Here is a 57,671-nt window from a genome sequence, read left to right on the forward strand (position 1 = left end):
CTTCAGAAGTCCCAACCGCGCCTCAGCGCCGCCGGTGAAGGGGGTTCTAAGGGGAGTGATGCATGGGCGCAAGCGGAAAACGCAAAGAAAATCCGATTTTTTGATTTTTTCTGCGACGCGCTAATTTGAGAGGCATAAATTAGTTCTTAAACTGTGGATAAAGCCCTAGTTATCCACAGAACCGATTAGAAAGGCCCTGAAATGCGTCTCATTTCGATTCTATTTATTACCATTGGTGGCTCTGCATGGGCGGAATCAGAGCCCCTCGCCCCTTTGGGTTCGGCAAGTCTGGGTGTTCTGGGATTTCAGGCCTATGACACTATTTTATATACCCCGTCCGGGCAGGCCTTTGATTGGACCGCGCCGATGGCCTTGGAAATCAATTATGAACGTGACTTTTCAGCGGAGATTTTGACCCAAACAACCCGCGAAGAAATCGCACGGATCGAAGGCAACCCGGGTGATCTGGATCGCGTCATCAACACATTGGCGGATTGTATGCGCGATGTATCAGACGGCGATCAGTTTGTTGCGAACGCCCCTACCCCCGATCAGATTGAGTTCAGCCTTAATGGCACGACCACCTGTAACGTGACCTATCCGAACCTGCGCAAACGGTTTCTATCGATCTGGTTATCGGACGATAGCAGGTTCCCGCGTTTATCTAGACAGTTGCGCGGTGGGTGATCGGGCGGTATCCCGCGTCTATATCAGATTAAGGGGATAAACATGCGCATCCTTGTGATCCATACCGGCGGCACCATCGGAATGGCCCAAACCGACCAAGGGTTCGCCCCCAAAGACGGCGTTATAGAAGAAGCGCTGGATCAAATCCGGTCGAACCACACGGATTTAGGAACAATCAGACTAATGCCCCTAACCCCTGCGATTGACAGCGGCGAAGCGACAACTGCGGAATGGAACCGCATTGCGATGGCCGTCTTCACAGAGCTGGGCAACTATGATGCCTTTGTTATAACGCACGGCACCGACAGCCTATCCTATTCGGCGGCGGCAATGGTGATGGCACTGCGCGGGATTGACGTCCCCGTGATCCTAACCGGATCAATGATCCCATTAACGGTCGAAAATTCGGATGGAATGCGGAACCTGACTGACGCATTGATCGCCTGCCGTTCCGCGCAACCCGGCGTTTGGGTTCAGTTCGCAGGCCGTCTGCTACACGGGTCGCGCGTGTACAAAGCGCATTCATCGGACCTAGACGCATTTACCGATAGCCCATCCGAAATGCCGCCGTTGTTTGCGAGCCCTTTCCCGACAATTGCGCAAACGTCACCGCACAAAGTGCTGACCTTCACCATCGCGCCAGGTGCTATGTTCGGATTGCTAAAAACTGCGGTTCAGCAAGGCGAGGCCCTGGTTCTACGTTGCTACGGTTCCGGGACAGCGCCGAACGATCCAGAGCTGCGCGATGCACTGTCACTGGCAGCCAAACGCAACGTACCCGTTGTAGCTGTATCGCAATGCCCAGCGGGCGGCATGAACATCGGCACCTATCAGGCGGGGCAAATCCTGCGGGATGGCGGCGTTATTGATGGCCGCGGGATGACTGCGGAAATGGCACATGTGAAACTGCACTATGCGCTGGAAACCGATGACCCGCACGCATTTATGGCCACCGAATTCTGCGGCGAGATGTAGAATAGAAAAAGGGGGGCGCTAGCCCCCCCAGTGTCACGGATCGGGTGGATTATGTTACCGCCCGTTAGCTTTTTGCCTGTATCCCGATCCGCGTCAGGGGCCAGCGCACCAGCCCCGGAAACTTTAGCTGCAGCCCGATGTGGCGCCGCACGTATTACATTTCATACAGGTGCCGTTCCGCACCAAAGTGTAGTTGCCACAATCACCGCATGGGTCGCCCTCGTAGCCTTGCATTTTCGCTTTGTCACGTGCCGACATCGACAAAACAGCGGTGGTGGCGGTTTCTTGCGTAGTGGGTACCGTAGCCGTTTGAATAGCCGCCGCATCCGATACCGAAGTAGGCCCGCTAAACATCGCCAAATCCGAAGGAACCCGTTTGCGCAGGTAACCGGTAGAGGAGATTTGCTTCAACACTTCCAACGACTTAGAGGTCGCAGTTTCACTAGGTTCCTGCACGTTACTGGTGTCGTCCTGTTTGTGCAGATCATCAAACGACGCACCCGAAGGTTTAACGTGCGCCAGATCCGTGCGATCTAGATAGGACACCGCCAATTCGCGGAAAATGTAATCCAAGATCGAAGTCGCCGATTTAATGGAATCGTTGCCCTGCACCATCCCCGCCGGTTCGAATTTGGTGAACGTAAACGCGTCCACGAATTCCTCTAGCGGGACGCCGTATTGCAGGCCAACCGATACCGCGATGGCAAAGTTGTTCATCATCGCGCGGAACCCTGCGCCCTCTTTATGCATATCGATAAAGATTTCGCCCAGCTGACCATCGGCATATTCGCCCGTACGCAGGTAAACCTTGTGCCCGCCAACGACCGCCTTTTGGGTGTAACCCTTGCGGCGCTCTGGCATCTTTTCGCGGTGACTGCGCACGAATTCTTTGACGATGACCTTTTCGATCACCTTTTCGGCCAACACCGCTGCCTTTTCCGTCGGGGTGCCTGTTTCCAGAATTTCGGCGGCGCCTTCGTCATCTTCGATCAGCGCAGCGGCCAAAGGTTGCGACAGCTTCGATCCGTCACGATACAGCGCGTTCGCCTTGACCCCCAGTGACCACGACAATTCATAGGCCTTTTGGCAATCTTCGATCGTGGCCGAGTTCGGCATGTTGATCGTTTTGGAAATCGCGCCCGAAATAAACGACTGCGCAGCGGCCATCATTTTGATGTGGCTATCGACCGACAGATACCGTTTGCCTTTCTTGCCGCATGGGTTCGCACAATCAAAGATGTGGTAGTGCTCTTCCAACAGATGCGGTGCGCCCTCTAGCGTCATCGTGCCGCAAACATGATCGTTTGCTGCGTCGATTTCCTGTTTGGAATATCCCAAATGGCGCAACAGATCGAACGATGGATCGTTCAATTTTGCCGCTGGAATGCCTAGCGTTTTCTGGCAGAACTCTTCGCCCAGCGTCCACTGGTTGAACACGAACCGCACGTCAAAGGCCGATTTTAGCGCGGCTTCGATTTTATCGATCTCGGTTTGGCCGAACCCATGACCGATCAGCGAGGTGTGGTTCAGCGCTGGCGCCTGCCCGATTGATCCGTGGCCGACAGCATAGGCAATGATTTCTTCGATCTGCGCGCTGGAATAGCCCAATGTCTCCAAAGCCGCTGGCACCGAACGGTTGATGATTTTGAAATATCCGCCGCCTGCCAGTTTTTTGAATTTCACCAGCGCAAAATCGGGTTCAATGCCGGTAGTGTCACAGTCCATCACCAGACCGATGGTGCCCGTTGGCGCGATCACCGAAACCTGCGCGTTGCGGTAGCCGTGTTTTTCGCCCAAGGCTAAAGCTTCGTCCCATACCTCGGTCGCTATGCTGATCAGGCGCGGATCAGGGCAGTTCGCATGATCCAAGGGCAGCGGTTTGACAGCCAGATTTTCATACCCGTCTTCCAACCCGTGTGCCGCTGTGCGGTGATTGCGGATAACGCGCAGCATGTGATCGCGGTTGCGTTCGTATCCCGAAAACGCACCCAGTTCGCCTGCCATTTCTGCCGAGGTCGCATAGGACACGCCCGTCATGATCGCGGTCAGCGCTGCACCCAACGCGCGGCCATTGTCGCTGTCGTATCCCAGCCCCATGTTCATCAGAAGACCGCCGATATTGGCGTATCCCAAACCCAAGGTCCGGAAATCATAGGACAGCTGCGCGATTTCCTTGGACGGGAATTGCGCCATCATGACGGAAATTTCCAGCGTCACAGTCCACAGACGAGTCGCGTGAATATAGGATTCCACGTCGAATTCGCCGTTCTTGTAAAACTGCAGCAGGTTCATCGACGCAAGGTTACAGGCCGTATCGTCCAAGAACATATATTCCGAACACGGGTTCGACCCGCGGATTTCGCCGTCTTCGGGGCAAGTGTGCCACGCGTTAACGGTGTCGTGGAATTGGATACCTGGGTCCGCGCAGGCCCATGCGGCATGGCCGACCTGATCCCATAGATCGCGCGCTTTGACGGTTTTGGAAACTGTGCCGTCTTTGCGGTTGATCAGATCCCAATCGGCGTCGTCTTTGACTGCCTGCAAAAACGCATCGGTCACGCGGATCGAGTTGTTAGAGTTTTGGCCAGAAACGGACGCGTAAGCTTCGGAATCCCAATCGGTATCGTAGGTCGGGAATTCGATGCTGGTGTGGCCCTGTTTCGCATAGTCCAAAACACGTTTGATGTATGTTTCTGGAATCGCGACCTTTTTGGCCTCTCGCACGGCTGATTTCAGGCTCGTGTTTTTTGCAGGATCATAGGCGTCCGCCTCGGCGCCGTCCCATGCGCCAATCGCTGCGAAAATGCCATTCAGCTTTTCTTCGTGCATTTTAGAGCCAGCCACGATGGACGCGACCTTCTGCTCCTCGATGACTTTCCAGTTGATAAAGTCTTCGATGTCGGGGTGATCGGCATCTACGATCACCATCTTCGCTGCTCGACGGGTTGTACCGCCTGATTTAATCGCGCCAGCGGCACGATCCCCTATTTTCAAGAATCCCATCAGGCCCGAGGATTGCCCCCCACCCGACAGTTTTTCGCCCACACCACGGAGCGAAGAGAAATTCGTGCCCGTGCCCGAGCCATATTTGAACAAACGTGCCTCGCGGACCCATAGATCCATAATGCCGCCGTCGTTCACCAGATCGTCCGAAACGGATTGGATGAAACAGGCGTGGGGCTGCGGATGTTCATAGGCGCTGTTGGATTTGACCAATTTGCCCGTTTTGTAATCTACATAATGGTGGCCCTGCGCGGGGCCATCGATGCCGTACGCCCAGTGCAGGCCTGTATTGAACCACTGCGGGCTGTTCGGCGCGGCCATCTGGCGGGCCAGCATGAAACGCATTTCGTCGAAATAAGCCTGCGCGTCCGCTTCGGTTGTGAAATAGCCGCCCTTCCAGCCCCAATAGGTCCAGGCGCCGGCCAAACGGTCAAACACCTGTTTTGCGCTAGATTCCCCGCCGAATTCCGCACCATCAGCAGGCACCGACCGCCACAGAAATTCTGGCACGTCTTTTTCACGAACTTTTTTGGTGGCCGATGGAATCCCCGCCTTGCGGAAATATTTTTGTGCGATGACGTCGCTGGCCACTTGGCTCCAGCTGGTCGGGACTTCGCATTCTTTTAATTGAAAAACCAACGTCCCATCAGGATTGCGAATTTCAGACGCTGTTTTGCGAAATTCAATATCCGCATAGGCATCCTGACCCGATTTCGTAAAACGACGTTCAATTTTCATCTTTAAAGTCCCTGCCATGACCCGAAAACGGCCATTCAATATCTCACCCTCAAAGCGCGGTGGCGCCCTACCCAACTTGGGACGATCTGAAAAAGACAATATTTCATCGGTCGGACCCAAAGGTCCGTTAAGTGCCCGCAAAAGCGAAATCGTCTGATTTTGTCCCTGAACGCGACCTACATATGGTGTGTGGGTCGTCGATGCACACAAACTGGCAAATCAACTACTAGGGGGTCAACGAATTTTTCACACTAAATAACGGAACATTACTATTGACGGTGAAAACACTATGAAATCCGTCGATTCCTCCACAGGTCGCCATATACGTGTGTGTATTTTTTGCGCAGCTTTAGAAGAGCTGCCAGATTCCGTTCGTATACACGCTGCCCGTTTAATGTTGGAACTAACCAGAATCGCGCTTGACCCAAAAACAAAAAACCGCCCCAAGGGGCGGCTATTTGTTTTCCAAATTTGGAAGTGGTCGGGACGGCAAGATTCGAACTTGCGACCTACGGTACCCAAAACCGTCGCGCTACCAGGCTGCGCTACGCCCCGACTGTGTGGCGGGTTTTAGTGTTAGTTTCCGGGAATGAAAAGAGCAAAAAGTAACAAATTTGAAAAAAAGTTATCCACATGAAAAAACAGCTAAATTTCCGATAATCGGGTGCTGAAACGCATCGCCTTCGGCAATCCCAAGCCGTGCAGCCAGTCCGCCATTAATCTCTAGAACGAATTTCACCTCGTCCCCGCCTGGGATTGGTGTTCGATCCATCGGAATCGCATTGTCATGAATGTGGGTAATTGTCCCCGTTTCGTCCGCAAACAGCATATCCAACGGAATCAGCGTGTTGTGCATCCAGAATGCGACAGGCTGTTCATTGTCATAGGCAAACAGCATCCCCTGCATGAGAGGCATGTCAGCCACATTCATCAGGCCTTGCGAACGTTCTTGGGGGGTGTCGGCGACTGAAACTTGGAACCGTGCCTGTCCAAAATCGCCTTTGACCGTCAATCGGTCATCTGTGCATTGCGCCGCCGCTGTCCCAGCAGCGGCACAAAATGCAATTGTCGTTATTAGTCGTTTGACGCGGTGATGCTTTCCCAAATCAGAACCTCAACAGCCAACTTGCCTCGTTTGCCATCGATGGTCCGCATTGCGATCGCTTCGCCAGGTTGTAGATCGGCCAAACCGGAACGACGCAGAACCTCGATGTGTACAAACACATCATCGGCCGAACCAAAGGCATTGGCAAATCCAAATCCTTTGACCTTGTCGAACCATTTAACCCGCGCCGGCTCTACAGGTGTAGAACGCAATACTTCAGGATCGATTTCAGCCAAATCTGCAAGAGTTGCGTCATTGTCGTTGGATGCAGGCGGTTCGATGGCAACAACTTCGATCGCTTGTAAGCCGCGATCTGTTCGTTGCGCCAGCAATTCGATGTTAGCCCCATCCGCTACAGAACTTTGTCCGAAGTTCCGTAGCACATTTGCGTGTAGCAAAATGTCAGGTCCACCATCATCTGCGATTACAAAGCCGAACCCTTTTCCAGGGTCGAACCATTTCACGCGTCCGCGAACGGCGCGTTCTTCCGTCACTTGTGTGTTCATCATTATTCTTAACTTCCGACCACGACCCCCATCCGATCGCAGCTTCATTACGCTACCAGACAGGTTTCATCGCCAAGAAACAAGACAAAACAAAGCCGTGTATTTCACGAAGCGTGAATTTTAGGGGTACAGACGCGACACATCCCATGTATCGGATATACCTTTGCGCGACCACATAAACCGATCGTGCAACCTAAACGCGCCATCAGCCCAGAATTCGATCTCGACCGGGCGAATCCTGATTCCACCCCAAAATTCTGGTCGTTGTGGGTTAACACCTTTCTTGGCGGTGACAACAGCAACTTCAGACATCAGTTTCGCGCGGCTATCCAGTGGCTTCGATTGATCCGATGCCCATGCCCCGAGCCGACTTTTGAGCGAACGAGAGTTATAATATTCGTCCGCCTTTTCGCCTTCTTCGCGTTCAGTGATACCGCGCACGCGAATTTGGCGGCGCAAGGATTTCCAGTGCATGACAAAGGCGGCTTTGCCAGTTGCCTCAATCTCGGACGCTTTGGCGCTGCCGTAGTTGGTGTAGAAAACAAAGGCGTCGTCTTCGACATCTTTCAACAAAACCATCCGCGCATTGGGTAGACCGTCGGCGTCCACCGTCGACAACGCAATCGCATTCGGATCGTTCAGCTCGGACTCTTCAGCCTCTGCCATCCAGCGGCGTGTAATTTCAAACGGATCGTTACCTTCGAAAATTCCGGTTCTATCGGTCATTGGGATTTGCCTTTGTTCAATACCGTTTGTCTTACGAGTGTTTATAAGTCACGGATCACTTTGTCATCTGCTTCACGGGTGCCTGCCTAGGGTTGATGCTGCAAGGCCAATCGCCTAAACCATGACAAAATTATTAGGCCAGTTAGGCAAAAGGAACAGACATGTCGACGCAACTCATGCAAGGCAAACGCGGGCTAATCATGGGCCTGGCCAATGATAAATCAATCGCTTGGGGCATCGCCAAAGCTTTGGCAGACGCAGGCGCAGAGCTTGCTTTTTCGTATCAAGGCGAGGCGCTGAAAAAACGTGTGGGTCCACTGGCTGAACAGTTGGGTTCGGACATCGTTCTGCCATGTGACGTTGCAGACATGGACAGCATCGATGCGTTGTTTGGTGAACTCGAATCCAAATGGGGCAAGCTGGACTTTATCGTTCACGCCATTGGTTTTTCGGACAAAAACGAACTGCGTGGCCGCTATGTGGACACCACCCGCGACAATTTCCTGACCACGATGGACATCTCGGTTTATTCGTTCACCGCTGTGACCCAGCGCGCTGCGAAGATGATGACCGACGGCGGTTCGTGCGTTACCCTGACCTACTATGGCGCAGAACGCGTGATGCCACACTATAACGTCATGGGCGTTGCAAAGGCAGCGCTAGAAGCATCGGTTCGTTATCTGGCCGAAGATCTGGGCAAAGATGGCATTCGCGTGAACGCGATTTCCGCAGGTCCGATCAAAACGCTGGCAGCATCGGGCATCGGCGATTTCCGCTACATTCTGAAATGGAACGAATACAATTCGCCACTACGCAAGAACGTCACCATCGACGAAGTCGGCGGTTCGGCCCTGTATTTGCTGTCTGACCTTTCCACTGGCGTGACGGGCGAAACCCACCACGTTGATGCGGGCTACCACGTTGTCGGTATGAAAGCCGTCGACGCGCCCGACATGAACAAAGAGTAACACAATGACTGCCGCCGCATTCCTAACGATCGTTTTGATCCACCTTGCGGCGGCGATCTCTCCTGGGCCTAGCTTTATTGTATCAGTCCGCGTCGCAGCATCCGAAGGGTTCAAAACCGCTGTGGCATTGGCATTCGGTTTTGGAATGGGTGCCCTACTATGGGCCACCGCCGCGATGGCGGGCCTTGCGATCCTGTTCGAAATCGTTCCTTCCCTGTTCATTGGCATGAAACTGATCGGCGCCGCGTTTCTGATGTGGATTGCTTATCAAATGTGGCGCCACGCGTCCGAACCGATGGATATGGACGCCGCATCCGATAAACCACGCAGCGCATGGGCCGCGTTCTGGTTCGGGTTTCTGACTTTCGCAACCAATCCCAAACCTGCAATTTTTTTCGGTGCGGTTTTTGTGGGGCTTGTGCCCACAGATACGCCCCTTCCGTGGCGTCTTGCTATACTTGGGGCGGTTTTCGCAAACGAAACGCTTTGGTATATCACCGTGGCACGTGTATTTTCACACGCACGCGCCCGCACCGCCTATATCCGATTGAAATCCAGCGTAGATCGCGTATTTGGCGGTTTTCTGGCCCTATTGGGTCTAAAGATCGCTTTGACATAAAGGACTGACCATGGCTCCGAATGATCGCCTGCCCTATGAAAAAGGTTTCCATGTATCGTGGGACCAGATCCACCGTGACAGCCGCGCGCTGGCTTGGCGTTTGGACGGACGCGGTCCGGGTGAAAATGGCGAATGGAAAGCTATCGTTGCGATCACACGCGGCGGCATGGCCCCTGCGATGATCGTGGCGCGTGAATTGGACATCCGCACCATCGACACCATCAGCGTTAAATCCTACAACCACCAATCCCAAACCGAAGCGCAGGTTCTAAAAGCCCCTAACGCCGACATGATGGGCGACGGCACTGGCATTCTGGTCATCGACGATCTGGTAGATTCGGGCAAAACGCTGGAACTGTGCCGCGAACTGTATCCGAACGCGCATTTCGCGACCGTCTACGCGAAACCCAAAGGCAACGCCCAAGTGGACACCTTTATCACCGAAGTATCGCAAGATACTTGGATTTTCTTCCCTTGGGATATGGCCCTGCAATACGTGCAACCTTTCCGCGGCGAAGACTAAGATCACAACAAATCGACGATTTTAGGCGCAAGGCGGACCGCTTTGCGCCTTTTTTCATGGGTTTGCGATGTGCATCCGCTTGCACCCCGCCAACCGTATGCCTATTGATTTGCAACACCGTCCAAAGGGCGACGATCAAAGACAGGGAGGCCATCGCATGGCACAGGAAAAAAAGACCAAACTGGGCGTTTGGGTAATCCTCGGGCTCATTTTTGTCAGCCTAATCGGCTTTGGCGGCACGTCTTTGACTTCGACCTCGAATACATTGGCGACTGTGGGTGAAAAAGAAATCACCGTGAACCAATACGCGCTGGAAATGCAGCGCGGTCTGGATGCTATTTCCCGCCAGTTGGGCACACCGATCAGCTTTGCCCAAGCGCAAGCCGCTGGTCTCGACCAAGAGATTTTGAGCGAACTGGTAAACAACCGCATTCTGCAAAACGAAGTCGCTAATTTGGGCATTTCGGCAGGCGATGAACGTTTGGCAACCATCATCCGCAATGATCCCAACTTTCAAGGTCTTAGCGGCCAATTCGAACGTGACACCTACGCGGAAATCCTGCGCCGTTGGGGCACCCGTGAAGCCGATTTTGAAAATGTCGTTCGCGATGAAATCGCCGCAACCGCGCTACAGGTTGGTTTGGTATCCGGATTTGACGCCCCTGCCGATTACGTTGATCTGCTGACCAACTATGTCGCTGAACGCCGTGATATTTCGTGGGTCCGTTTTGATGCAACTGCCGTCGAAGCCGCGTTAGCAGAACCTACCGACGCAGAGTTGGCGGAATATTTGGAACAAAACCCGGCTGAATTCACAACGCCAGAAACCAAAACCATCGTTTACGCGGCACTGACACCTGACATGCTGCTGCCGACGATTGATGTCGACGAAACAGCGCTGCGTGAGATGTATGACGCGCGATCGGCTGACTATAATCGTGAAGAACGTCGTTTGGTTGAACGTCTAGGTTTTAGCGACGAAGCCGCAGCCCAAGCTGCGCTGGATGCGATCAATGCCGGCGAAACCGATTTTGATGCGCTAGTTGCCGACCGTGGTTTGACGCTGGACGATGTCGATCTGGGCGATGTTGCACTGTCCGACCTAGAGGCCGCAGGCGATGCCGTTTTTGCCGCTCAAACCGGTGACGTTGTCGGCCCGCTGCCATCCCTGATCGGTCCTGCCCTGTTCCGCGTGAACGCCATTTTGGATGCCGAAGAAATCAGTTTTGAACAGGCGTCCGATGAACTGCGTTTGGAACTGGGTCGTGACCGCGCCCGCCGCGTTATTCAAGACACCGCCGAACAAATGGCAGACCTGATCGCGGGCGGCGCTCGCGTCGAAGATTTGGCCGCGAACACCAACATGGAACTGGGCTCCATCGACTGGACTGCGGATAGCACTGACGGCATGGCCGCCTACCCCGAATTCCGCAATGCGGCCGCCGCTGCAGAAATCGGTGCATATCCTGAACTGTTCGAAACATCGGACGGCGGTATGTTTGTTCTGCGCGTTGAACAGATCAATGAACCAGCTGTTCAAGCGCTAGAAGACGTGCGTGACGCTGTCGCCGCTGCATGGGCTGTCGATGCGCAACAACAGGCTGTCATTGCCTATGCCGAAGACCAAGCAGCAGCGCTGACTGGTGGCTCGAGCTTTGCTGATCTGGAAATCGAAGCAACGGTTGATGCGGACGTGACCCGCCAGACATTCCTGGATTTCACGCCTCAGGGTTTCATGGCTCAGGTCTTTGCGACCGACGAAGGCGCCGCTTTTGTCATGCCATATGACGACGGCGCCGTACTGGCACAGGTTACTGCGATCAAATCGCCAGCCGACGACGAAGACACCGCAGCGATCCGCGACCGCATCGCAGAACAGCTGTCGAACTCGATGGCTCAGGACGTTTTCGCCACCACCCTATCGCGCATCGCCGCTGATACAGAGATCAACGTTGTGCAAGCTGCGGTCACCGCAGTGAACGCACAGATGCAATAAGGACGAGGCAGATGGCCCTGAGCCCCGATTTCGAAACCTTTAAAGCTGCATTTGACGCAGGCAAAAACCAAGTCGTTTATACGCGACTGGCTGCCGATCTGGACACGCCTGTGTCCCTGATGCTGAAACTGGCAGGCGCTGGCAAAAATGCGTTTATGTTGGAATCCGTCACTGGCGGTGAACAGCGCGGTCGCTATTCGATCGTTGGCATGAACCCTGATTTGATCTGGGAATGCCGCGGGACAACCGCACGCCTAAACCGCTCTGCCCGTTTTGACGAACAAGCGTTTCAGGATCAGGACGCCGATCCGCTGACGTCCCTGCGTGCGCTGATCGACGAAAGCAAAATTGACCTGCCTGACGATCTGCCAGCCGCGGCTGCGGGTCTATTCGGTTATCTGGGTTATGACATGATCCGTTTGGTGGAACATCTGCCAAACGTGAATCCCGACCCAATCGGTGTGCCTGACGCGATGATGCTGCGACCGTCGGTCGTTGCTGTTTTGGACGGCGTCAAAGGCGACGTTATTCTGGTTGCGCCCGCATGGGCTAATTCGGGCCTGAATGCCAAGGCCGCCTATGCACAAGCCGCCGAACGCGTGATGGATGCTCAGCGCGCATTGGACCGCCCTGTGCCGACCGAACGCGAATACCAAACACCGCACGACGTCGCGCCAGCCACGTCGAACTTTACCCGTGACGGGTACAAAGCTGCCGTGGAAAAGGCCAAAGAATACATTCGCGCGGGCGATATTTTTCAGGTTGTTCCGGCCCAACGCTGGACGCAGGAATTTGTCGAACCACCGTTCGCATTGTACCGTTCGCTGCGCCGCACCAACCCGTCGCCCTACATGTTCTACTTTAACTTTGGCGGCTATCAGATCATCGGCGCATCGCCTGAAATTCTGGTTCAGGTGGCAGGCAAGCAGGTCACCATTCGCCCTATCGCTGGCACGCGCCCCCGCGGCGCAACTCCAGAAGAAGACAAAGCGAACGAAGCCGATCTGCTGGCCGACAAAAAAGAACTGGCAGAACATTTGATGCTGCTGGATCTGGGCCGCAACGATACCGGCAAAGTATCAAAAATCGGCACCGTTCGCCCGACCCAAGAATTCATCATCGAACGCTACAGCCACGTGATGCACATCGTGTCGAACGTCGTTGGCGAATTGGCCGAAGATCAGGACGCCGTTTCGGCCCTACTGGCTGGATTGCCTGCAGGCACTGTTTCTGGTGCGCCAAAGGTCCGCGCGATGGAAATCATTGACGAACTAGAGCCCGAAAAACGCGGCGTCTATGGCGGCGGCGTTGGGTATTTCAGCGCGGGCGGTGATATGGATATCTGTATCGCGCTACGCACCGCCGTTCTGAAGGATCAGAAACTGTATATTCAGGCAGGCGGCGGCGTTGTGTATGACAGCGACCCCGAGGCCGAATATATGGAGACCGTTCACAAATCGAATGCGATCCGCAAAGCCGCCGAAGACGCGGCGCGATTTGCAGGCGGCAACCAATAAGAAAAGGCCCCGAATATCGGGGCCTTTTTTCGTTCTTCTAATCAGATTTCAGAACAGCCGATACAGGGGCCAGCGCGACTTGGCTGGCTCTGTTTGCTGTCGACCATAACGTCAACGCGCTGACCGTATCTGCGCGCAATCGAGCCAACATCACGACGCCCGACTGCTGCCGCGCCTGAAATGCACCATTGTCAATAAAGCGGCGAATGACAGAAGACCCCTGCCCGTCGCCATCCAAATCACGCGATACCAATGTGGCTGGCACGTCCGCAGTTTCCGCTGCGCGCATTCCTGAATTCAAACCAGAATCCAGCGCGACATAGCCACGACCAGCGCGGGCCAATTCAGACATCACGACCTCGATCGCGTTTCGGTTCGATCCCAATCCAGCTTCGCCTAGATCAAGGATGCCGATAGCCTCGGGTAGAATAGAAAAACTGCCTTGAATCACTTGGGCCGCATCACTGGCTGTAGCGCCTTGGGGAATCGGGTTCATAATCAAAACTTCGAACCCTGCCGCACGATAGGCTGACATTTTGGCTTCGGCATCGGGGTCAGCGATAGATAGCGCAACGGTCACATCAAAAGGGATTGATGCCAAAACAGCTGGCCCGTTTGGCAACCCGCCTTCATCCATCACCACAAAGGACATCAACGGCAAATTGCCTGCATTGGAAAATGGCGCTGAATAATCTTCTAACGCGTTAATCGCCGCGGTTTCAGTTACGGCAGGTTCGCTATCGGTGCCCAAACGGCGGATTGTTACGGTGCTATCGCCGGTTGGCAACGCGGATGCAGATTGACCAGACAAACCGGGCGCAGGGCGAACCGAGGTATCAATCGGTGCAGCCTCAGGCTCTGCCATTGGTGCTGTGGTTTCAGGTTCATTCGCATCAGGTGCGGTGATCATGCCCATCTCTGGGGCTACGATCATCGGCATATCTGGTTGATCATTTTCAGGTTCGGGTTCTGGAATAATCTCAACCGTTACAGCGGCAGGATCAGTCGACACAATAACGTCCGCTTCGCCGGATGGCGGGTTCGGTTGTACCGACTGCGGGCTTTGCAAAACCGGGTCGACTTCGGGTGATGTAACACCGGAGGCGTCGTCTGCCTCGGGTTCGGACATATCGCCGATAATCTCTACATCTTCGGGACGGTCGGCGGTAGTTGTATCGGCCAATGGCGCGGATGTTTCAGGAACGTCAATCACAGGCGCCGGCGCAAGGCTCGGCGCTTCGATTTGGATGCCAGTTTCGGGTTCTACAGTCAGGGAAGGCGCCACTGGATCGGATGTATCAACGACTGGGGCAGGATCATCGGTGGTTTCGACCGACGCCGTTGGGTCCTCAGCGGCCATTTCTGGATCATCGGCAGGTGTTACCACGGGTTCAGGTTCACTCTGGCCGACCATTTCAGGCATTGGTGCAACCAGTGACGCGGTTGCCAAACCAACGACCGACAGAATCGCACCCACCGCGACACCCGAAAATAATCCCTTTAACATCAGACTGCCCCTTGCTCTGACTACGTTCTGCCCAATACATGACCACGTTTATTGCCCTGCGGACCTTGACCATCCCTGCCATACGGGATCATGTAGGGCCGACTATATCGCCACCAATACGGTCGGCAAAACCCCTAAATGCTTGTTGGGCCTACCATGTTGCTCTTGATCGATAACTACGACAGCTTCACCTATAACCTTGTTCACTATTTGGGCGAACTGGGCGCCGATGTTGTGGTGAAACGCAACGATGCACTGAACGTCCAAGAGGCGATGGCCCAAAATCCCGAAGCGATCCTGCTATCGCCTGGCCCATGCGACCCTGATCAGGCAGGCATTTGTTTGGCTCTGACCGAAGCCGCCGCCGAAACCAAAACCCCGCTGATGGGTGTGTGTTTGGGTCACCAGACCATTGGTCAGGCGTTCGGCGGAAACGTCGTGCGCTGCCATGAAATCGTACACGGCAAAATGGGAACGATGCACCACAATTCAAAAGGTGTGTTCTCTGATCTGCCAAACCCGTTCCAAGCGACCCGCTATCATTCGCTGGTCGTGGATCGCGACACCCTGCCCGACTGCCTAGAGCCGACGGCATGGTTGGAAGACGGCACCGTCATGGGCCTGCAACACCGTGAATTGCCGATCCAAGGCGTTCAGTTCCACCCAGAAAGCATCGCATCCGAACACGGCCACAAACTGCTCCAGAACTTTCTGGAGATCGCAAAGATGAAGGTGACCGCATGACCGACGCAATGAAGCCGCTGATCTACGCCGCGAGCGAAGGCCCCCTGTCCCGTGCCCAAGCGAACCAAGCGTTCGAAATCCTGTTCGAAGGTCAGGCAAGCCCTGCGCAAATCGCGGGGTTCCTGATGGCGATGCGCGCACGCGGTGAATCTGTGGCCGAATATGCCGCCGCTGCCGCGACGATGCGCGCGAAATGCGTGCCCGTGAATGCACCTGACGGCGCGATTGATATCGTCGGCACAGGCGGTGACGGGCTGGGTACATTAAACATTTCCACCGCGACCGCCTTTGTTGTTGCAGGCGCTGGCGTGCCTGTGGCCAAACACGGCAACCGCAATGTGTCGTCGAAATCGGGCGCTGCGGACGCACTGGGCCAATTGGGCATCAACGTCATGGTTGGCGCGGACATTGTAGAACGCGGCCTGAAAGAGGCAAACATCGCATTCATGATGGCGCCAATGCACCATCCAGCGATGAAACACGTGATGCCTGTGCGTCAGGAATTAGGGTGCAAAACGATCTTTAACATCTTGGGACCGTTAACAAATCCGGCTGGCGTCAAACGTCAACTGACGGGCGCATTTGCACCTGATTTGATTTTCCCGATGGCTGAAACGCTGATGGATCTGGGGTCGGAAAAGGCGTGGTTGGTGCACGGCCACGACGGCATGGACGAACTGTCGATCACTGGCGCATCCTCCGTTGCCGCATTGGAAAACGGCAAAATCGAAGCCCGCGAAATCCACCCAGAGGACGCAGGCCTGCCTGTTCACAAACTCGCCGATATCCTAGGCGGTTCGCCCGAGGAAAACGCAAAGGCGCTACTGGCCTTGCTGGATGGCGAAACCGGTGCATATCGTGATGCGGTTCTGCTGAACGCAGCTGCCGCTCTGATCGTCGCCGACCGCGCGAACAACCTAAAAGAAGGCGTTGAAATCGCAGCGGAAAGCATCGCTGCAGGTCACGCCAAGGCAGCCGTCAAAATGCTGTCCAAAGTCACACAAGAAGCCTAAGGGGCCGCTATGCATATTCTGGATAAAATCAAAGCCTATAAACTGGAACATGTTGCGGCCTGCAAAGAAAAAGCGCCACTGGCCGAGGTCGAAGAGCGCGCTCGCGCCGCATCCCCAGTTCGCGGCTTTGCCGAAAATCTACAAAACGCAGCCCGTGATGGTTACGGCCTGATCGCCGAGGTTAAAAAGGCGAGCCCGTCCAAGGGGCTAATCCGCGCCGATTTCGACCCAGCGGTTTTGGCCAAAGCGTACGAAGACGGCGGCGCGACGTGTTTGTCCGTTCTGACCGACGGCCCCAGCTTTCAGGGTGCAGATGAATATCTGGTCGCGGCCCGCGCTGCCACCAACCTGCCCGCCCTGCGCAAAGATTTCATGTACGACACCTATCAGGTCGCCGAAGCCCGCGCCCTGAACGCAGACTGCATCCTGATCATCATGGCATCGGTGTCCGACGCGCAGGCGCAGGAACTGGAATCCGCCGCATTCGAATGGGGCATGGATGTGCTGCTAGAGGTTCACGACGCCGAAGAATTGGAACGCGCGACCCTGTTGAAATCTCCGCTGATGGGCATCAACAACCGCAACCTGAAAACCTTTGAAACCACGCTGGACACAACCCGCACCTTGGCCCGTATGGTGCCCGAGGATCGCACGATCGTCTGCGAAAGCGGCCTGTTCACGCCCGATGATCTGGCCGACATGGCTCGTTACGGCGCACGGACATTCCTGATCGGCGAAAGCTTGATGCGTCAGGATGACGTCACAACCGCGACCAAAACGCTGCTTGCGAACCCATTGCGCGCCGGAGGCATGTGATGTCACTGACGCATTTCGACGATAGCGGCAAAGCGCACATGGTTGATGTCTCTGACAAAGACATCACATCCCGCATCGCGGTCGCCGAAGGCTACATCACAATGACGACTGAAACTCTGGCGCTTGTCGTCGAAGGCCGCGCCGACAAAGGCGATGTTTTAGGAATTGCGCGTTTGGCTGGAATCATGGGAGCCAAAAAAACCGCCGACCTGATCCCCCTGTGTCACCCTCTGCCGATCACCAAGGTTTCTGTGGATCTGACCCCTGACCATGATCTGCCCGGCATTCGCATTTCCGCGACGGTGAAAACGACCGGCAAAACAGGCGTGGAAATGGAGGCATTGACCGCCGTTTCCACCGCTGCGCTGACCGTTCATGACATGGTCAAAGCCGTACAAAAAGACATGGTCATCGGCGGCATTCGCGTCACATTAAAAGACGGCGGTAAGTCGGGCCGGTTCGAGGCATGATTTCGGTCACCGAAGCACAGGACCTATGCCTTGCTTTGGCCGCGCCTATGGCAACAGAGACCATTCCGTTAGACGAGGCCAATGGCCGCGTTCTTGCTGCTGCGGTAAACGCACAACGCGCTCAGCCGCCTTTCGCGTCGTCTGCAATGGACGGTTACGCGATGCAATCATCTGATGCGGTGATTGGCCGAACATTGACCGTTATTGGTGAATCGGCTGCTGGCCATGGATGGAACGGTAAATTGGCATCCGGGGAATGCGTTCGGATTTTCACTGGCGCTCCGGTTCCCGTCGGAGCGGACACCGTCGTAATCCAAGAAGACGTCACTCGCCAAGGCGACACGATCACGATCAACCCAAACCTTGGTACTGGAACAAACATTCGGCCTGCCGGCGTGGATTTCGACGCAGGTTTTTCGATAGATGCACCACGCCTCTTGCGCCCTGTCGACCTTGCCCTATTCGCCGCAATGAACGTGCCGCAGGTATCGGTTTTTTCGAAACCCACCGTAGGTATTTTGGCCACGGGCGATGAACTGGTAATGCCGGGTGAGGCACCAACATCTGACCAAATCATTTCATCAAATGTTTTCGCCATCAAAGCGATGATCGAAGACGCAGGCGGCCTCGCAACCATTTTGCCAATTGCGCCCGACACCGAAGACGGATTGCGATCTGCTATGCGCGATCTGCAACAGTTCGATGTTGCGATAACCATTGGTGGCGCATCAGTTGGCGAATACGATCTGGTCGGCAAAATCGGGGACGAACTGGGGCTTACGCGCAGTTTCTACAAAATCGCTATGCGTCCAGGAAAACCTCTGATCGCTGGACAATTCGGGTCGTGCCCATTTTTGGGTCTGCCTGGAAACCCTGTTTCATCAATCGTTTGCGCAAAATTGTTTGTGGTGCCTCTCATCAAAAAGATGGTCGGTCGAAAAGACATTTTACCCACCCCGATGACGGCCCAATTGGCCCATGACCTGCCTGCCAATGGCCCCCGTTTGCATTATATGCGTGGAAACTACGATAATGGGCTGGTCACTGCCGCACAGTCCCAAGACAGCAGTTTATTGTCCGTCTTGGCAGCGTCCAACTGCCTGATAATCAGGCCCATTGGCGATGCAGAGCGGAAATCCGGCGAAACGGTTGAAATTTTACCGCTTTAGCACAGCGGCGTTGACACAAAACAAGAACAACTATAGAACACCTGTGAACATGCGAACAAACCGCAGCCGAACAGGACGCCACTATGCTGACCAAAAAACAGCTACAACTGCTTGAATTCATTCACAAACGGGTTCAAAAAGATGGCGTTCCGCCTTCTTTCGATGAAATGAAAGAAGAATTGGGTCTTCGGTCTAAATCTGGCATCCACCGTTTGATTACGGGGTTAGAGGAACGCGGGTATATCACCCGACTAGCTCATCGTGCACGTGCCTTAGAAATCACTCGCCTACCCGATGCGCTTGCGTCAAAAACTGGGTTTAAGCCACGCGTGATTGAGGGGGATCGCCCTGACAGCACGCCACCGGCGGCGCAACCCGTTACAGCGTCTGGCGCATTGGAATTGCCTGTCATGGGCCGCATCGCTGCTGGTGTTCCAATCGCCGCGATTTCCGAAGTGTCGCATAATATCGCGGTCCCTCAGTCCATGGTCGGCGCTGGAGAACATTACGCGCTAGAGGTCAAAGGGGATTCAATGATCGATGCCGGTATTAACGACGGCGATATCGTGATCATTCGGGAAACGAAATCCGCGGACAATGGCGATATCGTTGTCGCATTGGTCGAAGGCGCGGAAGCTACGTTGAAAAAATTCCGCCGCCAAAACGGTATGATCGCGCTAGAGGCTGCAAACCCAGCCTATGAAACCCGTATTCTGCACGACCATCAGGTCAAAGTGCAGGGCCGTTTGGTCGGATTGATCCGTAGCTATTGATGAAAATAGGGCATGGCCCCGCCGTTCCATAGGCGGGCTCCTGTCACATCACGGGCTGTTATGATCGCACCATCAGGCGTTATCGCGACAGCCCCAACGTTCCTTAGCACGCCGATATCATAGACGATGCATGGACGTTCAATATCGTCAGACTGGTTCGTAATTAGAATATCCGCACCATCGCATCCCTGGATGCGGCCCAACGCGGTTTTGCCACTCGCTAGCAGCAGTTTTTCATCAGCGATCTGTGTGGTAAAAATGCGCTCGTCGACACTCCAACCGCCGCGCAAAAACGCCTCTGACTGCGCCGCGGCGTCCCCATCGTTTTCCAGCCAGCTTTGCACCGCAAAACCGTCACCTCGTTCTTTTGTGACCGATCGGCCATCAACTGTCATCACGCCAAAAACCGCGCCACTATCTGCAATCAGAATAGCTGGTCTATCTGTTTGCGACCAAAGATAGAACGCCAGTACCAAAATCGGTGTACCCATAAACCGACCAACGCCGCGCCGCGCTGCCAAAATCAATCCGCCGATGGTAATCAATCCCAAAACGTATGGCTCTGGCGAAACAACATGCCCCACTGCGCCATCCCATGACCCGACCATTTGGGCCACGAACAAAATCCAGCGCAGCCCGATGTCCATGATAAACAGACCAAAACTAGCAAGACCGATGGGCGCGAGGCACGCCGCAATCACAGCCCCCGGCATAACAATCATCCCCATAACTGGGACGGCCAACAGGTTTGCGATCAGGCCATAGTGCGAGATTTGGTTGAAATGTGCGGCACCAAACGGTGCAGTTGCCAGGCCAGCAATTAATGACGAGAAAAACACACCAAATGCGGCGCGCGCCCATTTGGGATACTCCATCCCGATCCCACGAATGGCTGAAAATGCCGCGACCAAAGCAGTCGTCGCCGCAAAAGACATCTGGAACCCTGGGCCAACGACTTCTTCGGGTTCGAAAACCAAAATGCAAGTTGCAGCCAATGCGACTGATCGCAAAGTAACCGCTCGCCGATCCAGGATTACGGCGACGAACATAACCGCGACCATGATAAAAGCGCGTTCTGTCGCCACTGCCGCCCCCGACATAGCAAGGTAAGCAGCCCCAGCGCCAATCGCGCAGACCGCTGCGATTTTTTTGACGGGATACCGCATGGCCATACTGGGGAAAAACGCGGCGCCCACCCGCAGGCAGGTGAATACAAACCCAGTCAACAGCCCCATATGCAGCCCAGAAATCGCCAGAAGATGCGCAAGGTTAGTGGCACGTAATAGCGCCATGACCTCTGCATTGATGACGCTACGGTCACCTGTCAGGATCGTCGCCGCAAATCCCGCGGTTTGAGCGGGCATTATTTCCAAGACGCTGCGCTGAATCGACTGCCGCAATCGGGGCATTATCGGAACATGTGCAGGCGCCCCAGCCTGTAAAACGGGCGTTCTTGTATATCCAACGGCCCCCAGGCCTGCAAACCACGCCGCGCGTTGAAAATCATACCCGCCCGGTTCGACTGGACCAGAGGGCGGGGAGAGGTGTCCAGTCATCATCACTCGCATACCGATTTGCGGCACAGTAGGATAAATGTCGCCATGGGCCGAAACACGCACCAAACGCGGCGTTCGGTCAGGCTCCATCCATTTCAGGCGCACGTCCGACAGCGTCATGCGCGTAGCGCCGGATTGTGATCTGTCTAAATGTAAAATGCTGCCTTCTATCGGGCCGTAGTATCGAAAATTCAACTGCGGCGCGGCGACAGCATTCGCGCGGATTGTGGCCAGTCCAACACCCAACAAAACGAGTGCTATGGCCCAGAACAACGGCCTGATCGTTCGGTACCGCAGCCCGATTACCCCGCAAAAAACGAATACTGCTACCCCGCCCCCCAGCGCTCGAACAGACGGTTCTGCCCCCAGTGCGAAATACCAAACAACGCCTGCGCCAATGCAAACGGGAACCCAAACAGACAAATGGCCGCGCTGCGCCGCCCAATGTTGTGACAACAGCATTGCTAGTCGCACTTGTCCTGTCCTTGTTCCGCCTATATCCCCCTTTCTGAGCCGACCATGGTTAGCGAAAGGTTAAAATACCCATGTCCAATACGCCCGTTGTCACCCGCATTGCTCCGTCTCCGACTGGCTATATGCACATTGGTACCGCCCGCACGGCCCTGTTCAGCTGGCTGTATGCCCGCGCTCGTGGCGGAAGATTCCTGTTGCGCATCGAAGACACCGACCGTGAACGGTCCACGCCAGAGGCAACAGACGCAATCCTGAAAGGTATGGATTGGCTGGGTCTGGACTATGATGGAGAAGCGATCAGCCAATTCGCCCGCGCAGATCGCCACCGCGAAGTCGCCGAAGAAATGCTGGAAAAAGGCGACGCATATAAATGTTTCAGCACCCAAGACGAAATTCAGGCGTTCCGCGACGCGGCCAAGGCTGAAGGCAAATCCACCCTGTTCCGCAGCCCATGGCGCGACGCTGACCCGTCGACTCATCCTGACGCGCCATATGTGATCCGTGTTAAGGCGCCATTGGACGGCGAAACCGTGATCGACGATCAGGTTCAGGGCAAGGTCACCATCAAAAACAACCAACTGGACGATATGATTGTTTTGCGTTCGGACGGCACGCCGACCTATATGCTGGCAGTTGTGGTGGACGACCATGATATGGGCGTGACCCACGTTATCCGCGGCGATGACCACCTGAACAACGCGGCGCGTCAGATGTTGGTTTATAACGCGATGGGCTGGCCCCTGCCCGTATACGCGCATATCCCGCTGATCTTTGGCCCAGATGGCAAAAAACTGTCCAAGCGCCACGGCGCGACTGGCGTCGAAGAATACCAGATGATGGGTTATCCAGCCGCAGGCATGCGCAATTACCTTGCGCGTTTGGGCTGGAGCCACGGCGACGACGAATTTTTCACCGACGCGCAGGCGATGGAATGGTTCGATTTTGATGGCTGTGGCAAATCGCCATCTCGTTTTGATTTCAAAAAGCTCGAAAATTTGTGCGGACAGCACATCGCAGCCATGGACGACGCTGCACTGCTGCAAGAACTAGAGGCATTTTTGGCAGCAACAGACGCAAAACCACTTACGGATGCACAGCGCGACGGAATGGCGCGGGGCATGTATTGCCTAAAGGAACGTGCGAAAACCTTCCCAGAACTCATTGAGAAAGCGCACTTTATCCTAACGGACCGCCCGATTACCCCGGACGAGAAATCGGCAAAAAATTTGGATACTGTATCCCGTGGTATACTGAACGAATTGACGCCGCAGTTGCAAAATGCTAGCTGGGACCGTGACGCGCTAGAGGGGATTGTCGCACAAACCGCAGAAGCCCATGACACCAAGCTGGGCAAGCTCGCAGGGCCGCTTCGTGCGGCGCTGGCAGGTCGGTCGGTAACCCCAAGCGTTTTCGATATGATGCTTGTTTTGGGAAAGGATGAAACCATTTCCCGACTACAAGACGCAGCCGCCTAAACCGACTGTTACAATCGGTCGTTATAGGACGGAATTCAGGACCATCCCGAAGGGGCGTAGCGCGCCCCGCGGGACTCTAACAGGGGATTTTAAATGGCCGATACACAAAAAACCGCTACGCTGACCATCGACGGGCAGTCGTATGAACTTCCGATCCACTCGCCGACTTGTGGCCCGGACGTCATCGACATCCGCAAACTGTATGGTCAGGCTGGCGTCTTCACTTACGACCCTGGCTTCACCTCGACTGCGGCCTGTGATTCCACCATCACCTACATTGATGGCGACAAAGGCGAACTGCTGCACCGCGGCTATCCAATCGACCAGCTGGCTGGCGACTCGCACTATCTAGAAGTCTGCTACCTACTGCTGTACGGCAACCTGCCGTCAAAAGCAGAGCTGGAGAAGTTTGAAAAAACGATCACCATGCACACCATGATCCATGAACAGATGCATGGGTTCTTCCGTGGTTTCCGCCGCGACGCACACCCAATGGCAACCATGGTTGGTGTTGTTGGTGCGATGTCCGCATTCTACCACGACTCGACCGATATCACCGACCCACGTCAGCGCGAAATCGCTTCGCACCGCCTGATCGCGAAAATGCCAACCATCGCTGCGATGGCATATAAATATTCGATCGGCCAGCCGTTCGTGTACCCACGCAACGATCTGGATTACGCTGCAAACTTCTTGCACATGTGCTTTGCTGTTCCTGCAGAGGAATACAATGTCGACCCGATCCTGTCGCGCGCAATGGACCGTATTTTCACCCTGCACGCAGACCACGAACAGAACGCATCGACATCGACCGTGCGTTTGGCATCGTCGTCGGGCGCGAACCCGTTTGCATGTATCGCAGCAGGCATCGCCTGCCTGTGGGGCCCTGCACACGGCGGCGCGAACCAAGCGTGTCTGGAAATGCTGAAAGAAATCGGTTCTGTTGACCGCATTCCAGAATTCATCGCTCGTGCAAAAGACAAGAACGATCCGTTCCGTCTGATGGGCTTTGGACACCGCGTTTACAAAAACTTTGACCCACGCGCGACTGTGATGAAACAATCCGCTGACGAAGTTCTGGATCTGCTGGGCGTCGAAGATAACCCAATCCTGCAAGTTGCGAAGGAACTGGAAAAACAGGCTCTGTCCGATCCATATTTCGCAGAGAAAAAGCTGTTCCCGAACGTCGACTTCTATTCGGGCATCATCCTAGAGGCGATGGGTTTCCCAACCTCGATGTTCACCCCGATCTTTGCGCTGTCGCGTACCGTTGGCTGGGTCAGCCAGTGGAAAGAACAGCTGGGCGACCCGGGCATGAAAATCGGCCGTCCTCGCCAGTTGTACAAAGGCGAAGCAGCCCGCGATTACACGCCTGTAGACGAACGTTAATTCTACGAAAGGCCGCCCCAATCGGGCGGCCTTTTTACTCTGCCGGTGCTGCAATCTGGGCGGTTGATCTGGGCCACCACCGACGCGGCTCTAACCCTAATTCATCGCGCCCTTTCATAAGCCACGCGGCACAAAACGCCCAAATCGCGATCGCCTCTAGCCATAGGACGATGCGTAGGTCCATCACCATCCGCTGCGCCGTACCTGATCCATGAACCTTAACCGTGGACGCCGCGATAATCAGAACTGTCATCGCAACAATCGTCACACCGCACATTCGGTAAATGCGTCCGCGCAATGGATCGCAGAACCGTGGAAATTTGACGATGCACATGTAGGCAAGGCTGACGAAAAAGATGATTGCGGACAGGTAGTGACCTGTCGTTGCCGCATCCTTTCCCAGAATGATTTGCAAAAGCGTCGAAATGCCAGCGGCTTGCGGGCCTTCGTTTGGGAACATCGCGATTCCGATCGCTGCAAACCCCGCGATTCGATAGACGAAATCATCAGGCGATGTTCGCATTGCGCCGCCGCCATGGGTTATCAGAAAAAATGCGACTGCGCACAGAATGCCAACAAACACATCGCGTAGAACCGTATGATAATAATCAGAAATAGACGGTTCGATCTGGCGTAGTGGTAACAGACCGCCGACAATCAAAAACAATGGCAGCAGGATACCCAAATACCCCAGAGACTGCCGGACACGGAAATACGAATGAACCAGCTCTTCGCGGGTTACCTCGGACATAGAACAAACACTCGGAAACAAATACGGCGACAGGATGCCTGCCGCCGTTGTGTCCGTCACTACAGGAAAACCTTACCGGCCTTCGAACTGCGGTTTACGTTTTTCCAGAAATGCCATCACGCCTTCGCGAAAATCGCGGGTTCGACCGCATTTGCCCTGAAGCTTTGCCTCTAGGTCCAGTTGGTCGTTCAAACTGTTGCCTTGCGACGCCCGCAGGGCTTGTTTGATATATAGATAGGTTTCGGTCGGGCCTTGGGCCAGATGCGCAGCACGGGTTCGCCAATAGGCATCAAAACCATCGTCTGGGATTGCCTCGTAGATCATGCCCCAATCAGCCGCTTTGCGTGCAGGAATTTTGTCCGCAAATAGCGCCGCCCCCATGGCTTTGGCCAAACCGATCTGACGTGGCAAAAACCATGTTCCGCCTGCATCGGGGATCAATCCGATATTAGAAAACGCCTGCATGAAATAGCTGCTTTCAGTCGCGATCACGACGTCTGCCCCCAGTGCAAGGTTCGCCCCTGCCCCAACAGCCGGACCATTGACAGCAGAGATCACCGGCACAGGGCAATCATACATCGCATTCAGCATTGGCACGTATTCGTCGCGCAAAACGCGGGCCAGATCCAGATTTGCGGCATTCCCGCCGTCACCCAGATCCTGACCCGAACAAAACGCGGGTCCTGCACCGGTCAACACGATCACCCGCGACCGCGTCTGCGCGTCTTTGATCGCATGAGTGATTTCTGCACGCATCTGCGAATTCAGCGCATTCATCTTGTCCGGACGATTTAGCGTAATCACTGCGACATCGTCCGAGATTTCTAATTTAATGGCGGCGTAATCCATTGGCGCTCCTCTTCGCTTTGCGCAAACGTTACTAAACGCAAACAGTTTAAAAAGCGAAACCCAGCGTCACGATTTCAAAATTTCGTCCAGTCTGGCTTTTTCCGCGTCGGTCAATCCGGTTTGCAGTTCTGGTTTGCGGCGGATCGCCAAGGTGCCAAAGATGATAGCTAGGACCAAAACAACAATCGGCGCGATCCACAGAATAATGTTTGCGCCATTTGTTTGCGGTTTCAGCAATACATATTCGCCGTATTTATCGACAACGTAGTTCGTAACGCTTTGTTTCGGATTGGCGGACACGAAACGATCGTCGGCTCGTTCAACTAGCGCACCGATATCCAGCCCTGCGTTTTCAGCCTCATCAAGAAACCGTTCGATATAAGGCTCATCAATCAAGAAATCATCATTTGCCACATCCAAGGACGCCATAATATCGCGTTGCGCTGCGGCTATCGTCGGGTCCATCGCGGGGGTGTTAATCTCTGCGATCAAAGCATCCAGATAGCCAACCAGCAGCAAATCACGAACCAAAATGCGCAAATCGCGGCTGATGGCGGCGTTTGAATCGTCGATGTTTTCGTTTTGACAGACTGGACACCGCAGACCCTGCGAAATGTCGCGGGCCGTGGTTTCCAACAACGTGTTTTCCAATATTTCATCGGGCTGGACCGCCTGCGCGACACCAGCGACGACCAAGAAGAGGGCGATTAAGATATGTTTCATTCTGCTGGTACCGCCCCTGCCGTTTTTTTCCGTGCGCCAGCAGCGACCCGCATACGACGGTCAGTCAGCGACAACAGGCCACCAATCGCCATTAGGATCGACCCACCCCAAATCCAATTGGCAAAGGGTTTGACATAGCTGCGCACAGCCCAAGCGCCGTTATCTTGGCGGTCACCAAGCACGACATAGATATCGCGCAAGAACCCGTTATCGATGCCAGCTTCGGTCGTTGGCATACCCGCAACGGGGTAATTGCGTTTCTCAGGGTCCAGAGTTGCGATGAATTGCCCATTTTTCGAAACCGCGATCGTGCCGTGCTGGGCGATGTAGTTGCGGCCTTGGGTCGGGTCGAAATCCAATGTCTCAACGTTTTCCAGTGTGAATTCATACGCGCCCAGTTCATAGGTTCCGCCGATTTCGACGGTGCGGATATCTTCGGTCTGCCACGCAAGCATGGCAGCAATTGCGAACATTACGATCCCCAGACCTGTATGGGCCGTGAATTTACCCCAATCAGCACGCGGCAGGCGCCGAATGCGCGACAACCGCTCTGCAAAAGATGCACGGCCTGCGCGCATCCACAGATCAACAACTGCGCCAAAGACAACCCACGCCCCCAACAAAACACCAATCGGTCCCAATGCAGAACGCCCCGTTTGCAGTGCAAACGCCAGCAGCGCCAAAGCGACCGCCAGCAGCCCCGCAGCCCAAAGTGGTTTCAGCACGCGGGTCAAAGTACCCCGTTTCCATGCCAACATGGCTCCGGGCGGTAGGATCAGGGCCAAGCCGACAAAAAACGGCGTGAACGCCTGATTAAAGAACGGCGCACCGACAGACAGGGTGCGACCTACGGTCATTTCCGCGACCAGCGGCCAGATCGTCCCGATGAACACAACGAACGCCGATACTGCCAACAACACGTTGTTGGCGACCAATGCGCTTTCGCGGCTGATGGTGGAAAACACGCCCTTTGCCTCTAGTGCATTTGCGCGCGCCGCGAATAGCGTCAGCGCGCCACCAACAAAGAACACAAGGATCGCAAGGATAAAGACACCGCGTTCTGGATCATTGGCAAAGGCGTGGACGGACGTAATTACGCCCGAACGCACAAGGAACGTCCCCAACAATGAAAAACCAAACGCCAGAATGGCCAGCAAAATCGTCCAGCTTTTCAGGCTTTCGCGTTTTTCCGTGACAACGGCCGAATGCAACAGGGCAGCGGCCAACAGCCAAGGCATCAATGATGCGTTTTCGACAGGATCCCAGAACCAAAAACCGCCCCAGCCCAGCTCGTAATACGCCCACCACGACCCCAGACCGATCCCGACCGTCAGGAACATCCACGCCGCCAATGTCCACGGACGTACCCACCGCGCCCAAGCCGCATCAACGCGGCCTTCGATCAACGCGGCCACGGCAAAGGAAAACGCCATCGATAGCCCCACATAACCCAGATACAGGAACGGCGGGTGAAACGCCAAGCCAGGGTCTTGCAACAATGGGTTCAGGTCATACCCGTCAAACGGCGGGTTTTCGATGCGGATGAACGGATTCGATGTGAACAGAATGAACGCGAAAAACGCGACACAAACCGACGATTGCACCGCGAGCACCCGCGCCTTTAGCGTTTGGGGCAGATACCCGCCAAACCAGCTGGCACACGCGCCGAACAGTGTCAGGATCAATAGCCATAACAGCATCGACCCTTCATGGTTCCCCCATACGCCCGATACTTTGTACAGCATCGGCTTTGCGCTGTTCGAATTTTCCAGCACCAAAAGCACCGAAAAATCTGACGTCACAAACGCATAGGTCAGTGCGGCAAAACTAAAGGCGACCAATATGAACTGTGATGTCGCCGCAGGGTCCGCAACGGCCATCCAGTTTGTCCAACCTTTGTGAGCCCCAATCATAGGGATAATCATCTGGATCAGCGCAATGCCAAACGCCAGAATCAGCGCGAAGTGTCCGAGTTCAGTAATCATGCCCCTGTTCTAACCGATCAGAGCCCGAGGCCAAATCAAAAGCCGGTTAGAACGATAGTCGCATTGCCGCACCTATACGGAAAATCCGCCCGCTATGGCATATCCAGTGATCGCCATTATCAATGCCCCCAAAACCAGACGCACCAACCATTTCAGCATATCCTCGATCGCATGCAGCCGCGTTTCCACCGTGCTGCGAACGACTTGTTCGACCGCATGGCGGGTTTCTAGCTGCGATAGCCGCCGGTCGATTTGCTGCGCCCAATCATCCGTCATGTTCCTGCCTCCATGCGTCTAATGCGGGATTGTCGTTCGCGGCTGGCGCGGTCAGTGCCGCCCCTGCCCCTAATGCCTCAATCGCGCGAACCCGCTGTGTCACCTCGACCGCTTGCGCTGCTGTGTTGGCAACGGATTGTTGGAATTCATACGCTTTGGCCTGATGACGCGCGCCGAAATAGAACGAAACGATCGCCCCCATCAGCCACCACAAAGGTTCAGGCACCAACGCTATGCCCTGCATCCGTGCAGCGAACCAGATGGGATCGACCATCGCCATGACGAATAATCCCAACGTACCAAAGGCCAACAAGGGTCGGGGCAAACGGTTGGCTCCGTCTATCACCCGGTCGAACGTTCCCTTGTTGGTTCCTCCGAATTCTGCCGCATATTGCTGCAACGCACGGCTTTTGCCATCCGCTTCTCGCGTTGCTGCGTTTTCGGCATTTTCAACAAAGGCACCCATGGTTTCTGTGACCACGTTGCGGCCTTCGCCGAATAACAAAACTGCGATTTGATTGATCAGCCCCATGACGCCACCCGCGCCTGATGGGCGTCATCACTTAGGTGATATTTTTCGTCGATGAAACTTTCGGCGCGGGTAATCCATCCGCCTTTGCCACCATCACGGCGGCGGGCAAATTTACGCAGACTGGGGCGTGCATCCCCCAAACCGTAGTAATAATTGCGCCGCGCGATCCCATAAGCATCCACCAAATGGTCAGGAGCCGCATCGAATGCCCGATGGGTCGCGGCAATCGTTTGCGGGCCCAACACGCCGTCAACATCGACAGTAATCCGCATATCGCACAGAAGGCGCTGAAGGATCGAAATCGCATTCGCCCCAGCGTTCACATACATGTCGAATACAGTTGCCCACATCGGTTCAGGCAGGTCGCGGATCATCGGCCTGTCGAAATAATGTTCGATAAATATGTCGATCGCGTCATTGCGGGTCAGCGCCCGAATGTCCCGATCATCAATCCGTCCGTCACCCGTTTTATCGCGGCCCAATCGCCGCAATGTTCCCAGCGTGACACCAAATTTAGTCGGCCCGCCTGGATCGGCGGGATCGTTCACATAACCACCCTCACGGGCGACGATGTCTTGTGCAATGTCTTGGATTGTTTGCATGTCTTGGCCCCGAATTCTGCTCGGGACCAGACTGGCAGTCGTTCGTTAATTCGACGCCTCAGCAGCGTTCGGGTCAACGTAAACGCCTGTTTCTTTCAGACTGTCCATGACCTCTTTTGGCATATACTCTTCGTCATGTTTGGCAAGGATTTCAGAGGCTTCGAACACGCCATTGATGTACTTGCCGGTGCCGATCATCCCCTGATTTTCGCCAAATAGATCAGGCAAGATGCCGGTGTAGGTTACTGGAATGACTTCAGCACCGTCCGATACACTAAAGGTGATTTCTTCGCTTTCGCCGCGCACCAACGTGCCCTCAACCACCAAACCGCCCAAACGGAATGTCTCCGTCGGTTGGGGCGGTTCTGCGATCACATCCGAAGGGTCACGATAGAAATTGATCCCGTCACGGAATCCGAACCCGATCAAACCACCCGCCAGAACCACCGCCACCAAAGTGATGATGATAATCTGTATACGACGTTTCTTTTTCAGGTTCTTCAATCCGCTCATGGGAACACCGGTGATAGCATCAGGCCTTCGGTTTCAGGCAGACCCAACATAAGGTTGGCGTTCTGTACGGCCTGACCCGACGATCCTTTGTTCAAGTTGTCTAGGGTTGATACGACCAAAGCGCGGCCCGTTTTACGGTCGCCCACCACGCCGATGTGGCAGAAATTCGATCCTGCAACATGGCCCATGCCTGGCGCTTTGCCGAATGGCAGAACGACAATGAATGGCTCGTCTTTGTATTGTGCCTCTAGCGCGGCGTGGATCGCAGCGGCGTCGCCTTTGACGTAGCACGACGCCAGAATACCGCGGCTTGCAGGCACCAGATGAGGGGTGAACATGATTTCCACCGGACGACCCGCGATCGCGCTGAATTCCTGATCGAATTCACCCAAATGACGGTGTTTACCGCCCTGCGCGTAACCTTCGACGTTGGTGGCGCGTTCGGTGAACAGCATGTTTTCTTTGACACTGCGACCAGCGCCAGACAGGCCGTTTTTCAGATCGCAAATGATATCGTCCAGATCAATCAACCCGCCCGCAATCAACGGACGCAGCGCAAACTGAACGGTGGCCGCATTACAGCCAGTGCCAGCAACCAGACGCGCGTTTTTGATATCGTCCCGATAGAATTCGGTCAGGCCGTAAACAGCCTCTTTCTGCAGTTCTGGCGCGACGTGTTCTGCGCCATACCAGAATTCATATTTCTTTGGATCGCGCAGACGGAAATCAGCGCCCAGATCAACGACTTTGACGGTCTTTGGCAGATCGCGCACCAACGCTTGGCTTAGGCCGTGGGGCAAAGCTGCGAATGCTAGATCAATCTGTTCGAAATCGATTTCTTCGATCGTACACAGTTGCGGCAGATCCAGATGGCGCAGGTGCGGATAGACGTCAGACATTTCCATGCCTGCCTTACGATCGGCCGACAGTGCAGCAACACGCAAAGACGGATGGGTCGCAATGATGCGAACCAGTTCAGCGCCAGTGTATCCCGACGCGCCAAGGATAGCGACGTTATAAGTCATGAAAGGCTCCTACTGAGGAGAAGAGATAGGAAGTCTGGCAAAGCGGCGCAACCGCCGCAATGCCACTTTAGGCTGCGACGAATTCGACAGAACGTCGCAAGAATTGGGTCGCACGATCCGAAACTTTGGCGGGATTGCCCGTGGTCAGATATTTGGTTTCCGTGCCCGCGCCCAACATTTCTGGTCGGCGTTTCAGATAATCCTCTAGGCTGGCAGCAACCAGATTGGCCTGAGAGAACACTTTGACATCGGGGCCAAGCGCGCTTTGGAATTCTTTTTCCATAATCGGATAATGAGTACAGCCCAAAATCGCGGCATCTGGTTCTGGCATCTTGCGCATAAGCGCGTCAACGTGGCTGCGCACCAAAGCTTCGGCAAGGATCATATCGCCGTCTTCGATCGCATCTACAACACCGCCACAGGCCTGCGCCTCCACATCCACGCCGATAGCGCGGAATGCCAATTCACGCTGAAACGCGCGGCTGCGCACAGTCGCAGGGGTCGCGAATAGCGCCACGTGTTTCACCTCGACCTCGCGCGGAGGAGAGTTATCCCCCCATTGGCGTTCGGTCAGCGCCTCGATCAGCGGGACGAACACGCCCAACACGCGTTTGTTTTTAGGGACCCAGCTTTCTTGCATACGGCGAAGCGCGGCTGCAGAGGCGGTGTTACAGGCGATGATCACCAGATCACAACCTTCGGCCCACATACGTTCAACCGCTGCGGTGGTCAGGTTATAAATATCTTCGGCATCGCGCACACCGTACGGCGCATGCGCGTTGTCACCGAAATAAACAAAGGGAACGTCAGGCAGGCGTTTCTGGCACGCGTCCAGAACCGTCAATCCACCCAATCCGCTATCAAAAACCCCGACCGCCATTAGCGTTTCCTGTACTTGGCCTCAAATTCATAGCCTGTCACGTTTGTTGAAACAGGCCTTGGACTTAGGTCATACGTTGCTTTGCGTAGGAAATCCATCATCGCTTTGGGGTCAGAACGGAATTGCGCCAATACGTCCGGCGAAATCGGATCACCGACCGCGATTTTTACCTTGGACCCAACCCGCGCTTTGAATTCGCGGATCAGCATACCCATACGCAGTGTATAATTCATCCGACTGGCCATCTGAAACAATCGGCTGTTATGACCGTCGAAATAAATTGGCACGACAGTCGCACCGGATTTAGCCACCATTTTCGCCGTAAATGTACGCCACATCGGATCCAGCGGGCGCGCAAAAGTACTCACCGCAGTCGAAACGGTGCCACCAGGAAAGATGCCAACGCAACCGCCCGATTTGACGTATTCGACCGCCGCGGCGCGGGTTTCCAAATTTGCGCGCATTGCCTCTTTGGTTTCGTCAAAATAAATTGGCAAAATGACCCGCTCCAAATCGGCAGAGCGTCGAAATACCTGATGCGCCATGACCTTGAAATCACCATTGCGCCTTTCGGACAAAATTCTGCCCATCATCAAACCATCCAAAATACCGAATGGATGATTAGCCACTATGACCAATGGCCCGTCGGCAGGAATGTTTTCAAGGCTGCCGCGAAAGACATCTATATCCAGATGATACCGTTCGGCCATCACCTGCCAAAAATCGCGGCCCTGCGCGACTTCTGCATCGTACCCTTTGGCGCGACGGATCAAACGAATGCGCCCCGTTGCGTTCTCTATAACACGTACAACAGCCCTGCCCCCTTTGGTCGACATTGCAGATGCGTAACTGATATCTTTCGCGACGTGTCGCATTTCAGACCTTTTGGACGATTCTTAATAACTCTAGCCAGAAACGGCAGATTGCATTGTCACTTAATGCAAATTTCGTCACTCCGCTGCATCAATTAAAGGCGATTATCCTCACGAACGTAAAATCAAATGTGGAAAATCCGTATTTTGTGCAACACTGTGGTTGCATAGCTCGTATGCGCGTGAGTAATGAGCCGCAAAAACAAAAACAAAGCAGTGAACGAAAGACTATATAATGGATTGGGACAAGCTCCGCATATTCCACGCAGTTGCCGACGCAGGGTCTTTGACCCATGCTGGCGATACGCTGCACCTGTCCCAATCGGCCGTGAGCCGCCAAATTCGTTCGCTAGAAGATTCGCTGAATACGACGCTGTTTCACCGTCATGCCCGCGGTCTGATCCTGACGGAACAAGGCGAATTGCTGTTCGATGCAACCCGCGCCATGAACAAACGGCTCGAAGCCGCCGCCGCGCGCATTCGTGACAGCGAAGAAGAGGTTTTTGGCGAACTAAAGGTCACGACGACCACTGGCTTTGGCACCATGTGGCTGGCGCCACGCCTGTCGAAACTCTACGAAAAATACCCTGATCTGAAAATCGACCTGATGCTAGAGGAACGCGTACTGGACCTGCCCATGCGCGAAGCCGACGTTGCGATCCGCATGAAGGAACCATCGCAGGCCGATTTGATCCGCAAACGCCTGATGAATATCCGTATGCGCCTTTATGCAACGCAGGACTATATCGACAGCCATTCTCCGATTGAAAAGCTGGATGATGTCGCATCACACCGTCTGATCTGCCAGAACCCAAACGCCGCACAGGTCGCAGCGGGCGCGACACTGGTTTCGCACCTTCTTAGTAACGATGTGCAAAACACTCTGACGGTGAACAACTATTTTGGAGCATTGCAGGCTGTACTTGCCAACCTTGGCGTTGGTGTCCTGCCAGACTATCTGACCGAAGATTTCCCGCAGCTTATTCGCGTGCTACCAGACACTGAATCCGGTGAGGTGCCTGTTTTCTTGGCATACCCAGAAGAGTTGCGCCAATCCAAACGCGTCGCCGCATTCCGCGATTTCGTCCAAGAGGAAATCTTTGCACACCGCCGCAAAATCCGTGATCAATTGATCCCTGAATGAGTTGACATGCACTCAGCGCATATCGGGCATGCAGCAATTTAACTCCGATTTTTCTTGATTGCACAAAATTCAATCTCTATCTGCACCCGTGAAGACGCTGATGCTTACACGCTCGGCACCTTCATACCTCCCTGTTGGACTTCGCCGGGCATCGTCCCGGCGATTTTTTTTGCCCTAACGGCACCGGCAGGCCTTCCCCCCAAGGCGTTCCTGCCCTAATAGGGCGGCATTCTATGCCAGCGGGGAAAGTTTCCATGGAAGATCCGAAAATCACCGAAGACCTGATTGCAGCGCACGGCCTAAAGCCGGACGAGTATCAAAGCATTCTCGAGATTATCGGACGCGAACCGACTTTCACCGAAATGGGCATCTTTTCGGCGATGTGGAACGAACACTGCTCATATAAGTCGTCGAAAAAATGGCTTCGCACCCTGCCAACCGAAGGCCCACAGGTTATCTGCGGCCCGGGTGAGAACGCTGGTGTTGTCGATATCGGCGACGGTCAAGCAATCGTTTTTAAAATGGAGTCGCACAACCACCCATCCTACATCGAACCGTACCAAGGTGCGGCAACTGGTGTTGGCGGCATTTTGCGCGACGTATTCACCATGGGCGCCCGTCCGATTGCAGCGATGAACTCGCTCTCGTTCGGTGAACCAACCCACCCGAAAACCAAACAGTTGGTGAACGGCGTTGTCGAAGGCGTCGGCGGCTACGGTAACTGTTTCGGCGTTCCAACCGTCGGCGGCGAGGTTCGTTTCCACTCAGCCTACAACGGCAACTGTCTCGTAAACGCATTTGCCGCTGGTCTGGCCGATGCTGACAAAATCTTCTACTCGGCTGCATCGGGCGTTGGTATGCCTGTCGTGTACCTTGGCGCGAAAACGGGCCGTGACGGTGTTGGCGGCGCAACCATGTCGTCCGCCGAATTCGATGACACGATCGAAGAAAAACGCCCAACCGTTCAGGTCGGTGACCCGTTCACCGAAAAACGCCTGATGGAAGCTTGTCTAGAGCTGATGAAAACCGGCGCCGTTATTTCGATCCAAGATATGGGCGCTGCTGGTCTGACCTGTTCCGCTGTTGAAATGGGCGACAAAGGCGGTCTGGGCATCAAACTGGAACTGGACCGCGTTCCTCAGCGCGAAGAAAACATGACAGCCTACGAAATGATGCTGTCCGAATCCCAAGAACGCATGCTGATGGTTCTGAACCCAGAGCTAGAAGACGAAGCACGCGCCGTATTCGTAAAATGGGATCTGGATTTCGCAATCGTTGGCGAAACCATCGCCGAAGACCGTTTCCTGATCGTTCACGGCAACGAGGTCAAAGCAGACCTGCCGCTGTCGAAGCTGTCGTCGTCGGCACCTGAATACGATCGTCCTTGGGTCGAAACCCCAGCAGCAGAACCGCTGGCCGACGTTCCCGGCGTTGACCCAATCGATGGCCTACGTGCGCTGATTTCGTCGCCGAACTACGCTGGCAAACAGTGGGTTTATGAACAGTACGACAGCCAAGTTATGGGCGACACCGTTCGCAAACCTGGTCTGGGCGCTGGCATCGTGCGCATCCACGGCACCGACAAAGCGGTCGCTTTCGCTGCGGACGTGACCCCGCGCTACGTCAAAGCAAACCCAATCGAAGGCGGCAAGCAGGCCGTAGCCGAGGTTTACCGCAACCTGACCTCGGTCGGTGCGAAACCACTGGCAACCACCGACAACCTGAACTTTGGCAACCCAGAAAAGCCAGACGTCATGGGCCAATTCGTTGGCGCCCTGAAAGGTATCGGCGAAGCCTGCATCGCGCTGGACACGCCAATCGTGTCGGGCAACGTATCGCTGTACAACGAAACCGACGGCGAAGGCATCCTGCCGACCCCAACCATCTGCGCCGTAGGCCTGATCGAAAACATCAACGATGCGATCACTGGAACGGCCCGCGAAGGTCACGTTGCATTGGTCGTTGGTACCACCGACGGTCACTTGGGCCAATCCGCCCTACTGGCCGAAGTGTTCAACCGCGAAGAAGGCGACGCCCCACACGTTGATCTGGCCGCCGAAGTTGCAAACGGCGATTTCATCCGCGCAAACCGCGAATTGATCGGCGCATGTACCGACCTGTCCGATGGTGGTCTGGCTCTAGCAGCGTTCGAAATGGCGGAAACGGCTGGCGTTGGCGTCACCTTGGACGCAGGCGACACCCCTACCCTGTTCGGCGAAGATCAGGGTCGTTACCTGATCGCGACCAGCTTTGACAAAGCCGAGGCACTAATGACCGCGGCTGGCGCGGCTGGCGTACCAATCGCAATGGTTGGTAAATTCGGCGGCACGGACGTGTCCTTCGGCGGCGCATCGGCTCCGCTGGCGGAACTAGCGGAAACATTCCGCACGTCGTTCTACACCTCGATCCACTAACGAAAACGGCCCGCCTCGCGCGGGCCTTTTTGCCCATGGACCTGCCCGACCTCAAATCCGATTGCATGAACTGCGCGGCGCTATGCTGCGTCAGCCTTGTATTGGACAAAGGCAAAATGTTCGCCATCGACAAAGAGGCAGGGAGACCATGCCCCAATCTGGGCGGTCACCTATGCACAATCCACGACGATCTAAAGGATCGTGGATTTCAGGGCTGTATCAACTATGAATGCGCCGGCGCCGGCCAGCGCGTCACCCAAATGCGTTTCAATGGCGAAAGCTGGCGCGACGCACCCGAATTGCTGCCCGCCATGATGCGCGACTTTGCCAACCTGCGCCCTTTGCACGAACGCATGACCATGTTGGTCGCGGCAGAAAAATATCCGCTGACCGACGAATTGGAACAAATGCGCCAGAAAATGCTGCGCAAACTGGCGCGGTCATGGGCAGATACCCCCCAAATGTCTGCTGATTTCGACGCCTTCTTGGAAAAACTGCGGCCTATTGCCCAAACCTGAGGCCGCATTCAGCTTGCAGCGGAAAACCGCAGAGCCTATCTCTATAGGTAATACAGGAGGCCCGCATGGCGATCACAGCAGAACAGATTGAAACGCTAATTCGCGAAACCTTTCCCAATGCCCAGATTCAAGTTCAGGGCGACGACGGACAGCATTTCGCGGCAATGGTCGTAGACGAAAGCTTTCGCGACATGAACCGCGTGCAACAACAGCGCGCTGTCTATGCTGCTCTCAAAGGTAAAATGGACGGCTCCAACGGCGAACTTCACGCACTGGCGCTGACCACCAAAGCTCCGGAATAAGGAAATACAAATGTCCGCTGCAGACAAAATCACCGAAACCGTCACCAACAACGACGTCGTGCTGTACATGAAAGGCACCAAAACCATGCCTCAGTGCGGTTTTTCGTCCCGCGTTGCTGGCGTTCTAAATTTCATGGACGTCGACTATGCTGACGTTAACGTTTTGGCAGACGAAGAAATCCGCCAAGGCATCAAAGACTATTCGGATTGGCCAACCATCCCTCAGCTATACGTCAAAGGCGAATTCGTCGGTGGCTGCGACATCATCACCGAAATGACCCTGTCGGGCGAATTGGATGAACTGTTCGAAAAATCCGGCGTGACCTTCGACAAAGAGAAAGCCGATCAGATCCGGGCGGCAAATCAACAATAAACGTCAAAGGGCGCCCGATCGGGCGCCCTTTGTCCTTTGAAGAACCGTTGGTTAATCCAAACGCCGCTCGCGGCATTCGCGAAACAAGGTCTCTTCGCTGCCTTTGTCCGCATCAAACCATCCCAGCATTGCGCGGTCCTCTTCGACCCACCAAACATAGTCGGACAGAACAGGCGAGTTTTGATACCGTTTGCCTTGCGCAGACGGCGTAGCTGTCAAAATTGTAAAATGTTCCTCGGCGCGCAACACGACCTGATCCGGCCCGCTCGATTCAACATAGATCACATCGATTGCGACATCCCGCTCACAGCGATACAGGACGTGTTCAATTTCTGCCGCTTGCGCAGCAGTCCCCAACAAAACGGTAAATGCAGCAATCGCTCTGATCATGTGTTTACTTTTTCCTCTACTTCATCGGCCAATGCCTCGGCGCGCGCTGCCAATTCCTTGAGCGAGTCCGTCACGGCTGTCGGCACCACAGGCACCTCAACCTTAACTGGATCGGCGACCTTCGCTTCCAGCTCTGCCACCTTTGCCTCGGCTGCACGCAGGCGGTCTTCGATCGCGACCGTTTTATCGGCCAACAACAGGCCTGCCATCAGCAACATTTGCGGCTCTGGCATACGCTGCGACTGGGCCACGATTGCAGACGCTTCGACATCCAGAATCGACGCCGCCGTTTTCAGAAAGTTTTCTTCGCCAGACTGGCATGCGACCTGAAATTTACGGCCACCAACGGTGATATCTACCTGCGGCATTACTTCGCCCCCTCGATGATCGGTTTCAGCTCGTTCAAAATCGCGCCGACTTCTTCTGCTTCGGCTGCACGTAACGCTTTGATCGCGTCCAGTTCAGCAGCCATAGCGCGGTTGATCAGCTCTGCCTCGGTTGAATTATTAACGGCAGCGATCCGCAATTTTTGAGACGCCTCCGACAGTTCCACCTGACGAATACGCAATTCTTCCAGCTTTTCTTCGAACGCAGCAGCCTGAGTTTTTGCCGTTTCAACCTTGGCTGTCAGATCAGCGACCATCCCATCCTGACGATCCTTCAGCGCTTTGACCCGCTCTTCTAGTTGGGATTTGGCATCCTTTTCAGCCGCCAATTGGCCTTCTAACTCTGCAATTCGGTCCGACTGTTCGGCGCCCGCAACTGGTGCAGCCTCTGGCGCGGGCACCGCAGTGGACATGTCTTTCACGCCTGCCCGGATGCGATCCAGCGCGGCTGTAATCCGGCTCTCTAGTTCGCTGATTTCTGTCATCTGCCTGTCCTTTCCGCAACGGGCGATGCGCCCTGTTACCACTTACTTAAGCATCCCCTGCCAAGGGTACGAATCGAAAGTTATTTTCCTGATCGTAAATTATTGGCTGCAGGCCGCAAAGACCTGCACCAGAACGCGCAAGAACAGAGGCTAACGCAAGAGTCTAACTTGATCTTAGTGCTATGACTGATATGACGCTTTCAAACCTAACGCACAGATGCAAAGGATTGGATCATGGATATTGCTGCACTGCGCGCCGCGCACCCTGAACACTGGATGAAAGCGGCTGCCATTCGCACGCTGACACTGGACGCTGTTGCTGCCGCGAACTCGGGACACTCGGGTATGCCAATTGGCATGGCGGACGTTGCAACCGTTCTGTTCCAGAACCACCTGAATTTCGACCCAAAGGCTCCTCTGTGGCCAAACCGCGACCGTTTCATCCTGTCCGCAGGCCACGGTTCGATGCTGATCTATTCGCTGCTGTACCTCACCGGCTACGAAGAAGTGCCACTAGAGCAGATCAAAAACTTCCGCCAGATGGGCGCGAAAACTGCGGGTCACCCTGAAAACTTCCTGCTGGATGGCGTCGAAGTCACCACCGGCCCACTGGGTCAGGGCATTTCGAATTCGGTCGGTTTCGCTATGGCCGAAGAAATCCAACGCGCACGTTTCGGTAAAAAAGTCGTTGATCACTACACCTATGTGATCGCTGGCGACGGCTGCCTGATGGAAGGCGTATCCCAAGAAGCCATCGGTCTGGCTGGCAAACACGAACTGTCGAAACTGATCGTGTTCTGGGACAACAACAACATCACCATCGACGGCACTGTTGAACTGTCCGACAAAACCGATCAGGTTGCCCGTTTCAAAGCATCGGGCTGGCACGTTCAGGAAATCGACGGTCACAACCCAGAAGAAATCGATGCGGCTATCGTTGCTGCAAAGAAATCGAAACTGCCTTCGATGATCGCATGCAAAACCCACATCGCACTGGGCCACGCAGCGCAAGACACATCGAAAGGCCACGGTGCACTGACCAACGCCGAACAGCTGGCAGAAGCCAAGAAAAACTACGGCGCTGAATGGGCTCCGTTCGAAATCCCTGCGGACATCAAATCGCAGTGGGAATCGATGGGCTCCCGCGGCGCAGAAACACGCGCAGCCTGGGAAGCGACCTTTGCTGGTCTGTCGGCCAACAAGCAGGCAGAATTCAACCGTCAGCTGGCTGGTGAAGCCCCAAAGAAACTGTCGGCCGTTATCCGCGCGCTGAAAAAGCAGATCTCCGAAGAACAGCCCAAAGTCGCGACCCGCAAGGCGTCGGAAATGGTTCTGGAAGTCGTGAACCCGATCATGCCTGAAACCGTTGGTGGTTCGGCTGACTTGACCGGTTCGAACAACACCAAAACCGGTGATCTGGGCATTTTTGATCCTGAAAATCGCGCTGGCCGTTACGTTTACTACGGCATCCGTGAACACGGTATGGCGGCTGCGATGAACGGCATGGCTCTGCACGGCGGCGTTCGTCCGTACGGTGGCACGTTCATGTGCTTTACCGACTACGCTCGAGGCGCGATGCGCCTGTCGGCCCTGATGAAACAGTCGGTTGTCTACGTGATGACCCACGATTCCATCGGTCTGGGCGAAGACGGCCCAACCCACCAGCCTGTCGAACATCTGGCAATGCTGCGCGCGACCCCGAACACGCTGGTATTCCGCCCTGCAGACACCGTTGAAACCGCAGAGGCATGGGAAATCGCACTGACCCAAACCGAAACACCTTCGGTTCTGGCGCTGTCGCGTCAAAACCTGCCAACCGTTCGTACCGACCACAAAACCAAAAACCTGGTCGCGAACGGCGCATATGTCCTGAAAGACGCCGAAGCAGGCAAACGTCAGGCCATCATCATGGCAACCGGTTCCGAGGTAGAGATCGCTCTGGCAGCTCGTGACATCCTAGAGGCCGAAGGTATCGGCACCCGCGTTGTGTCCGTTCCTTGCATGGAACTGTTCGACGCACAGGAAGAAACCTACCGCAAAAAGGTTCTGCCAGCTGGTCCAGTTCGCGTCGCTGTCGAAGCAGCGGTTCGTCAGGGTTGGGATAAATACTTGCTGGGCGAACGTGGCCGCGAACAGAAAGCTGGCTTTGTCGGCATGACTGGCTTCGGCGCGTCGGCCCCTGCGGACGAACTCTACGCCAAATTCGGCATCACTGCTGAAAACGTTGCAGAACAAGTCAAAGCGCTGCTGTAAGGCACGCGCGTGAGTAATCCAGAATTACTCAGTCTTTCAGGCGTTCGGCTCCCTTCGGGGGGCCGAATTGCCAGAGAGATGCCCCTAGCGCCCGAAAAACGATCCGAACGCTATATTCAGTCGTTTGATGCGCACACCCTGATTTATGATTGCTTTGCGGATGGCGACACGCTGACACTGATCTGTCCGCGCTTGCTGAACCTATGGCCGCTGGTCCGCGATGGCCTGCGTGTTGACGGCAAACGCGTTCGCATCCGCCGCAAAAAATATCTGCGCTACGAAGAGTTGCGTATTGCAGGTACGTTAAAATCAGACGTGACCGTCACAATCGACGAAAACGTCCTGCCTGTTCCTGTCAACGCCAATGAAACTCAGCGATTTTCAGGTCGCAATGTTCTAGTCACACAGTGCAAAGATACGCCAATTGACTGGATAACTGACTGGGCCAAATACCATGCGGCAGCGCATTCTGTTGACGCCGTTTTACTATTCGACAATGGGTCGACCACGGTTGCGCCAATCGACATTCAAAATGCGCTGCGGTCCATTTCCGGCATAGACACCGCCTATGTCATTTCCACGCCATTTCCGTACGGGGACAAAGCTGGGGGTCGTTTTGTAACGCCAACAAAGTTCCTGCAAACCGCTGTTTTAAACCTAGGTCGGTTGCGTTTCTTTGGGAATGCAGCGGGTGTATTGTCGTTAGATGTCGACGAAATGCTGCCCCCATTAAATGACGCAACGATCTTTGATCTGGCGGAAAAGTCCCGATTGGGGATGATATCCTTTACCGGCGAATGGCTGTTTACCGACAAAGACGGCCCGCAATTGCAAAAGCACCATAATCTGCGGGTACCCGGAAAAACATGTACAAACCCAAAATGGTGCGCTGTTCCGAATAGAGGCGCGGCAAAACTAAGCTGGGCCGTACACCGCCCAGGGGGTATTTTCTCGCCGTTCACCAAAACGGACGCGCTGACCTACTGGCATTGTTTTTCAACATCAACCAGCTGGAAAAAAGATCGCACAGGCCGCCCATCAGGTGCCGAACCCGCGAAATCCGCGATTTTGGCCTTTGAGACCTACATAAAATAAAAGGGGCATTTCTGCCCCCTTATGTTCTTAGTGGCTTGCCGGTTTACCCGTCATTTTCGCAATCAACGGCCCAACAATGCGCGTTGCGACAGGGATCAGCAAAAGCCCGTAAATCAGCCCAAAGATACCGTCGAACAAGGCCGTTACAAACCATTTGACGAAACCTGCACCAGACGAAACAGCGTAAGCCGCCTGTTCAGCAACATGTTTGATCGGCTCATACGGCCAATGCAGGCCAAAATCGTGCAAGCCGTGGATCACGATATTTCCGCCGACCCAAAGCATCGCCAATGTCCCAACAAAGCTAAGCAGTTTGAGCAGATAAGGCATCCCCTTGACCAGACCTCGACCAAAGGCGCGTGTCAGGCCCAACCGAGCCTTTGATGCCAAATGCAGGCCGACATCGTCCGCTTTGACGATCAGCGCCACAGTGCCGTAAACCGCGACAGTCACGCCAATTGCGACCACTGCCAAGGTTGCGGCTTCCATCCAAACGCTACCCGTTTCAATCGTGGAAAGTGCCAGAGTCATAATCTCTGCCGATAGGATGAAATCGGTTTTAATTGCCCCTGACACCTTTTCTTCCTCTAGGTGGGCGGGGTCTTTGATGTCCATATCCTGCTCCACCGCGTGGTCGCCGTGGGGGAACAATTTGTGAAATACTTTTTCAGCGCCTTCGAAACACAAATACGATCCGCCCAGCATCAACAACGGTGTGATCGCTTGCGGAAGGAAATTAGACAGCAACAACGCGACAGGCAGCAAGATGACCAATTTATTGAAAAATGACCCGCGGGTGATTTTCCAAATCATTGGCAATTCGCGTTCGGGTTTGAAACCTGTCACGTAGCTGGGGGTTACTGCTGCGTCATCGATCAAAACGCCCGCTGTTTTACTACCCGCTTTGGCCGCTGCGGCCGCCACATCATCGACGCTTGCGGCAGCCACTTTGGCAATGCCCGCAACGTCGTCCAAAAGAGCTAAAAGTCCGCTCATAAATACCCCCAAAGATTCGCAGGTCCATTGGACCCTGATTGGCCACTTATGGCAACCTTGACATGTTGGCGCAAACCGTTAGCGCAACCGTTTTCGCTACCACCATATTTATCGCTAACATATTGGTAATTATGTGGTTTTTTCCTTAACCTAACAGCACAATCGGCATAGACCCCAACCACACAACGACAACGCAGAGGATGTTAGAGACATGACTGTCACCGTCGGCATTAACGGGTTCGGCCGCATTGGACGCTGCACCCTCGCCCATATTACCGAAGCCGCGCGCAACGATGTGCAGGTTGTCAAAATCAACGCCACTGGCCCGATTGAAACAAACGCGCACCTGTTGAAATACGACAGTGTCCACGGCCGTTTTTCCAATCCGGTTAATGTATCCGGCAACACAATGGATCTGGGCCGCGGCCCGATTGAGGTCATGTCGACCTACGATCCGCAAGAACTTGATTGGTCGGGCGTTGACGTAGTTCTGGAATGTACTGGCAAATTCAACGACGGTCATAAATCGGCTGTTCACTTGGAACGCGGCGCGAAAAAAGTTCTGATCTCGGCCCCTGCGTCGAACGTTCAGCGCACCGTTGTTTACGGCGTGAACCACCGCGACCTGCTGGTCGAAGACCAAATGGTATCGAACGGATCCTGCACAACCAACTGCCTTGCACCTTTGGCCAAAGTTTTGAACGACGCGATTGGCATTGAATCTGGCATCATGACCACGATCCACAGCTACACAGGCGACCAGCCTACCCTAGATCGCCGCCACAAAGATCTGTACCGCGCCCGCGCCGCTGCGATGGCGATGATCCCAACATCGACCGGCGCCGCCAAAGCATTGGGCGAAGTTCTGCCAGAAATGCGCGGCAAACTGGACGGCTCCGCAATCCGCGTCCCTACGCCAAATGTGTCGGCTGTTGACCTGTCGTTCGTCGCAGAAAAATCGGTGACCGAAGCCGAAGTCAACGAAATCGTCCGCGAAGCCGCCCAAGGATATATGGGCATGGTTCTGGGCTATGACGATGAACCAAAGGTTTCCATCGATTTCAACCATACCACTGAATCGTCGATCTTTGCCCCCGACCAGACCAAGGTCATGGGCAAACTGGTTCGCGTTATGGCGTGGTACGACAATGAATGGGGTTTCTCGGCACGTATGGCCGATGTTGCCGCTGCGATGGGCCGTCTGGTTCACTAAACCATTGCTCTGGTCATGGCAGCGCGGTATCCCGTTGCCATGACCAACACTTTGACCATTTGGCTTGCCGGTATCATCATCGCTTTTTTTGCGATTGATTTGACGCTCGACCTTGGTGCTTCGCTTTTCCTGATCAGAAAATTCACCGATTTGATTGAATATGTTTCAATCTGGCGGTGAAGCTTTTTGACACTTTCCGTAATGAACGGTTGACCTTTTCTGACAAATCGCAATGTTAGCGCCAACTGATACCGCCAACATTTGCAGTCGGAGGACAATAGCATGGCAGTCAAAGTGGCAATCAACGGTTTTGGTCGCATTGGTCGTAACGTATTGCGCGCAATCGTTGAATCGGGTCGCACCGATATCGAAGTCGTCGCAATCAACGACCTAGGCCCTGTTGAAACCAACGCCCATCTGATCCGTTTCGATTCCGTCCATGGCCGTTTTCCAGGTGAAGTAACCACCACCGAAGACACCATTGACGTTGGTCGTGGCCCAATCAAAGTCACCGCAATCCGTGATCCACGTGAATTGCCTTGGGGTGATGTAGACATCGCGCTGGAATGCACCGGCATTTTCACCGACCGTGAAAAAGCAGCGCTGCACCTGGAAAACGGTTCCAAACGCGTTCTGGTGTCTGCACCTTCCAAAGGCGCTGACAACACCATCGTTTACGGCGTGAACCACGAAACCCTTACCGGCGACCAGCTTGTCGTGTCGAACGCATCGTGCACCACCAACTGCCTGTCGCCAGTTGCTAAAGTGCTGAACGACGAAATCGGCATCGTCAAAGGTTTCATGACCACTATCCACAGCTACACCGGCGACCAGCCAACGCTGGATACAATGCACAAAGACCTGTACCGCGCCCGCGCTGCAGCAATGTCCATGATCCCAACCTCGACCGGTGCAGCCAAAGCTGTCGGTCTGGTCCTGCCAGAGCTGAACGGCAAACTGGACGGCGTTGCGATCCGCGTCCCTACCCCGAACGTTTCGGTCGTTGACCTGACATTCGAAGCAGCGCGCGAAACCACCGTTGAAGAAATCAACAACGCAATCGTCGCGGCATCCAACGGCGCACTCAAAGGCGTTCTGGGCTTCACCGACGTACCAAACGTTTCGATCGACTTTAACCACGACCCACATTCGTCGACCTTTGCTTTGGACCAGACCAAAGTGATGGAAGGCACCATGTGCCGTATCCTGACATGGTACGACAACGAATGGGGTTTCTCGAACCGCATGGCAGACACCGCCGTTGCGATGGGTAAACTGATCTAATCGTCCAGATTGCTTTTTCGGCAAACTGATAAAGACTTTGAATGCCTCGAGCGAACGCTCGGGGCATTTTCAATTACACTGACTTATCCTTGAATTACTGGATGTATGACGTAAAACTGACCGCAATCAGAGGGGGAGTTTTATGAAAAATATCATCTCAAAGCTGACGCCTATTGCTGGTATCTTGACACTTTCAGCCTGCATGGTTGGTGAAGGTGTCGAGATCGGCCAATATCAGGGCAGCGCTTTGTATCAATCAAGTTGCCAGGTGGAACAGTCGACCATCGGGACACGCAACGTATTAAACGGCGAATTATTCCATGAATACGGAAATTGCATTGCAGAGGCCGAAAACCGGTGCGGCGCTGAACAGTACGAAATTGTCAGGGTGACGAGTACCGAACCCTACACCGTGCGGCACCAATATCCGGTCGCCGGCATGGTGCAGTCAGTAATGTACACCTACAAAGACCACGAGATGACTTTTATCTGCACGGCCTAAAGACGGATTTTCTATGAAAAAGATTTTAATTGCTTCACTCGCCCTGACCGCTTTGACGGGTTGCCTGCGCCCCGATCCAGCAGAGCCGATTTCAACAATCAGCGGCAAAAACGTTTACAGATCGACATGCGAAGTTAATCAATCCGCACTGGGCGGCAAAGCATTGTTCGGCCCCAACCGCGGTCAGGTCGTAACGGCCGAAAACTATTGCGCACAGCCACGCGTGACCTGCCCGGATGGCTACGAAGTCACTGACCTAATCGAAGGCATTCCCGAACTGCGCACATCGACATACCACAACGGGTATTACCTTGTGACTCAGCGGTACTACGTACGTGAAACAACGGTTGAATATACCTGTAAGGCATAACGAAAAAAGAGCGGTTGCTTTGCAGCCGCTCTTTTCGATTAACGCAGCCGTTCTTCCAAGGCGTCTCTAATCCGAACGGGCACAAATTTCGAAACATCACCGTTTAGGCGGCAGATTTCTTTGACCAGTTTCGACGCAATCGCCTGATTTTTCGCGTCTGCCATCAAAAACACGGTTTCGATGCTATCATCCAACGCGCGGTTCATACCGACCATCTGGAATTCATATTCGAAATCGGCAACAGCGCGCAGGCCGCGCACGATGACGGTTGCGTTCACTTCGGCGGCGCAATCGATCAGCAGGTTTTCGAATGGATGGGCGACGATTTCCGTGCCGGTCGTTTCGGCTATTTCGGCAACTTCGGACCGGATCATCGCGACCCGCTCTTCTAAACTGAACAAGGGGCCTTTGTCGCGATTGATCGCAACACCGATCACCAGACGGTCAACCAACGAACATGCACGGCGGATAATATCGATATGCCCGTTCGTAATCGGGTCAAAAGTTCCTGGATATAGTCCGATACGCATGGTTCACGCCCCTCCTTTTTCATTGCCCGCACGCAACTATATTGCGCGCGGGAATGCAAGGGCTGTTAGCGCCCCATAACCATACCTTCTAGCGCATCTTTTTCCATCGACAGCTGCGACAGACGGGCTTTTACCACGTCACCGATAGAAATCAGCCCCATCAGTTTACCACCTTCCATAACGGGCAAGTGGCGGAACCGACCGTCGGTCATGATTTGCAACGCTTCGTCTGGGGTTTTGTCGCCGGTAATCGTCACGGGGTTAGCTGTCATGATTTTTGAAATCGGACCGTTTACAATGGACAGGCCCTGTTTGCCCATTTCGCGTACAATATCGCGTTCAGATAAAATGCCTGATGGCTCTTCGCCCGTCTCGGAAACGATGATCGTCCCGATACGTTCACGCGCCATGATTTCAACCGCTTTGGATACCGGCTCATCCTCCTTTAGCCAGTAGATGGATGATTTTTCCTTTGTTTTCAGAATGTTCTGCACAAGCATTCAATACCTCCTCTACTTCTCCTGCCCTTAGCGTCCTCCCATTCGCCCTGTTGTGTCAAGTCGCAAGCGATTCAAGCCGTGCAATTTCAGTTTTCATTCCTGATAACAAAGCTTCCACAAAACGGTTCAAACGGTCTGATTTTCGGTCGGCCAAATGGCGCACCAGATAGAAACTGCGGGTAAAACTGACCTCATCAACCATGATGCGCCGCAGTTCTGGGGCAAACGGCAGTGCGAAATCATGAACGATCCCTACCCCGCCGCGCCGTAGCATCTGTAGCTGTACGGCCGCCGAATTGGACGCCAATTGCACGCCGTTCAAATCCAAATCGCCCAGATAATCCAACTCTTTGTCGAAAATCATGTCGGGAATATATCCGACGACTGGCGGCAAATTTTCCCTATCCAATGACGTTACGTTTTCTGCGGTCGCGAGATGTAAATGATAATCGCTGATTTTTTGCACCGTCAGACGACCCGCATCCGGCGCAGATACCGTTACTGCCAAATCGGCCTCTCGTTTAGACAGGTTCACGACCCGCGGCAGTGACAGGATCTGAACCTCGAGCCCCGGATTGTCCCGCTGGATGGCCGCGCAGACCTGTGGCAGCACGAAATTGGCACAGCCGTCAGGCGCTCCAATCCGAATTTGTCCAGACAGGCCTTCGTCAGCGGACTGACCTTCGTCTATCGCCATGTTCAGCGCGGTTTCCGCCTGCGCCGCATGATCGCGCATCCGCAGCCCCTGTTCGGTTAACGCATACCCCTGCGGCGATTTCACGAACAACGGCGTGCCGACCTCCTCTTCCAAACGGGCAACGCGCCGTCCGACTGTAGCCGGATCCATTTTCAAAACCGGAGCCGCCCCCGAAAGGCTTTCTGCACGGGCCACCGCCAGAAATACCCGCATATCATCCCAATTCATGACACCCCTGCATTTTTGCAAAATGATTTTGGCAAACATTCTGTTCTTACCACCAAAATGCAAGACTATTCTCCGGCCAAATTCACATTCCACCTTGGGAGGATTCCATGCAGGAACTGACACATTGGATTAACGGTCAGCACGTCAAAGGCACTTCGGGCCGTTTTCAGGACGTGTTCAACCCAGCGACCGGCGAAGCAATCGCCAAAGTACCGCTGGCAACTCTGGACGAACTGACCGCAGCGATCGACGCTGCCGAAGAAGCACAGGTAAAATGGGGTGCAACCAACCCTCAGCGCCGTGCACGCGTCATGATGAAATTCGGCGCTCTGATCAACGAACACATGGACGAACTGGCAGAACTGGTTTCCAAAGAGCACGGTAAAACCCTGCCAGATGGTCGTGGTGACGTTCAGCGTGGTCTGGAAGTCGTCGAAGTCTGCATGGGCGCGCCGCACATGCTCAAAGGCGAATTCATGGATTCCGCTGGCCCAGGCATCGACCTGTACTCCATGCGCCAGGCTCTGGGCGTTGTTGCAGGCATCACGCCTTTCAACTTCCCTGCGATGATCCCACTGTGGAAAATGGCTCCTGCGATCGTTTCGGGTAACGCAATGATCCTGAAACCATCCGAACGCTGCCCATCGACAGCCCTGCGTCTGGCTGAGCTGCTGAAAGAAGCAGGCCTGCCTGATGGCGTTCTGCAAGTCATCAACGGCGACAAAGAAGTCGTAGACGGCATTCTGGACAACGAAACCATTCAGGCTGTTGGCTTTGTTGGTTCGACCCCAATTGCACAATACATCTACGGCCGCGCTGCAACCAACGGCAAACGCGCACAGTGCTTCGGCGGTGCGAAAAACCACATGATCATCATGCCAGACGCTGATCTGGACAAAGCTGCTGACGCTCTGATCGGCGCAGGCTTTGGCGCAGCTGGCGAACGCTGCATGGCGATTTCGGTTGCTGTTCCAGTTGGTCAGGAAACCGCAGACAAACTGCGCGAAAAACTGATCCCACGTATCGAAGCGCTGAAAGTCGGCCCATACACCGGCGGCGACGACGTAGACTACGGTCCTGTCATCACCGAAGCATCGAAAAACCGCATCGAAGGCCTGATCGCATCGGGCGTTGACCAAGGCGCAGAGCTGGTCATCGACGGCCGCGGTTTCGAACTGCAGGGTTATGAAAACGGCTTCTTCGTTGGCCCATCGTACTTTGACAACGCAACCGAAGACATGGACATCTACCAAGAGGAAATCTTTGGCCCAGTTCTAACAACTGTGCGCAAAGACAACTACGAAGATGCACTGCAACTGATCATGAAAAACCAGTACGGCAACGGTACTGCAATCTACACCGCAGACGGCGACGTTGCGCGTGACTTTGCATCCCGCGTCAACGTTGGCATGGTCGGCGTCAACTTCCCGATCCCTGTTCCTCTGTCCTACTTCACCTTTGGTGGTTGGAAAAAATCCGCATTCGGCGACCTGAACCAATACGGCCCAGACGCTCTGCGTTTCTACACCAAAACCAAAACCGTGACCGCGCGCTGGTTCTCGGGCATCAAAGACGGCGCTGCCCTGAACTTCAAAGCGATGGACTAAGGTCCGGGACCAAAGGGCGCCCTGCGCCCTTTGCCTATCAAAAACAGCAAAACGCCCCCGATTTCGGGGGCGTTTTTCATTTTAATAACAGTCAGATATGCGGCGGACCTATTCCGCTGCGATCTGCATTCCCAACATCGGCGCAAGGTAGCGGCCCGTATGCGATGTTTTGATCGCGGCCACATCTTCAGGCGTGCCGTAGCCAACAACAGTGCCGCCGCCATCGCCGCCTTCTGGGCCAATATCAATCACCCAGTCCGCCGTTTTCACAACGTCCAGATTGTGTTCGATCACCACAACCGTATTGCCCTGCTCGACCAGTTCATGCAGCACTTCCAGCAGCTTGCGCACGTCTTCGAAATGCAGACCCGTGGTCGGTTCGTCCAAAATATACAGCGTCCGCCCCGTCGACCGCTTAGACAGCTCTTTCGACAGCTTCACCCGCTGCGCCTCACCACCGGACAGTGTCGTCGCCTGCTGACCCACTTTGATGTAGCTCAGCCCGACACGCATCAGCGCATCCATCTTTTCGCGGATGCTCGGCACCGCGCGGAAAAACTCTTGGGCTTCTTCAACGGTCATATCCAGCACGTCGGAAATGGATTTGCCTTTGAATTGCACCTCTAGCGTTTCGCGGTTGTACCGTTTGCCTTTACATGTTTCGCATTCGACATAAACGTCCGGCAGGAAATGCATCTCGATCTTGATGACCCCGTCACCCTGACACGCCTCGCAGCGACCACCTTTGACGTTGAACGAAAAACGACCCGGTTTGTAACCGCGCGCTTTCGACTCAGGCAGGCCCGCAAACCATTCGCGGATCGGCGTGAACGCACCCGTGTATGTCGCAGGGTTTGATCGCGGAGTCCGTCCAATCGGGCGTTGGTCAATGTCGATGACCTTATCCAGATGCTCGAACCCTTTTATTGTTTCACACGGCGCAGGGGTTTCCCGCGCACCGTTCAATTTCATCGCGGCGTTTTTATACAGCGTTTCAATCGTCAGCGTAGATTTACCGCCACCAGAAACACCCGTCACACAAACAAATTTGCCCAACGGAAAATCGACCGAGATGTTTTTCAGGTTATTCCCCGTCGCCTTGATCACGCTCAGTGTTTTGCCATTTCCGTCACGACGCACAGCAGGCACCGTGATTTCGCGCTTGCCCGACAAATACTGACCCGTGATCGAATTTTCGTCCGCTTGCAGTTCAGGCGGCGTGCCTTTTGCCACGACCTGACCACCATGCACACCCGCCCCTGGGCCGATGTCGAAAACATAGTCTGCTTGGCGGATCATATCTTCGTCGTGTTCGACAACGATGACAGTATTGCCCTGATCACGCAGGTTTTTCAGCGTCCCGATCAGACGGTCGTTGTCACGCTGGTGCAAACCAATCGACGGTTCATCCAACACATACAAAACGCCCGTCAGGCCCGAACCGATTTGCGACGCCAGCCTGATACGCTGACTTTCACCGCCAGACAGCGTGCCTGCATTACGGCTCAGCGTCAGGTAATCCAGACCGACGTTGTTCAAGAAACCCAACCGTTCACTAATCTCTTTGACAATAGCACGGGCGATTTCTTGTTTCTGCTTCGTCAGGGTCGGCATGACGCCGTTGATCCACTCCAGCGCCTCTTTGATCGATTTTTCAACGACTTGACCGACGTGAACATGGTCGATCTTTACGGCGCGCGCCTCTTCGCGCAGGCGATAACCGCCGCAGGTGCCGCAAGGGCGGTTGTTCTGATATTGCTCAAAATCTTCGCGGACCCAATTGCTATCGGTTTCGCGATAGCGGCGTTCCATATTGCGGATGACACCTTCGAAGGCGCGTTCGACTTGGTAAACACGGCCGCCTTCGTCGTAGCGGAATTTGATTTCTTCTTTGCCCGAACCGTACAGGAATACCTTTTGAACTTTCGGGTCCAGATCTTTCCAACGGGCGTTTTTGTCGAAACCGTAATGCTTGGCGATCGCCTCGATCGTCTGCAAGAAATACGGCGATTTGCCTTTGCGCCACGGCGCAATCGCCCCATCCGCGATTTTCAGCGTGACATCAGGCACGACCAAACGTTCGTCAAAGAACAGTTCGACGCCCAAACCATCACAGGACGGGCACGCCCCAAACGGCGCGTTGAACGAAAACAGGCGTGGTTCGATTTCTGGAATGGTAAAACCAGAAACCGGACAGGCAAATTTTTCGCTGAACGTAAATCGTTCAGGATCGCCTTCGCGCGGGGCGGTTTCCAAAATCGCGATGCCGTCGGCCAAATCCAGCGCGGTGCGGAAACTGTCGGCTAGGCGCGTTTCCAGCCCTTCGCGGACGACGATACGGTCAACGACCACATCGATATCGTGACGGAATTTTTTGTCCAGTTCGGGCGGCGAATCCAGTTCGTAAAATTCACCATCCGCTTTGACACGCTGGAAACCCTGCTTGCGCAGCTCCAACATCTCTTTGCGGTATTCGCCTTTGCGGTCGCGCACGATCGGGGCCAATAGATAACCGCGTGTGCCCTCCTCCATCGCCATGACGCGATCGACCATGTCTTGGACCTGCTGCGCTTCGATCGGTTGACCAGTGGCCGGGCTGTATGGGGTGCCGACACGCGCAAACAGCAAACGCATATAGTCGTAGATTTCGGTGACAGTGCCCACAGTCGAACGGGGGTTTTTCGACGTGGTTTTCTGTTCAATCGAAATCGCGGGCGACAAGCCAGATATATGATCGACGTCCGGCTTTTCCATCATATCCAAGAACTGGCGGGCATAAGCGGATAGCGATTCCACATAGCGGCGCTGCCCTTCGGCATAGATGGTATCAAAGGCCAGAGACGACTTACCCGACCCCGACAGCCCCGTAATCACCACCAATTCGTCGCGCGGAATATCAACATCAATGTTCTTCAAATTGTGTTCGCGCGCGCCGCGGACTTCGATGTTCTTTAATTCAGGCATTCTGCCCCCCGATCAATTCCACGCAACAGATAGGTGTTCGTGGCCGAGTCTCAATGGAAATTAACGGAACAATAATAGAACACAGGGCAATACTCTACTAAAGAATTCACTTAGCACTTTATATTACGTTTTCTTAATATATATTAATCACAGAACATCATCTTTGCCCAAGGAGACTGGCAATGATTAACTTTTTCCAACGCCCCGCTGCAGGGCTATCCCCGACCGAAGCCATCGAACAGCATGCGAATGGCGAAATCGTTGTGATTGATGTGCGCGACCCGATGGAGCTGAAGGCCTCGGGCACTGCAGCGGGCGCGATCAATATTCCATTGGCGACGTTCCAAATGCGTGTCGATCCGCGCAGCCCAGAATGCCACGACGCGCTAAAATCGGGCAAACCGATTGCTGTTTTTTGCGCCTCTGGCGGACGATCATCGCAAGCGAAACAATTTCTGGAAAAAATCGGTTACAAAGACGTCCATAACATAGGCGGCTTTGGAAACTGGGTCCAGGCTGGAGGCCCGACCGAATAAAGAAAAAGGCCCGCGACATTCGCGGGCCTTTTCGTATTAGAAATGCAGTGCGCGGCCGTAAGCATCCAGCACGGCTTCGTGCATGGCTTCGGACAGCGTTGGGTGCGGGAATACCGTTTCCATCAGGTCTTCTTCGGTGGTTTCCAGCTGGCGGCCAACAACGTAGCCTTGGATCAATTCGGTCACTTCTGGGCCAACCATATGTGCGCCCAGCAATTCGCCGGTTTTCGCGTCGAAAACGGTTTTGATCATGCCCTCTGGTTCACCCAGGGCGATCGCTTTGCCGTTGCCGATGAATGGGAAACGGCCGACTTTGAGTTCGTAGCCCGCCTCTTTCGCTTTGGCTTCGGTCAGGCCAACCGATGCGACCTGAGGGTGGCAATAGGTGCAGCCCGCGATCGAATTCGGTTTGATCGGATGCGGATGTTTGCCCGCGATCAGTTCAGCAACCATGACACCTTCGTGCGATGCTTTGTGAGCCAGCCATGGCGCACCGGCGATATCGCCAATCGCAAACAGGCCATCCACGCCCGTTCGGCAGTATTCATCTGTCACGACGTGAGTGCGATCGATCTTTACGCCCAGCTCTTCTAGGCCCAGACCTTCGACGTTGCCGACGATGCCGACTGCAGAAATCACGGTGTCGAATTCGTGCTGTTCGACCTTGCCGCCCACTTCGATATGCGCGGTGACTTTGCCTTTGGCGCGGTCCAGCTTTTTGACCATGGCTTTTTCCATGATCTTCAGCCCGTGCTTCACGAACTGCTTTTTCGCAAAGGCGCTGATTTCGGCGTCTTCGACAGGTAGAACGCGGTCCATCACCTCGACCACAGTCGTGTCAGCGCCCAGAGTATTGTAGAAGCTGGCGAATTCGATGCCGATCGCGCCCGAGCCGATGACCAACAATTTCTTTGGCATACGAACAGGTTGCAGCGCGTGTTTATACGTCCACACCAGATCGCCGTCAGCCTCTAGACCTGGCAGTTCACGTGCGCGGGCACCGGTCGCGACGATCACGTTTTTCGCGGTCAGCTCTTCGGTGCCTTTGTCGGTTTTCACCGAAACTTTGCCTTTGGCGACAACTTTGGCTTCGCCCATGATGCTGGTGATTTTGTTCTTTTTAAACAGGTGGCCAATACCGCCCGACAGCTGTTTCGCAACGCCGCGCGACCGCTGAACGACCGCGTCTAGATCATAACCGACGCTGTCAGCCTTTAGGCCGAATTCTTTGGCGCGTTTCATTAGGTTCAGCACTTCGGCGGAACGCAGCAAAGCTTTGGTCGGGATACAGCCCCAGTTCAGGCAAATACCGCCCAGATGTTCACGTTCGACACACGCAACAGACAGACCTAGCTGCGCAGCGCGGATAGCGGCCACATAGCCGCCCGGGCCTGCGCCGATAACGATCAGGTCAAAATTCTTAGCGGCCATGGGATTCTCCTCCGGTCAGAAATTAGTTTGACGTTAAACTATTTTTTCAATCCAATCTACCGTGGTTCTATCATGGCTGCCATGGGTTTATTGCAACTCTTTTTTATTGCTGCAATTTCAATTACCTACGCAGGATTCAACCCGATTTCGGCCTGCATCTTTGGCTCGATACAGCGCATCATCAGCCCGCCGCATAATTTGTTGCGGCTGCGATCCGCAGTCTGGATAGCTGGCGACACCCAATGAAACAGTCACTGGCGGTAAAACCACATCCAAATACCGAACCTGCATTTCCTGAACAGCCTTGCGTAGTTTTTCGGCTGCCGTCACGGCCGCCGTCGTGGTTCGGTCAGGCAAAAGAATGCAAAACTCTTCTCCGCCAAAGCGGGCGCAAATGGCGTCCTCTTCCATCACTTCCATCATGACAGTTCCAAGAGCCCTCAGAACGGCATCCCCCGCATCATGCCCATGATTATCGTTGAACATTTTAAATTTATCCGCGTCAAAAGCGATGACGCTAAATGGTGTCTGCAAACGTTCCGCCACAGCGATTTGTCTGCGGATCGCATCCAGAAAATAGCGCCGATTGTATAGGCCCGTCAGCGGGTCACGAATGGATTGATCATGCAATTCATCGCGCAATTTAACATTGGCGATCGCCATCGAAATATGTTCACCACATCGTTTCGCGAATTGAATGTGGTCGGTTACTTTGGAATTCAATTCGACCGACGGCACAAACCTAATGTGTAACAAACCAACTGTGTCACCATGCGCAACGATTGGGACGCAGATGTATTCATCCACATCGACGCCGTGATTGTGTTCGGTGACGTGGTCGCACATGAAACTGATTTCCTGCACGCCATAGGCATAATAACGCCCCCGGCGCAGCGCCCAGCAACTGTCAGCAGCGATTGCATGGTGCAAGTCGTCGGTATTCCAATTGCAAGTGCCGTCCAATGCATCGCGCGAATTAGAGTAGATGTACAACTCACCTTTCGACCCAGGGAGCAATTTTTCCATAAATCGCGTCACGACCAGATATAATTCATCTAGCGATTTGCACGACTGCAGCCATTCATCCAAACGCGCCAATAAATCTGCTTCGGCTTGCCGCGCGCGTTCGGTTTCCAAAACCTTTCGGGCGCGGGCTTCGGCCTCTTCGGCGGCATGTTTGGCTTCGACAATGTCATGGGCCGCGCGGCGTGCGTTGGTCACATCTGTAAACGTGACAATATAGGCACCGCCCCGCGCGGGTCGGGCGCTGGTCAACACAACGCGACCCGATGGCAGGTGACGATCATAAGAATAGGATTCACGTGACGCGATTTTGCGTTCGGACATCTGATTATCTGCATCAGAGATTTCACCCCGCGCTCGACCGCGTTCGCGAAATTCCAACCACGACATACCAACACGCAAATCACCGGGTTCTAGTTCGAGAACATCAAACATACGTAGATTATGCATCTCGCAGATGCCCCCCTCGGACCAGACCAGAATGCCCTGCTCCATCATGTTCAATACATCCGCCGCCAAATCGTGCCCAGCAGATGTTAAACCACCATCCATCATTCCCGCCTCCTGCAATGTCGCGCAAAAAAACGGTAGGATCGATAGGTTTAAGGGTCTTTAACCGCGTGTCAGATCCAAGGCCAATTTATATCCACCTTTATTCAAAAACTGAATTTCG

General features: G+C 54.5%; 56 protein-coding genes and 1 tRNA gene (1 of these 57 running past the window's edge). 28 read left to right on the forward strand and 29 right to left on the reverse strand.

Annotated elements, in window-relative coordinates:
- Nucleotides 1-201: 201 nt before the first annotated feature.
- Both BVC71_RS11590 and BVC71_RS11595 read left to right on the forward strand, forming a co-directional pair.
- Entirely contained in the window at nt 202-687 is a 486-nt protein-coding gene (locus BVC71_RS11590) for a hypothetical protein (RefSeq protein ID WP_086451856.1), read from the forward strand.
- A gap of 42 nt (nt 688-729) precedes the next feature.
- Nucleotides 730-1,662, forward strand: coding sequence for an asparaginase (locus BVC71_RS11595; protein WP_086451857.1), 933 nt, complete (start codon nt 730-732; stop codon nt 1,660-1,662).
- A gap of 123 nt (nt 1,663-1,785) precedes the next feature.
- On the opposite strand, the gene BVC71_RS11600 is transcribed toward BVC71_RS11595, so the two are convergent.
- From BVC71_RS11600 to pdxH, 5 genes are all read right to left on the reverse strand, one after another.
- Nucleotides 1,786-5,403, reverse strand: coding sequence for a vitamin B12-dependent ribonucleotide reductase (locus tag BVC71_RS11600; RefSeq protein ID WP_086451858.1), 3,618 nt, complete (start codon nt 5,401-5,403; stop codon nt 1,786-1,788).
- Nucleotides 5,404-5,881: 478 nt separating this feature from the next.
- Nucleotides 5,882-5,958 (reverse strand) — tRNA-Pro (locus BVC71_RS11605).
- 70 nt (nt 5,959-6,028) lie between these two features.
- Nucleotides 6,029-6,415 carry a DUF192 domain-containing protein gene (locus BVC71_RS11610; protein ID WP_240516843.1) on the reverse strand — a complete coding sequence of 129 codons (387 nt, stop codon included), beginning with the start codon at nt 6,413-6,415 and terminating at the stop codon, nt 6,029-6,031.
- A 62-nt stretch (nt 6,416-6,477) separates the two neighbouring features.
- The gene (locus BVC71_RS11615; protein WP_086452049.1) at nt 6,478-7,014 is read right to left on the reverse strand and encodes a cold-shock protein; all 537 of its coding nucleotides are present in this window, start codon (nt 7,012-7,014) and stop codon (nt 6,478-6,480) included.
- A gap of 120 nt (nt 7,015-7,134) precedes the next feature.
- A complete protein-coding gene (pdxH, locus tag BVC71_RS11620; protein ID WP_086451859.1) occupies nt 7,135-7,740 on the reverse strand; it encodes a pyridoxamine 5'-phosphate oxidase in 606 nt (201 codons plus the stop codon).
- Nucleotides 7,741-7,901: 161 nt separating this feature from the next.
- On the opposite strand from pdxH, the gene fabI reads away from it, so the two are divergent.
- The 5 genes from fabI (at nt 7,902) to trpE (ending at nt 13,363) form a co-directional block, all read left to right on the forward strand.
- On the forward strand, nt 7,902-8,708 hold the full coding sequence (gene fabI / locus BVC71_RS11625; RefSeq protein ID WP_086451860.1) for an enoyl-ACP reductase FabI: 807 nt from the start codon (nt 7,902-7,904) through the stop codon (nt 8,706-8,708).
- Nucleotides 8,709-8,712: 4 nt separating this feature from the next.
- Nucleotides 8,713-9,327 carry a LysE family translocator gene (locus BVC71_RS11630; RefSeq protein ID WP_086451861.1) on the forward strand — a complete coding sequence of 205 codons (615 nt, stop codon included), beginning with the start codon at nt 8,713-8,715 and terminating at the stop codon, nt 9,325-9,327.
- 10 nt (nt 9,328-9,337) lie between these two features.
- Nucleotides 9,338-9,850 (forward strand): xanthine phosphoribosyltransferase, encoded by a 513-nt coding sequence (gpt, locus tag BVC71_RS11635; RefSeq protein WP_086451862.1) that lies wholly within the window; start codon nt 9,338-9,340, stop codon nt 9,848-9,850.
- 157 nt (nt 9,851-10,007) lie between these two features.
- Nucleotides 10,008-11,846 (forward strand): peptidylprolyl isomerase, encoded by a 1,839-nt coding sequence (locus tag BVC71_RS11640; protein WP_165767768.1) that lies wholly within the window; start codon nt 10,008-10,010, stop codon nt 11,844-11,846.
- Between the two features lie 11 nt (nt 11,847-11,857).
- A complete protein-coding gene (trpE, locus tag BVC71_RS11645; protein WP_086451864.1) occupies nt 11,858-13,363 on the forward strand; it encodes an anthranilate synthase component I in 1,506 nt (501 codons plus the stop codon).
- 37 nt (nt 13,364-13,400) lie between these two features.
- Here trpE and BVC71_RS11650 read toward each other — a convergent pair whose 3' ends face one another.
- Nucleotides 13,401-14,870 carry a divergent polysaccharide deacetylase family protein gene (locus tag BVC71_RS11650; RefSeq protein WP_086451865.1) on the reverse strand — a complete coding sequence of 490 codons (1,470 nt, stop codon included), beginning with the start codon at nt 14,868-14,870 and terminating at the stop codon, nt 13,401-13,403.
- Nucleotides 14,871-15,026: 156 nt separating this feature from the next.
- On the opposite strand from BVC71_RS11650, the gene BVC71_RS11655 reads away from it, so the two are divergent.
- The 6 genes from BVC71_RS11655 (at nt 15,027) to lexA (ending at nt 19,855) form a co-directional block, all read left to right on the forward strand.
- Nucleotides 15,027-15,614, forward strand: a complete 588-nt coding sequence (locus tag BVC71_RS11655; RefSeq protein WP_086451866.1) for an anthranilate synthase component II — start codon at nt 15,027-15,029, stop codon at nt 15,612-15,614.
- A complete protein-coding gene (gene trpD, locus BVC71_RS11660) occupies nt 15,611-16,627 on the forward strand; it encodes an anthranilate phosphoribosyltransferase (protein ID WP_086451867.1) in 1,017 nt (338 codons plus the stop codon). Before BVC71_RS11655 ends, trpD begins: the two co-directional genes overlap by 4 nt.
- A 9-nt stretch (nt 16,628-16,636) precedes the next feature.
- A complete protein-coding gene (gene trpC, locus BVC71_RS11665; RefSeq protein ID WP_086451868.1) occupies nt 16,637-17,443 on the forward strand; it encodes an indole-3-glycerol phosphate synthase TrpC in 807 nt (268 codons plus the stop codon).
- Complete coding sequence (gene moaC, locus BVC71_RS11670; protein WP_086451869.1) at nt 17,443-17,913, forward strand: cyclic pyranopterin monophosphate synthase MoaC; 471 nt, start codon at nt 17,443-17,445, stop codon at nt 17,911-17,913. The genes trpC and moaC overlap by 1 nt, the downstream gene beginning before the upstream one ends.
- Complete coding sequence (locus tag BVC71_RS11675) at nt 17,910-19,082, forward strand: molybdopterin molybdotransferase MoeA (protein ID WP_086451870.1); 1,173 nt, start codon at nt 17,910-17,912, stop codon at nt 19,080-19,082. Before moaC ends, BVC71_RS11675 begins: the two co-directional genes overlap by 4 nt.
- A gap of 83 nt (nt 19,083-19,165) precedes the next feature.
- Nucleotides 19,166-19,855 carry a transcriptional repressor LexA gene (lexA, locus tag BVC71_RS11680; RefSeq protein ID WP_086451871.1) on the forward strand — a complete coding sequence of 230 codons (690 nt, stop codon included), beginning with the start codon at nt 19,166-19,168 and terminating at the stop codon, nt 19,853-19,855.
- Here the strand turns inward: lexA and BVC71_RS11685 are convergent.
- Nucleotides 19,849-21,885: a ComEC/Rec2 family competence protein gene (locus BVC71_RS11685; protein ID WP_240516844.1), complete on the reverse strand. Its 2,037-nt coding sequence runs from the start codon at nt 21,883-21,885 to the stop codon at nt 19,849-19,851. The genes lexA and BVC71_RS11685 overlap by 7 nt on opposite strands.
- 71 nt (nt 21,886-21,956) lie before the next feature.
- On the opposite strand from BVC71_RS11685, the gene gltX reads away from it, so the two are divergent.
- Together gltX and gltA are read left to right on the forward strand one after the other, a co-directional pair.
- Nucleotides 21,957-23,360, forward strand: coding sequence for a glutamate--tRNA ligase (gene gltX, locus BVC71_RS11690; protein WP_086451873.1), 1,404 nt, complete (start codon nt 21,957-21,959; stop codon nt 23,358-23,360).
- Nucleotides 23,361-23,453: 93 nt separating this feature from the next.
- Complete coding sequence (gene gltA / locus BVC71_RS11695; RefSeq protein WP_086451874.1) at nt 23,454-24,749, forward strand: citrate synthase; 1,296 nt, start codon at nt 23,454-23,456, stop codon at nt 24,747-24,749.
- A 34-nt stretch (nt 24,750-24,783) separates the two neighbouring features.
- On the opposite strand, the gene BVC71_RS11700 is transcribed toward gltA, so the two are convergent.
- From BVC71_RS11700 to BVC71_RS11750, 11 genes are all read right to left on the reverse strand, one after another.
- Nucleotides 24,784-25,560 (reverse strand): hypothetical protein, encoded by a 777-nt coding sequence (locus BVC71_RS11700; protein WP_133064528.1) that lies wholly within the window; start codon nt 25,558-25,560, stop codon nt 24,784-24,786.
- 12 nt (nt 25,561-25,572) lie between these two features.
- Nucleotides 25,573-26,349, reverse strand: coding sequence for an enoyl-CoA hydratase-related protein (locus BVC71_RS11705; RefSeq protein ID WP_086451876.1), 777 nt, complete (start codon nt 26,347-26,349; stop codon nt 25,573-25,575).
- Nucleotides 26,350-26,415: 66 nt separating this feature from the next.
- Entirely contained in the window at nt 26,416-27,072 is a 657-nt protein-coding gene (locus BVC71_RS15660) for a cytochrome c-type biogenesis protein (protein ID WP_086451877.1), read from the reverse strand.
- Nucleotides 27,069-29,057, reverse strand: coding sequence for a heme lyase CcmF/NrfE family subunit (locus BVC71_RS11715; RefSeq protein ID WP_086451878.1), 1,989 nt, complete (start codon nt 29,055-29,057; stop codon nt 27,069-27,071). The genes BVC71_RS15660 and BVC71_RS11715 overlap by 4 nt, the downstream gene beginning before the upstream one ends.
- A gap of 72 nt (nt 29,058-29,129) precedes the next feature.
- Nucleotides 29,130-29,333 (reverse strand): pseudouridine synthase, encoded by a 204-nt coding sequence (locus tag BVC71_RS11720; RefSeq protein ID WP_086451879.1) that lies wholly within the window; start codon nt 29,331-29,333, stop codon nt 29,130-29,132.
- Nucleotides 29,323-29,865 (reverse strand): holin family protein, encoded by a 543-nt coding sequence (locus tag BVC71_RS11725; RefSeq protein WP_086451880.1) that lies wholly within the window; start codon nt 29,863-29,865, stop codon nt 29,323-29,325. The genes BVC71_RS11720 and BVC71_RS11725 overlap by 11 nt, the downstream gene beginning before the upstream one ends.
- A complete protein-coding gene (locus BVC71_RS11730; protein ID WP_086451881.1) occupies nt 29,856-30,467 on the reverse strand; it encodes a holin-associated N-acetylmuramidase in 612 nt (203 codons plus the stop codon). Before BVC71_RS11730 ends, BVC71_RS11725 begins: the two co-directional genes overlap by 10 nt.
- A gap of 45 nt (nt 30,468-30,512) precedes the next feature.
- A complete protein-coding gene (gene ccmE / locus BVC71_RS11735; protein ID WP_205905975.1) occupies nt 30,513-30,971 on the reverse strand; it encodes a cytochrome c maturation protein CcmE in 459 nt (152 codons plus the stop codon).
- Between the two features lie 5 nt (nt 30,972-30,976).
- Nucleotides 30,977-32,005: an N-acetyl-gamma-glutamyl-phosphate reductase gene (gene argC / locus BVC71_RS11740; RefSeq protein WP_086451883.1), complete on the reverse strand. Its 1,029-nt coding sequence runs from the start codon at nt 32,003-32,005 to the stop codon at nt 30,977-30,979.
- Between the two features lie 67 nt (nt 32,006-32,072).
- Entirely contained in the window at nt 32,073-32,885 is an 813-nt protein-coding gene (gene murI, locus BVC71_RS11745) for a glutamate racemase (protein WP_086451884.1), read from the reverse strand.
- Complete coding sequence (locus BVC71_RS11750; RefSeq protein ID WP_086451885.1) at nt 32,885-33,760, reverse strand: lysophospholipid acyltransferase family protein; 876 nt, start codon at nt 33,758-33,760, stop codon at nt 32,885-32,887. Before BVC71_RS11750 ends, murI begins: the two co-directional genes overlap by 1 nt.
- A gap of 232 nt (nt 33,761-33,992) precedes the next feature.
- Between BVC71_RS11750 and BVC71_RS11755 the strand changes: the two genes are divergently transcribed.
- From BVC71_RS11755 to grxD, 5 genes are all read left to right on the forward strand, one after another.
- Nucleotides 33,993-34,901, forward strand: a complete 909-nt coding sequence (locus tag BVC71_RS11755) for a LysR family transcriptional regulator (protein ID WP_086451886.1) — start codon at nt 33,993-33,995, stop codon at nt 34,899-34,901.
- Nucleotides 34,902-35,155: 254 nt separating this feature from the next.
- On the forward strand, nt 35,156-37,315 hold the full coding sequence (gene purL / locus BVC71_RS11760; protein ID WP_086451887.1) for a phosphoribosylformylglycinamidine synthase subunit PurL: 2,160 nt from the start codon (nt 35,156-35,158) through the stop codon (nt 37,313-37,315).
- A 35-nt stretch (nt 37,316-37,350) separates the two neighbouring features.
- Nucleotides 37,351-37,833: a hypothetical protein gene (locus BVC71_RS11765; RefSeq protein ID WP_086451888.1), complete on the forward strand. Its 483-nt coding sequence runs from the start codon at nt 37,351-37,353 to the stop codon at nt 37,831-37,833.
- A 65-nt stretch (nt 37,834-37,898) separates the two neighbouring features.
- Nucleotides 37,899-38,135, forward strand: coding sequence for a BolA family protein (locus BVC71_RS11770; RefSeq protein ID WP_086451889.1), 237 nt, complete (start codon nt 37,899-37,901; stop codon nt 38,133-38,135).
- A 10-nt stretch (nt 38,136-38,145) separates the two neighbouring features.
- Complete coding sequence (gene grxD / locus BVC71_RS11775; protein ID WP_086451890.1) at nt 38,146-38,508, forward strand: Grx4 family monothiol glutaredoxin; 363 nt, start codon at nt 38,146-38,148, stop codon at nt 38,506-38,508.
- A 51-nt stretch (nt 38,509-38,559) separates the two neighbouring features.
- Here grxD and BVC71_RS11780 read toward each other — a convergent pair whose 3' ends face one another.
- The 3 genes from BVC71_RS11780 to BVC71_RS11790 are packed head-to-tail and all read right to left on the reverse strand — an operon-like array spanning nt 38,560 to nt 39,769.
- Nucleotides 38,560-38,898 carry an MliC family protein gene (locus BVC71_RS11780; protein ID WP_086451891.1) on the reverse strand — a complete coding sequence of 113 codons (339 nt, stop codon included), beginning with the start codon at nt 38,896-38,898 and terminating at the stop codon, nt 38,560-38,562.
- A complete protein-coding gene (locus BVC71_RS11785) occupies nt 38,895-39,266 on the reverse strand; it encodes a cell division protein ZapA (RefSeq protein WP_086451892.1) in 372 nt (123 codons plus the stop codon). Before BVC71_RS11785 ends, BVC71_RS11780 begins: the two co-directional genes overlap by 4 nt.
- Nucleotides 39,266-39,769 carry a hypothetical protein gene (locus BVC71_RS11790; protein ID WP_086451893.1) on the reverse strand — a complete coding sequence of 168 codons (504 nt, stop codon included), beginning with the start codon at nt 39,767-39,769 and terminating at the stop codon, nt 39,266-39,268. Before BVC71_RS11790 ends, BVC71_RS11785 begins: the two co-directional genes overlap by 1 nt.
- Nucleotides 39,770-40,003: 234 nt before the next feature.
- On the opposite strand from BVC71_RS11790, the gene tkt reads away from it, so the two are divergent.
- The gene (gene tkt / locus BVC71_RS11795) at nt 40,004-42,022 is read left to right on the forward strand and encodes a transketolase (protein ID WP_086451894.1); all 2,019 of its coding nucleotides are present in this window, start codon (nt 40,004-40,006) and stop codon (nt 42,020-42,022) included.
- Between the two features lie 78 nt (nt 42,023-42,100).
- Nucleotides 42,101-43,117: a hypothetical protein gene (locus tag BVC71_RS11800; protein WP_086451895.1), complete on the forward strand. Its 1,017-nt coding sequence runs from the start codon at nt 42,101-42,103 to the stop codon at nt 43,115-43,117.
- A 27-nt stretch (nt 43,118-43,144) separates the two neighbouring features.
- Here the strand turns inward: BVC71_RS11800 and BVC71_RS11805 are convergent, their stop codons facing one another.
- Nucleotides 43,145-44,113 carry a DUF808 domain-containing protein gene (locus BVC71_RS11805; RefSeq protein ID WP_086451896.1) on the reverse strand — a complete coding sequence of 323 codons (969 nt, stop codon included), beginning with the start codon at nt 44,111-44,113 and terminating at the stop codon, nt 43,145-43,147.
- Nucleotides 44,114-44,324: 211 nt separating this feature from the next.
- Between BVC71_RS11805 and gap (BVC71_RS11810) the strand changes: the two genes are divergently transcribed.
- The 4 genes from gap (BVC71_RS11810) to BVC71_RS11825 all read left to right on the forward strand — a co-directional run bounded on the left by gap (BVC71_RS11810) (nt 44,325) and on the right by BVC71_RS11825 (nt 47,482).
- The gene (gap, locus tag BVC71_RS11810; RefSeq protein ID WP_086451897.1) at nt 44,325-45,326 is read left to right on the forward strand and encodes a type I glyceraldehyde-3-phosphate dehydrogenase; all 1,002 of its coding nucleotides are present in this window, start codon (nt 44,325-44,327) and stop codon (nt 45,324-45,326) included.
- 282 nt (nt 45,327-45,608) lie between these two features.
- A complete protein-coding gene (gene gap, locus BVC71_RS11815; protein WP_086451898.1) occupies nt 45,609-46,610 on the forward strand; it encodes a type I glyceraldehyde-3-phosphate dehydrogenase in 1,002 nt (333 codons plus the stop codon).
- Between the two features lie 142 nt (nt 46,611-46,752).
- Nucleotides 46,753-47,112, forward strand: coding sequence for a hypothetical protein (locus tag BVC71_RS11820; protein ID WP_086451899.1), 360 nt, complete (start codon nt 46,753-46,755; stop codon nt 47,110-47,112).
- A gap of 13 nt (nt 47,113-47,125) precedes the next feature.
- Nucleotides 47,126-47,482 carry a hypothetical protein gene (locus BVC71_RS11825; RefSeq protein WP_086451900.1) on the forward strand — a complete coding sequence of 119 codons (357 nt, stop codon included), beginning with the start codon at nt 47,126-47,128 and terminating at the stop codon, nt 47,480-47,482.
- A gap of 38 nt (nt 47,483-47,520) precedes the next feature.
- Here the strand turns inward: BVC71_RS11825 and coaD are convergent, their stop codons facing one another.
- The 3 genes from coaD to BVC71_RS11840 all read right to left on the reverse strand — a co-directional run bounded on the left by coaD (nt 47,521) and on the right by BVC71_RS11840 (nt 49,437).
- Nucleotides 47,521-48,012 (reverse strand): pantetheine-phosphate adenylyltransferase, encoded by a 492-nt coding sequence (gene coaD, locus BVC71_RS11830; RefSeq protein ID WP_086451901.1) that lies wholly within the window; start codon nt 48,010-48,012, stop codon nt 47,521-47,523.
- Between the two features lie 65 nt (nt 48,013-48,077).
- Nucleotides 48,078-48,512: a CBS domain-containing protein gene (locus tag BVC71_RS11835; protein WP_086451902.1), complete on the reverse strand. Its 435-nt coding sequence runs from the start codon at nt 48,510-48,512 to the stop codon at nt 48,078-48,080.
- 55 nt (nt 48,513-48,567) lie between these two features.
- Nucleotides 48,568-49,437, reverse strand: a complete 870-nt coding sequence (locus tag BVC71_RS11840) for a LysR family transcriptional regulator (protein WP_086452051.1) — start codon at nt 49,435-49,437, stop codon at nt 48,568-48,570.
- Nucleotides 49,438-49,544: 107 nt separating this feature from the next.
- Between BVC71_RS11840 and BVC71_RS11845 the strand changes: the two genes are divergently transcribed.
- The gene (locus BVC71_RS11845; RefSeq protein WP_086451903.1) at nt 49,545-51,044 is read left to right on the forward strand and encodes a CoA-acylating methylmalonate-semialdehyde dehydrogenase; all 1,500 of its coding nucleotides are present in this window, start codon (nt 49,545-49,547) and stop codon (nt 51,042-51,044) included.
- A gap of 108 nt (nt 51,045-51,152) precedes the next feature.
- Here the strand turns inward: BVC71_RS11845 and uvrA are convergent, their stop codons facing one another.
- On the reverse strand, nt 51,153-54,008 hold the full coding sequence (gene uvrA / locus BVC71_RS11850; protein ID WP_086451904.1) for an excinuclease ABC subunit UvrA: 2,856 nt from the start codon (nt 54,006-54,008) through the stop codon (nt 51,153-51,155).
- Between the two features lie 182 nt (nt 54,009-54,190).
- Here uvrA and BVC71_RS11855 point away from each other — a divergent pair, with 182 nt between their 5' ends.
- Nucleotides 54,191-54,544 (forward strand): rhodanese-like domain-containing protein, encoded by a 354-nt coding sequence (locus tag BVC71_RS11855; protein ID WP_086451905.1) that lies wholly within the window; start codon nt 54,191-54,193, stop codon nt 54,542-54,544.
- Nucleotides 54,545-54,580: 36 nt separating this feature from the next.
- On the opposite strand, the gene lpdA is transcribed toward BVC71_RS11855, so the two are convergent.
- From lpdA to BVC71_RS11870, 3 genes are all read right to left on the reverse strand, one after another.
- Nucleotides 54,581-55,975: a dihydrolipoyl dehydrogenase gene (gene lpdA / locus BVC71_RS11860; protein WP_086451906.1), complete on the reverse strand. Its 1,395-nt coding sequence runs from the start codon at nt 55,973-55,975 to the stop codon at nt 54,581-54,583.
- Between the two features lie 117 nt (nt 55,976-56,092).
- Nucleotides 56,093-57,553 carry a sensor domain-containing diguanylate cyclase gene (locus BVC71_RS11865; protein ID WP_086451907.1) on the reverse strand — a complete coding sequence of 487 codons (1,461 nt, stop codon included), beginning with the start codon at nt 57,551-57,553 and terminating at the stop codon, nt 56,093-56,095.
- Between the two features lie 57 nt (nt 57,554-57,610).
- Nucleotides 57,611-57,671: the final stretch of a DUF924 family protein gene (locus tag BVC71_RS11870; protein ID WP_086451908.1), read on the reverse strand. It continues 518 nt past the right edge of the window; the window shows 61 of its 579 coding nt (coding positions 519-579); the start codon falls outside the window, past its right edge; the stop codon is at nt 57,611-57,613.

Source organism: Marivivens niveibacter (genome assembly GCF_002150005.2).
Taxonomy (GTDB): domain Bacteria; phylum Pseudomonadota; class Alphaproteobacteria; order Rhodobacterales; family Rhodobacteraceae; genus Marivivens; species Marivivens niveibacter.

Excerpts from the sequence above, each read along its gene's own strand:
- BVC71_RS11650 (WP_086451865.1), bottom strand. The coding sequence starts at position 14,870 with ATGTTAAAGGGATTATTTTCGGGTGTCGCGGTGGGTGCGATTCTGTCG.
- BVC71_RS11805 (WP_086451896.1), bottom strand. The coding sequence starts at position 44,113 with ATGAGCGGACTTTTAGCTCTTTTGGACGACGTTGCGGGCATTGCCAAA.
- trpE (WP_086451864.1), top strand. The coding sequence starts at position 11,858 with ATGGCCCTGAGCCCCGATTTCGAAACCTTTAAAGCTGCATTTGACGCA.
- BVC71_RS11750 (WP_086451885.1), bottom strand. The coding sequence starts at position 33,760 with ATGCGACACGTCGCGAAAGATATCAGTTACGCATCTGCAATGTCGACC.
- pdxH (WP_086451859.1), bottom strand. The coding sequence starts at position 7,740 with ATGACCGATAGAACCGGAATTTTCGAAGGTAACGATCCGTTTGAAATT.
- grxD (WP_086451890.1), top strand. The coding sequence starts at position 38,146 with ATGTCCGCTGCAGACAAAATCACCGAAACCGTCACCAACAACGACGTC.
- BVC71_RS11840 (WP_086452051.1), bottom strand. The coding sequence starts at position 49,437 with ATGAATTGGGATGATATGCGGGTATTTCTGGCGGTGGCCCGTGCAGAA.
- BVC71_RS11820 (WP_086451899.1), top strand. The coding sequence starts at position 46,753 with ATGAAAAATATCATCTCAAAGCTGACGCCTATTGCTGGTATCTTGACA.
- BVC71_RS11845 (WP_086451903.1), top strand. The coding sequence starts at position 49,545 with ATGCAGGAACTGACACATTGGATTAACGGTCAGCACGTCAAAGGCACT.
- BVC71_RS11640 (WP_165767768.1), top strand. The coding sequence starts at position 10,008 with ATGGCACAGGAAAAAAAGACCAAACTGGGCGTTTGGGTAATCCTCGGG.
- moaC (WP_086451869.1), top strand. The coding sequence starts at position 17,443 with ATGTCACTGACGCATTTCGACGATAGCGGCAAAGCGCACATGGTTGAT.
- BVC71_RS11675 (WP_086451870.1), top strand. The coding sequence starts at position 17,910 with ATGATTTCGGTCACCGAAGCACAGGACCTATGCCTTGCTTTGGCCGCG.
- BVC71_RS11615 (WP_086452049.1), bottom strand. The coding sequence starts at position 7,014 with ATGAACACACAAGTGACGGAAGAACGCGCCGTTCGCGGACGCGTGAAA.
- BVC71_RS11785 (WP_086451892.1), bottom strand. The coding sequence starts at position 39,266 with ATGCCGCAGGTAGATATCACCGTTGGTGGCCGTAAATTTCAGGTCGCA.
- BVC71_RS15660 (WP_086451877.1), bottom strand. The coding sequence starts at position 27,072 with ATGAAACATATCTTAATCGCCCTCTTCTTGGTCGTCGCTGGTGTCGCG.
- BVC71_RS11865 (WP_086451907.1), bottom strand. The coding sequence starts at position 57,553 with ATGATGGATGGTGGTTTAACATCTGCTGGGCACGATTTGGCGGCGGAT.
- fabI (WP_086451860.1), top strand. The coding sequence starts at position 7,902 with ATGTCGACGCAACTCATGCAAGGCAAACGCGGGCTAATCATGGGCCTG.
- BVC71_RS11790 (WP_086451893.1), bottom strand. The coding sequence starts at position 39,769 with ATGACAGAAATCAGCGAACTAGAGAGCCGGATTACAGCCGCGCTGGAT.
- BVC71_RS11835 (WP_086451902.1), bottom strand. The coding sequence starts at position 48,512 with ATGCTTGTGCAGAACATTCTGAAAACAAAGGAAAAATCATCCATCTAC.
- trpC (WP_086451868.1), top strand. The coding sequence starts at position 16,637 with ATGCATATTCTGGATAAAATCAAAGCCTATAAACTGGAACATGTTGCG.
- murI (WP_086451884.1), bottom strand. The coding sequence starts at position 32,885 with ATGGCGGTCGGGGTTTTTGATAGCGGATTGGGTGGATTGACGGTTCTG.
- BVC71_RS11630 (WP_086451861.1), top strand. The coding sequence starts at position 8,713 with ATGACTGCCGCCGCATTCCTAACGATCGTTTTGATCCACCTTGCGGCG.
- BVC71_RS11800 (WP_086451895.1), top strand. The coding sequence starts at position 42,101 with ATGCCCCTAGCGCCCGAAAAACGATCCGAACGCTATATTCAGTCGTTT.
- BVC71_RS11855 (WP_086451905.1), top strand. The coding sequence starts at position 54,191 with ATGATTAACTTTTTCCAACGCCCCGCTGCAGGGCTATCCCCGACCGAA.
- BVC71_RS11725 (WP_086451880.1), bottom strand. The coding sequence starts at position 29,865 with ATGGGGCTGATCAATCAAATCGCAGTTTTGTTATTCGGCGAAGGCCGC.
- BVC71_RS11780 (WP_086451891.1), bottom strand. The coding sequence starts at position 38,898 with ATGATCAGAGCGATTGCTGCATTTACCGTTTTGTTGGGGACTGCTGCG.
- BVC71_RS11715 (WP_086451878.1), bottom strand. The coding sequence starts at position 29,057 with ATGATTACTGAACTCGGACACTTCGCGCTGATTCTGGCGTTTGGCATT.
- purL (WP_086451887.1), top strand. The coding sequence starts at position 35,156 with ATGGAAGATCCGAAAATCACCGAAGACCTGATTGCAGCGCACGGCCTA.
- gpt (WP_086451862.1), top strand. The coding sequence starts at position 9,338 with ATGGCTCCGAATGATCGCCTGCCCTATGAAAAAGGTTTCCATGTATCG.
- BVC71_RS11770 (WP_086451889.1), top strand. The coding sequence starts at position 37,899 with ATGGCGATCACAGCAGAACAGATTGAAACGCTAATTCGCGAAACCTTT.
- argC (WP_086451883.1), bottom strand. The coding sequence starts at position 32,005 with ATGACTTATAACGTCGCTATCCTTGGCGCGTCGGGATACACTGGCGCT.
- BVC71_RS11655 (WP_086451866.1), top strand. The coding sequence starts at position 15,027 with ATGTTGCTCTTGATCGATAACTACGACAGCTTCACCTATAACCTTGTT.
- coaD (WP_086451901.1), bottom strand. The coding sequence starts at position 48,012 with ATGCGTATCGGACTATATCCAGGAACTTTTGACCCGATTACGAACGGG.
- BVC71_RS11755 (WP_086451886.1), top strand. The coding sequence starts at position 33,993 with ATGGATTGGGACAAGCTCCGCATATTCCACGCAGTTGCCGACGCAGGG.
- gap (WP_086451897.1), top strand. The coding sequence starts at position 44,325 with ATGACTGTCACCGTCGGCATTAACGGGTTCGGCCGCATTGGACGCTGC.
- BVC71_RS11720 (WP_086451879.1), bottom strand. The coding sequence starts at position 29,333 with ATGACGGATGATTGGGCGCAGCAAATCGACCGGCGGCTATCGCAGCTA.
- gltA (WP_086451874.1), top strand. The coding sequence starts at position 23,454 with ATGGCCGATACACAAAAAACCGCTACGCTGACCATCGACGGGCAGTCG.
- BVC71_RS11730 (WP_086451881.1), bottom strand. The coding sequence starts at position 30,467 with ATGCAAACAATCCAAGACATTGCACAAGACATCGTCGCCCGTGAGGGT.
- BVC71_RS11600 (WP_086451858.1), bottom strand. The coding sequence starts at position 5,403 with ATGAAAATTGAACGTCGTTTTACGAAATCGGGTCAGGATGCCTATGCG.
- gap (WP_086451898.1), top strand. The coding sequence starts at position 45,609 with ATGGCAGTCAAAGTGGCAATCAACGGTTTTGGTCGCATTGGTCGTAAC.
- tkt (WP_086451894.1), top strand. The coding sequence starts at position 40,004 with ATGGATATTGCTGCACTGCGCGCCGCGCACCCTGAACACTGGATGAAA.
- BVC71_RS11705 (WP_086451876.1), bottom strand. The coding sequence starts at position 26,349 with ATGGATTACGCCGCCATTAAATTAGAAATCTCGGACGATGTCGCAGTG.
- BVC71_RS11825 (WP_086451900.1), top strand. The coding sequence starts at position 47,126 with ATGAAAAAGATTTTAATTGCTTCACTCGCCCTGACCGCTTTGACGGGT.
- lpdA (WP_086451906.1), bottom strand. The coding sequence starts at position 55,975 with ATGGCCGCTAAGAATTTTGACCTGATCGTTATCGGCGCAGGCCCGGGC.
- trpD (WP_086451867.1), top strand. The coding sequence starts at position 15,611 with ATGACCGACGCAATGAAGCCGCTGATCTACGCCGCGAGCGAAGGCCCC.
- lexA (WP_086451871.1), top strand. The coding sequence starts at position 19,166 with ATGCTGACCAAAAAACAGCTACAACTGCTTGAATTCATTCACAAACGG.
- BVC71_RS11595 (WP_086451857.1), top strand. The coding sequence starts at position 730 with ATGCGCATCCTTGTGATCCATACCGGCGGCACCATCGGAATGGCCCAA.
- BVC71_RS11765 (WP_086451888.1), top strand. The coding sequence starts at position 37,351 with ATGGACCTGCCCGACCTCAAATCCGATTGCATGAACTGCGCGGCGCTA.
- uvrA (WP_086451904.1), bottom strand. The coding sequence starts at position 54,008 with ATGCCTGAATTAAAGAACATCGAAGTCCGCGGCGCGCGCGAACACAAT.
- gltX (WP_086451873.1), top strand. The coding sequence starts at position 21,957 with ATGTCCAATACGCCCGTTGTCACCCGCATTGCTCCGTCTCCGACTGGC.
- BVC71_RS11590 (WP_086451856.1), top strand. The coding sequence starts at position 202 with ATGCGTCTCATTTCGATTCTATTTATTACCATTGGTGGCTCTGCATGG.